This is a genomic window from Parapedobacter sp. (assembly GCF_053550995.1).
In genome coordinates, this window is sequence record NZ_JBMQOC010000059.1 from 1 (window position 1) to 55,917 (window position 55,917).

The 55,917-nt window shown below is 50.0% G+C and carries 48 protein-coding genes; 18 read left to right on the forward strand and 30 right to left on the reverse strand.

What is annotated here, in order from left to right:
- The 10 genes from ACO1NT_RS08555 to ACO1NT_RS08600 all read right to left on the reverse strand — a co-directional run.
- On the reverse strand, window positions 1–329 hold a 329-nt coding region (locus ACO1NT_RS08555), incomplete at its 3' end, for a glycoside hydrolase family 78 protein (protein WP_449048165.1).
- Window positions 330–505: 176 nt separating this feature from the next.
- Window positions 506–1,858: a hypothetical protein gene (locus ACO1NT_RS08560; RefSeq protein ID WP_449048167.1), complete on the reverse strand. Its 1,353-nt coding sequence runs from the start codon at window positions 1,856–1,858 to the stop codon at window positions 506–508.
- 225 nt (window positions 1,859–2,083) lie between these two features.
- Window positions 2,084–4,357 (reverse strand): RagB/SusD family nutrient uptake outer membrane protein, encoded by a 2,274-nt coding sequence (locus ACO1NT_RS08565; protein ID WP_449048168.1) that lies wholly within the window; start codon window positions 4,355–4,357, stop codon window positions 2,084–2,086.
- Between the two features lie 11 nt (window positions 4,358–4,368).
- A complete protein-coding gene (locus ACO1NT_RS08570; protein ID WP_449048170.1) occupies window positions 4,369–7,437 on the reverse strand; it encodes a SusC/RagA family TonB-linked outer membrane protein in 3,069 nt (1,022 codons plus the stop codon).
- 20 nt (window positions 7,438–7,457) lie between these two features.
- Complete coding sequence (locus tag ACO1NT_RS08575; RefSeq protein ID WP_449048171.1) at window positions 7,458–9,272, reverse strand: RagB/SusD family nutrient uptake outer membrane protein; 1,815 nt, start codon at window positions 9,270–9,272, stop codon at window positions 7,458–7,460.
- A gap of 20 nt (window positions 9,273–9,292) precedes the next feature.
- Window positions 9,293–12,424, reverse strand: coding sequence for a SusC/RagA family TonB-linked outer membrane protein (locus ACO1NT_RS08580; RefSeq protein WP_449048172.1), 3,132 nt, complete (start codon window positions 12,422–12,424; stop codon window positions 9,293–9,295).
- Window positions 12,425–12,940: 516 nt separating this feature from the next.
- The gene (yajC, locus tag ACO1NT_RS08585; RefSeq protein WP_449048174.1) at window positions 12,941–13,270 is read right to left on the reverse strand and encodes a preprotein translocase subunit YajC; all 330 of its coding nucleotides are present in this window, start codon (window positions 13,268–13,270) and stop codon (window positions 12,941–12,943) included.
- A gap of 74 nt (window positions 13,271–13,344) precedes the next feature.
- The gene (locus ACO1NT_RS08590) at window positions 13,345–13,815 is read right to left on the reverse strand and encodes a DUF1573 domain-containing protein (protein ID WP_449048175.1); all 471 of its coding nucleotides are present in this window, start codon (window positions 13,813–13,815) and stop codon (window positions 13,345–13,347) included.
- A gap of 70 nt (window positions 13,816–13,885) precedes the next feature.
- Complete coding sequence (gene nusB / locus ACO1NT_RS08595; protein ID WP_449048177.1) at window positions 13,886–14,833, reverse strand: transcription antitermination factor NusB; 948 nt, start codon at window positions 14,831–14,833, stop codon at window positions 13,886–13,888.
- Window positions 14,834–14,885: 52 nt separating this feature from the next.
- Window positions 14,886–15,926, reverse strand: coding sequence for a Glu/Leu/Phe/Val family dehydrogenase (locus ACO1NT_RS08600; RefSeq protein WP_449048178.1), 1,041 nt, complete (start codon window positions 15,924–15,926; stop codon window positions 14,886–14,888).
- 151 nt (window positions 15,927–16,077) lie between these two features.
- Between ACO1NT_RS08600 and ACO1NT_RS08605 the strand changes: the two genes are divergently transcribed.
- The gene (locus ACO1NT_RS08605; protein ID WP_449048179.1) at window positions 16,078–17,859 is read left to right on the forward strand and encodes an ABC transporter ATP-binding protein; all 1,782 of its coding nucleotides are present in this window, start codon (window positions 16,078–16,080) and stop codon (window positions 17,857–17,859) included.
- 61 nt (window positions 17,860–17,920) lie between these two features.
- Here the strand turns inward: ACO1NT_RS08605 and rpmA are convergent, their stop codons facing one another.
- Together rpmA and rplU are read right to left on the reverse strand one after the other, a co-directional pair.
- Window positions 17,921–18,601: a 50S ribosomal protein L27 gene (gene rpmA / locus ACO1NT_RS08610; protein ID WP_449048180.1), complete on the reverse strand. Its 681-nt coding sequence runs from the start codon at window positions 18,599–18,601 to the stop codon at window positions 17,921–17,923.
- 49 nt (window positions 18,602–18,650) lie between these two features.
- On the reverse strand, window positions 18,651–18,962 hold the full coding sequence (gene rplU, locus ACO1NT_RS08615) for a 50S ribosomal protein L21 (RefSeq protein WP_325635060.1): 312 nt from the start codon (window positions 18,960–18,962) through the stop codon (window positions 18,651–18,653).
- Window positions 18,963–19,111: 149 nt separating this feature from the next.
- Here rplU and rpsF point away from each other — a divergent pair, with 149 nt between their 5' ends.
- From rpsF to ACO1NT_RS08635, 4 genes are all read left to right on the forward strand, one after another.
- Window positions 19,112–19,483: a 30S ribosomal protein S6 gene (rpsF, locus tag ACO1NT_RS08620; protein WP_449048181.1), complete on the forward strand. Its 372-nt coding sequence runs from the start codon at window positions 19,112–19,114 to the stop codon at window positions 19,481–19,483.
- Window positions 19,483–19,746, forward strand: a complete 264-nt coding sequence (gene rpsR, locus ACO1NT_RS08625; RefSeq protein WP_262246340.1) for a 30S ribosomal protein S18 — start codon at window positions 19,483–19,485, stop codon at window positions 19,744–19,746. Before rpsF ends, rpsR begins: the two co-directional genes overlap by 1 nt.
- A 13-nt stretch (window positions 19,747–19,759) precedes the next feature.
- The gene (gene rplI, locus ACO1NT_RS08630) at window positions 19,760–20,203 is read left to right on the forward strand and encodes a 50S ribosomal protein L9 (protein ID WP_449048182.1); all 444 of its coding nucleotides are present in this window, start codon (window positions 19,760–19,762) and stop codon (window positions 20,201–20,203) included.
- 1,050 nt (window positions 20,204–21,253) lie between these two features.
- Complete coding sequence (locus tag ACO1NT_RS08635) at window positions 21,254–21,535, forward strand: hypothetical protein (RefSeq protein WP_449048184.1); 282 nt, start codon at window positions 21,254–21,256, stop codon at window positions 21,533–21,535.
- Between the two features lie 276 nt (window positions 21,536–21,811).
- Here ACO1NT_RS08635 and ACO1NT_RS08640 read toward each other — a convergent pair whose 3' ends face one another.
- From ACO1NT_RS08640 to ACO1NT_RS08655, 4 genes are read right to left on the reverse strand one after another with little or no spacing between them, the layout of a single operon-like run.
- Window positions 21,812–22,336: a lipid-binding protein gene (locus ACO1NT_RS08640; protein ID WP_449048185.1), complete on the reverse strand. Its 525-nt coding sequence runs from the start codon at window positions 22,334–22,336 to the stop codon at window positions 21,812–21,814.
- 24 nt (window positions 22,337–22,360) lie between these two features.
- Window positions 22,361–23,044: a BT_2262 family domain-containing protein gene (locus ACO1NT_RS08645; RefSeq protein ID WP_449048186.1), complete on the reverse strand. Its 684-nt coding sequence runs from the start codon at window positions 23,042–23,044 to the stop codon at window positions 22,361–22,363.
- Between the two features lie 30 nt (window positions 23,045–23,074).
- Entirely contained in the window at window positions 23,075–24,559 is a 1,485-nt protein-coding gene (locus ACO1NT_RS08650; RefSeq protein WP_449048187.1) for a SusD/RagB family nutrient-binding outer membrane lipoprotein, read from the reverse strand.
- A 15-nt stretch (window positions 24,560–24,574) separates the two neighbouring features.
- A complete protein-coding gene (locus ACO1NT_RS08655; protein WP_449048188.1) occupies window positions 24,575–27,808 on the reverse strand; it encodes a SusC/RagA family TonB-linked outer membrane protein in 3,234 nt (1,077 codons plus the stop codon).
- A 514-nt stretch (window positions 27,809–28,322) separates the two neighbouring features.
- Between ACO1NT_RS08655 and ACO1NT_RS08660 the strand changes: the two genes are divergently transcribed.
- Window positions 28,323–28,595: a hypothetical protein gene (locus ACO1NT_RS08660; RefSeq protein ID WP_449048189.1), complete on the forward strand. Its 273-nt coding sequence runs from the start codon at window positions 28,323–28,325 to the stop codon at window positions 28,593–28,595.
- On the opposite strand, the gene ACO1NT_RS08665 is transcribed toward ACO1NT_RS08660, so the two are convergent.
- The 5 genes from ACO1NT_RS08665 to lepA all read right to left on the reverse strand — a co-directional run bounded on the left by ACO1NT_RS08665 (window position 28,588) and on the right by lepA (window position 33,834).
- Entirely contained in the window at window positions 28,588–29,856 is a 1,269-nt protein-coding gene (locus ACO1NT_RS08665; protein WP_449048190.1) for a sensor histidine kinase, read from the reverse strand. The two genes, ACO1NT_RS08660 and ACO1NT_RS08665, sit on opposite strands and share 8 nt — an antisense overlap.
- Entirely contained in the window at window positions 29,857–30,531 is a 675-nt protein-coding gene (locus ACO1NT_RS08670) for a response regulator transcription factor (RefSeq protein ID WP_449048191.1), read from the reverse strand.
- Between the two features lie 69 nt (window positions 30,532–30,600).
- Window positions 30,601–30,942, reverse strand: coding sequence for a hypothetical protein (locus ACO1NT_RS08675; RefSeq protein WP_449048192.1), 342 nt, complete (start codon window positions 30,940–30,942; stop codon window positions 30,601–30,603).
- Between the two features lie 69 nt (window positions 30,943–31,011).
- On the reverse strand, window positions 31,012–31,890 hold the full coding sequence (locus ACO1NT_RS08680) for a bifunctional 5,10-methylenetetrahydrofolate dehydrogenase/5,10-methenyltetrahydrofolate cyclohydrolase (RefSeq protein WP_449048194.1): 879 nt from the start codon (window positions 31,888–31,890) through the stop codon (window positions 31,012–31,014).
- Window positions 31,891–32,043: 153 nt separating this feature from the next.
- Complete coding sequence (lepA, locus tag ACO1NT_RS08685; protein ID WP_449048220.1) at window positions 32,044–33,834, reverse strand: translation elongation factor 4; 1,791 nt, start codon at window positions 33,832–33,834, stop codon at window positions 32,044–32,046.
- A 202-nt stretch (window positions 33,835–34,036) separates the two neighbouring features.
- Here lepA and ACO1NT_RS08690 point away from each other — a divergent pair, with 202 nt between their 5' ends.
- From ACO1NT_RS08690 to ACO1NT_RS08730, 9 genes are all read left to right on the forward strand, one after another.
- The gene (locus ACO1NT_RS08690) at window positions 34,037–35,017 is read left to right on the forward strand and encodes a GlxA family transcriptional regulator (RefSeq protein WP_449048195.1); all 981 of its coding nucleotides are present in this window, start codon (window positions 34,037–34,039) and stop codon (window positions 35,015–35,017) included.
- A gap of 6 nt (window positions 35,018–35,023) precedes the next feature.
- A complete protein-coding gene (locus ACO1NT_RS08695; RefSeq protein WP_449048197.1) occupies window positions 35,024–35,563 on the forward strand; it encodes a hypothetical protein in 540 nt (179 codons plus the stop codon).
- Window positions 35,564–35,685: 122 nt separating this feature from the next.
- The gene (locus ACO1NT_RS08700; protein ID WP_449048198.1) at window positions 35,686–36,231 is read left to right on the forward strand and encodes an OmpA family protein; all 546 of its coding nucleotides are present in this window, start codon (window positions 35,686–35,688) and stop codon (window positions 36,229–36,231) included.
- Window positions 36,232–36,235: 4 nt separating this feature from the next.
- Window positions 36,236–37,414 (forward strand): AIR synthase related protein, encoded by a 1,179-nt coding sequence (locus ACO1NT_RS08705; protein ID WP_449048221.1) that lies wholly within the window; start codon window positions 36,236–36,238, stop codon window positions 37,412–37,414.
- Window positions 37,415–37,416: 2 nt separating this feature from the next.
- Complete coding sequence (locus ACO1NT_RS08710; protein WP_449048199.1) at window positions 37,417–37,860, forward strand: ATP-dependent zinc protease family protein; 444 nt, start codon at window positions 37,417–37,419, stop codon at window positions 37,858–37,860.
- Window positions 37,861–37,884: 24 nt separating this feature from the next.
- Entirely contained in the window at window positions 37,885–38,811 is a 927-nt protein-coding gene (gene rimK / locus ACO1NT_RS08715; RefSeq protein WP_449048200.1) for a 30S ribosomal protein S6--L-glutamate ligase, read from the forward strand.
- Between the two features lie 51 nt (window positions 38,812–38,862).
- Complete coding sequence (locus ACO1NT_RS08720; protein ID WP_449048201.1) at window positions 38,863–40,620, forward strand: aromatic amino acid hydroxylase; 1,758 nt, start codon at window positions 38,863–38,865, stop codon at window positions 40,618–40,620.
- Between the two features lie 81 nt (window positions 40,621–40,701).
- Window positions 40,702–41,535, forward strand: coding sequence for a prolipoprotein diacylglyceryl transferase (gene lgt, locus ACO1NT_RS08725; protein WP_449048202.1), 834 nt, complete (start codon window positions 40,702–40,704; stop codon window positions 41,533–41,535).
- Between the two features lie 89 nt (window positions 41,536–41,624).
- Window positions 41,625–42,842 (forward strand): multidrug effflux MFS transporter, encoded by a 1,218-nt coding sequence (locus ACO1NT_RS08730; protein WP_449048203.1) that lies wholly within the window; start codon window positions 41,625–41,627, stop codon window positions 42,840–42,842.
- Here ACO1NT_RS08730 and aroQ read toward each other — a convergent pair.
- Both aroQ and ACO1NT_RS08740 read right to left on the reverse strand, forming a co-directional pair.
- Entirely contained in the window at window positions 42,781–43,203 is a 423-nt protein-coding gene (gene aroQ / locus ACO1NT_RS08735; RefSeq protein WP_449048204.1) for a type II 3-dehydroquinate dehydratase, read from the reverse strand. The two genes, ACO1NT_RS08730 and aroQ, sit on opposite strands and share 62 nt — an antisense overlap.
- 45 nt (window positions 43,204–43,248) lie before the next feature.
- The gene (locus ACO1NT_RS08740; protein WP_449048206.1) at window positions 43,249–44,892 is read right to left on the reverse strand and encodes a gliding motility protein RemB; all 1,644 of its coding nucleotides are present in this window, start codon (window positions 44,890–44,892) and stop codon (window positions 43,249–43,251) included.
- Between the two features lie 158 nt (window positions 44,893–45,050).
- Between ACO1NT_RS08740 and ACO1NT_RS08745 the strand changes: the two genes are divergently transcribed.
- Both ACO1NT_RS08745 and murI read left to right on the forward strand, forming a co-directional pair.
- The gene (locus ACO1NT_RS08745; protein WP_449048208.1) at window positions 45,051–46,469 is read left to right on the forward strand and encodes a glycoside hydrolase family 125 protein; all 1,419 of its coding nucleotides are present in this window, start codon (window positions 45,051–45,053) and stop codon (window positions 46,467–46,469) included.
- Between the two features lie 101 nt (window positions 46,470–46,570).
- Window positions 46,571–47,395, forward strand: a complete 825-nt coding sequence (gene murI / locus ACO1NT_RS08750; protein ID WP_449048209.1) for a glutamate racemase — start codon at window positions 46,571–46,573, stop codon at window positions 47,393–47,395.
- A gap of 1 nt (window position 47,396) precedes the next feature.
- Here the strand turns inward: murI and ACO1NT_RS08755 are convergent, their stop codons facing one another.
- Window positions 47,397–47,921: an OmpA family protein gene (locus tag ACO1NT_RS08755; RefSeq protein WP_449048210.1), complete on the reverse strand. Its 525-nt coding sequence runs from the start codon at window positions 47,919–47,921 to the stop codon at window positions 47,397–47,399.
- Window positions 47,922–47,946: 25 nt separating this feature from the next.
- On the reverse strand, window positions 47,947–50,133 hold the full coding sequence (locus ACO1NT_RS08760) for a glucoamylase family protein (RefSeq protein ID WP_449048211.1): 2,187 nt from the start codon (window positions 50,131–50,133) through the stop codon (window positions 47,947–47,949).
- A 136-nt stretch (window positions 50,134–50,269) separates the two neighbouring features.
- Here ACO1NT_RS08760 and ACO1NT_RS08765 point away from each other — a divergent pair, with 136 nt between their 5' ends.
- On the forward strand, window positions 50,270–51,223 hold the full coding sequence (locus ACO1NT_RS08765) for an acetyl-CoA carboxylase carboxyltransferase subunit alpha (protein WP_449048212.1): 954 nt from the start codon (window positions 50,270–50,272) through the stop codon (window positions 51,221–51,223).
- A gap of 3 nt (window positions 51,224–51,226) precedes the next feature.
- On the opposite strand, the gene ACO1NT_RS08770 is transcribed toward ACO1NT_RS08765, so the two are convergent.
- From ACO1NT_RS08770 to ACO1NT_RS08790, 5 genes are all read right to left on the reverse strand, one after another.
- Entirely contained in the window at window positions 51,227–52,009 is a 783-nt protein-coding gene (locus ACO1NT_RS08770) for an SDR family oxidoreductase (protein WP_449048213.1), read from the reverse strand.
- 4 nt (window positions 52,010–52,013) lie between these two features.
- On the reverse strand, window positions 52,014–52,844 hold the full coding sequence (locus ACO1NT_RS08775; RefSeq protein ID WP_449048215.1) for an amidohydrolase family protein: 831 nt from the start codon (window positions 52,842–52,844) through the stop codon (window positions 52,014–52,016).
- Between the two features lie 9 nt (window positions 52,845–52,853).
- Window positions 52,854–53,708 carry a fumarylacetoacetate hydrolase family protein gene (locus ACO1NT_RS08780; protein ID WP_449048216.1) on the reverse strand — a complete coding sequence of 285 codons (855 nt, stop codon included), beginning with the start codon at window positions 53,706–53,708 and terminating at the stop codon, window positions 52,854–52,856.
- 91 nt (window positions 53,709–53,799) lie between these two features.
- Complete coding sequence (locus ACO1NT_RS08785; RefSeq protein ID WP_449048217.1) at window positions 53,800–54,567, reverse strand: SDR family NAD(P)-dependent oxidoreductase; 768 nt, start codon at window positions 54,565–54,567, stop codon at window positions 53,800–53,802.
- Window positions 54,568–54,680: 113 nt separating this feature from the next.
- Window positions 54,681–55,917, reverse strand: a 1,237-nt coding sequence (locus ACO1NT_RS08790) for a UxaA family hydrolase (protein ID WP_449048219.1), incomplete at its 5' end; no start/stop codon positions are given.

Below are 55,917 nucleotides of genomic sequence, written 5' to 3' on the forward strand. Positions count from 1 at the left end.
ACGCGCACCTTCCACCACACCTGCTGGCGCGACTGCAGATCGCTTCCTTTGTAAGCAATCTGATTGGTTTCCGACGATTGAACTTTCCCTGTATCCCACACGTCGCCTTCACCGTTCCGTAATTTCTGCGGCGATGAAGCCACAATAACCTGGTACGCGGACTGATATTGATTGTACTTCTTCGACTCCAACTCCCAACTTAGACGGGGCGACGGGTCATCCAGGAATGGGTTGTGCTTATACTCCGCACGTAGGTTTATCGGCTTGATACCAGCTGCCACCGTCATAAAACTCACGTGCAACAAACAAATAAAAACAACGTATTTCATTCGAAAATAATTTATTTTTAACGGCCTTAGGGAACCTGCATTTTCATGAGCACCGTTTGCTTTCGGCGGTAATGAAGCTTGCGCTCGCCTTTGGCTTCCGCAGGTTTCATCGCCTTTTGTGTTAGGCACTGACATGGCAGGTTTCATCTCTTTAACTTTCTTTCAAATGCTGATAATTATTCACCAAGTCCAATCCTGGTGATTTTTGCCGATCCGGCATCTGAAAAGGAAATCTCCATGCTTTTCAAGGCACCCGTATATGTCGGCATTTCGGCAAGGTGGATCCGATAGGTCCGCTGTTGGCCGTCGGCGGCAATAGCCTGTTGGATGTGAACCGCCTGCTTGCCCGGAAATTCCGCAGCTTTCTGTTTCTTCTCAGCTTCCACGTCATGCTCCCCTTCGCTCCAATTCAACCAATCGGTGAAATCGGATGGGCTTACCGGTTGGGCATCTATCGAAAGTACCAACTCTCCACTTGCCGTTTCAAACGCCCCTTCTATCTCAAGGAATGGTGTTTTGGAGGCTTCCCAAAAGGTAACGGGGCCTACTAATGTCGCATTGGGTTGGAATTGAATGTCCAGGCCACCTTCTATAGGGAATCCGGAATCCTTCATTTCTCCTTCATAATACCAGTTATGGCGCGAGTCGGCAAAGCTCCACTCGGGTTGCGGAACCACCTGCCAATTTGCTTTCGCATAGCCACGGATGTCGTCTAAGGTACCAAGCACCAAAGATGTTTTGTATGACCATCGGATATTGTGATCGAGGATCTGCTTGCCTATAGGAGCAATATGTCCTGTTGGTCCGTCCTTCTCCCCGCCTACCCCCTTTGATTCATCATTGGGATGGAATCCACCGTTGAATGTCATCGCTTCCGGTTGGAACACGCCGATGCCATACCCGTTCTCATCAAGCAGGGCCACCCAGTTTTCCGGTGTATAGAAGTGTACCCAGGGCCATCCTTTGTGGTCACCCTTATCCACCACGGTGGTGGTGGGCTCGCCGGCAAACGGTTTATCACCAAGGTAGGTAACCACCTGGTACCAGGGGCCATTGGTATAGACCGCGGGCATTTCCTGGCTACACGCGCGATACTGTGTGTGATCCGTCCGTTTATTGACGATAGCAGCTTCCATGGTAATCACGTTGTCTTCCAAGGTATACAGACATTCAAATTCGCAATCGCCGGCCACTCCTGTCTTGTGGGGCCACTGCATGGGGATGCTGCGAACAAAAAAAGCATGGTCACCGCGTTGTTCAAACGAAAGTATCTTCGAACGGTGTCCCCCTGCGTCGCCCGATTGGATGGGGTTCCACCCCAAACCGGCCCATTCGGGCGTGGGCGTTTCTCCGTTGGGGCCAATGTAAGGCCAAGGACCGCTGTAAAAAGAAAGTTGTATCTGCCGCCCCCAATCGGCGCTGTTGACCATGTTCTTTCCACCATTCTCTTGATCAGAAAGAAATGTGACCGCGCCGCCCAAACTTAAATCGATCCCCAGTTTCAGGCGATCGTTTTCCAGGTATCGCATAGCAGACTCCTCCACTGGGTGTTCTTTTTTTGTACCCGAAGAACAGCCCATGCAAAGCAATAATAATAGATAAGCAGCTAAATATCCTGCACGGTTTTCTTTCATTTGTTCCTCCTCATATCGTATCTGAAAATAAATAACTCGCAGTGTTTCGACACCTGGGTACCACTTTCGGCCGCCAAATGTCGGAACACTGCGCAGTCACTGTAAACGAATATAGGTTTATCACCAACCCGGATTTTGCCAATCCTCTCCCGTGTAGGAAGCCATTTTCGAGACCTCCGACTGACTGATCGGTTGTAGCAGGTATTTATCCGTATTCGTATTCCGGTCCTGCAACTTGATCCGGTTATACGTATAATTGTTGTCGCTTTTCACGATACGCATACCCGTAACGAATTTATCGGTTTCATTCAAAATTTTCCAACGGCGCACATCGAAGAACCGATGTTCTTCAAATGCCAATTCGACCCGGCGTTCATTGCGGTAACGTACTTCAAACTCCTCCGCATTCAAACCTGCTGGCAAGGGCGGCATATTCACCCGTGCACGGATGATATTGACTGCTTCCCTAGCCGACAGTGCACCTGCCCCACTCGCTTTCGATTCAACAGCCGCATCGGGCCCGACCGATTGGTAGGCTGCCTCGGCAAAGTTGAGATACAACTCACCCAGCCGGAAGATCTTCATCAACCCATCAGCATCTACGTTCACATTAGACTTATAGTTATTGAACTTACGTAAGTAGTATCCTGTACGGGTAAACCGCGTCTCGGTGACGTCACTTGAAATCCCGCTATTGCCACCAACAAAAGTCTCCACGGGGGTGGCATCAGGCGGCGATGTAAAGCTCTCAATATTGAAATTCCGGATGGTGATCTCATATCCGGCATTTCCCGATAGATCAAACCGCAGGAAATGGTTCGCCGGTTCCTGGCCACCATTGGCGTTGACACCGAAACCGAAATTGGCAATGGCTGTAGATAGGTCATATTCAAATCTCTTCCATTCGGAAGACTCCTCAATGACAATATTTTCGCCAGAAGAAACACCTCCCTGCGGGCCACCAGCCACGCAGTAAAAGAATTCTGCATTGGTGATGGTCTTGTTACTTTTATATTCAAACGTAATCAGGCGCTTTTCACCCGCAGGCAACACCTCGTTCAGCATGGTAGTGAATATCCACGGATCGCCTCCCGTTGTAGATAAAGTAACTCCATCGTCCGTCGAAACCGCTGTCACATTGTTTACCGTTTCTGTAAAACTCAATGGAATCAGCGTCTTATCTATATTTCCCGAAGTGAGTGAACGGGGGGAATTGTTATAGTAAATGGATGCATAAAAACGGGGGTCCCGGCCTACATAAGGATTTGCAGGATCATAGCCCGATGCCGTGTTGATGATCGGTTCCAGATGCTGTGCATCGGAATAACCCAAAACGGGCATCTGGCCCGTAGCCTGCATACCGTATGCATCCACCATTTCTTGCGAAGGGCCAGCCCCCGCCTTTTCAGCACCCGCGGTAATGGGCGTTCCTGCCCATTTCCAAACGTTGGTACGCGCCGATGTGGTTTCGTAGATCGTCTCTTTATCCACCGATCGGCTTGGGTCTGAGCGGTTGATAAAGTAATAAGCATAAGCGTTCTGCGCAATGTCTGCAGGCGGCGTAGTATCAAATAGTTTGAAACCATGCGCCAAACACTCGTCCAATGCCTCTTTGGTGATTTCCGTTGCTTTTTCCCAAGTATATTTGCTACCTGCCGCATAGAAAAGCGGACTGGCTGCATACAATGCGGCCTGCGATTTCACGGCGTATGCAAATGCACGGGTGATAGTGCCCCGTTCATTATCGCTAATATCCCATCGAAAGCCAACGGTCGACTTACCGCTTTCGGGAATGGCCAGTGCGGCATCGCAATCGGCCAAAATGAAATCTATACACTCTTCGAGTGTGGCACGCCGATCCTGCGAAAAATCGTGGGTTACCTCATACGGGGTGCTGATAAGGGGCACACCACCAAACCGCTTCACCAGCTGCAAATAATAAAATGCACGCATCACCATTACTTCCCCAATCCATCCGTTCTTCTCGTCTTCGTCGATAACCGCTGTGGCGATATTGGGATCATTGATACTCGCCAGGAACGTGTTACACTTCCGGATGGCTTGGAAATAATGCTCCCATGAATAATCACCTGCGACCGGATTGCTGGTAGACGAAGTCCGGTTGTTATACCAGTTATTCACGTTACTGCTTACGCCATCACTGGCATCGTGCGCTTCATCGCTGAATGATGCCAGCGGCGTCTGCCCATAGGCAAAGCCAACCTGCGGCATGTAGTTCTTGACAGCGTTGAAGTAATTTCTTGTTCGAAAATAGTCGCTGAACATATCTTCCAAGCTCATCCTTCCATCCGATGGTAAATCGAGGTCCGCACACGACCCCAAACCGAAAAGACCGATAACCAGGGCAACTATTCTTAAAATTCTATTCTTCATGCTATATGATTTTAGAAGTTTGCACTTAATCCAATATTGAATACACGATACGGTTGAAATGTGCTCATACTTCCGATTTCCGGATCGATGTATTTCGATTTCATATTATCGATGGTAAACAGGTTTTGCACGGTGAGCGACACCCGCACCGCCTCCGAGCGGATTTTCTGTGAAATTTGCTGTGGAAGCGTATAGGCCACTTGCACATTCCGTAACCGCAGGTAAGAGCGGTCGCTCAGGAAATAGTCGTTGGCACGGTGGTTTACCGATGGCGAAAGCGATAATGCCGGATAGCTGATGGTCTCCCCCGCCGCGTATCGTTCTGGCGTCCACGCATTCAAATGGATATCATTGAATATCCCTTTTCCGGTGTTTTCATATGCACCGGTACCGCTGATGAACTGCGACGCTTTATTTACGCCGTGCAAAAGGAAAGACATCTCCCAGTTCTTATAAGTGAAACCACCGACCAAGCTGTACTCCTGTTGCGGCAACCTCGCATATCCCATCGGGGCCAAATCTTCTTCATTGATGATATCGTCGCCATTCAGGTCTTGGTAGATAAAATCTCCCAAGCGAGGTGCTCCAAACGCATACGTAAGTCCAGCGCTAGCCAGTTCGTCCGCTGTGTTGAACATCCCATTGCCATTGCTATAATCAATCCGATAACCCCAAAGCTGCCCCAAGGAAAACCCTTGGGTACGGTAGGGATAGGCGAAATCCTCACCGGCCGATGCCTCATTGATGTTAACCACCTTGTTTTTTGCCTGCATAAAGTTTGCTTGGGCAAATACCGAAAAGTCCGGACTAATATGTCTGTCAAAACCCAATGAAAGCTCAAAGCCTTTGTTCTCCATTTTCCCATCATTCAACTTAGGGTAATAGTTAAGCGGGATCCCTTGGTATATAGGTAGCTTGGCACTGCTGTTAATCAGCATGTTATCCACTTTATGTGTAAAGTAGTCTGCTTCCAAGGTAAACATATTCAGTAAGCCAATGTTAATACCAACGTTCAGCTTTTCTATCCGCTCAGCTTCCAACTCGGGATTTCCCCGTTCCAACTCGGACCCATTGGAGCGAATGTTGTCTAGATACAAAAATCGCGCGCTGCCCAACTGGTCGTTCGCGGTAACGCCGTAAGACCCCCGGAGTTTAAGCAGGGTCAACACATCCGACTGGAGAAAATCTTCTTTCGATGCAATCCACGCACCAGAAATGGCAGGCGTGAGGGCATAACGATTGTCGGGGTGGAATTGCTCCGAACCCGAGTACCCAAGGTCTGCTTTCAGGAAATAACGATCCTTGTATCCGTACAATGCAGAGGAGCCAAAGTTTTGCCTTTTGTAGGGCAATACGGTATTACTTGTTCCGGTCGATTCTTTTTCCTGTTTCAAGTAGTAGGTATGTACAGACGCGTCGATGCTATGGTCGCCAAAACGGCGATTGTAATCCACACGCCCAAGCAAATTCAGGTAATAGAAGAAGACAGACCCTTTCCCATACGCCAATGGCGTATTTTCAAACGTCTTGTAGGTGGTAAAATCATCCAATACAGAAAAGTCGCTACCCCGCAATACGCGCTTGTAATTTTGAGTCGTCGTTGTTTCGTTACGCACATAGGTTTGATAGGCCATACCGCCGCTTGCTGAAAGCCCCTTGAGTAAAAAGCCCATATCTAACTTCAGGCCGGTTTGGGCAATGACGTTGGTTTCGATCACATTATTGTATCCCGAGCGATTCAAGGTACCATATACGGGATTATCCAAACCATCTACGGTGACTACTTGATTGCTCAATTCGGGGTCACCTTCAAAAATGGGGGATAAGGGACCAAACATCGTAGGCGGCTGGTTGAAAATCTGGCTATATACGTCCCACCCCATCTTAGCTCCCGCCAGCTTTTCCTGCTTCACGTTGCCGGTGAGTCGCATATAACCGGAAAGGTACTTATTGAATTTCACGTCCATATTGGTCCGGAAGTTCCCCATATTCACACGTGGCGTTGGATCATATTTTCGGCCGGGCTCGTCGGCAATGATAAAGGGTTCTCCTTGGTTTAGGAAGCTCAGGTTCGAGTAATACCTAAATCGGTCTGTTCCACCCGATACATTCACACCTACGCGCTGCCGCATCACGAAATCCTTTACATAATTGTCAAACCAGTTATTGTTTGGATACCCAATGTCGCTCCCTGAACGAAACAGGTCAATCTCTTCCTGCGAAAATTGGGAGTATGGGCCCAGCCCGTCTCGTTCACCCGCTTCATTACGCAGTTCGGCATATTGTGCCGAATTGACAAATAAGGGCCGTCGGGTCATCTGCTGAAAAGAATAGTCGGCATACCCCTCCACTTTGAGTTTGCCCGTGAAGCCGCGCTTCGTGGTAATAACAATCACGCCGGCTGCACCTTGGATGCCATAAGCCGCTGTAGCTGATGCGTCTTTCAGTACAAACACGCTTTCAATCTCCTTGGGCGAAATGAACTCCAGGTATTGGGTAGGTGCAATCACGCCGTCGATGATAATGAGCGGGTCGTTGCCATTTACCGAAGAATAACCCCTGATCGATTTAGACAGGTTTCCGTAACCGAAGAAAGTCAATTCAGCGATATTGGAAATCGTGGTCAAACCGGGCAAGCGGCCAGCATACGTCTCAGAAAGGACATTTGTTGGCGCTTTATCCAATACACTGCCGGATATAGACGACACGGCTCCTGTCAAAGATTCCTTGGTGTATGACTGGTAGCCAAAGTTGATCGACCCACCCATGCCGTGGGGGTCGAAAGCTAGTGCTATCTCACCTCCATCGGCGATTTCACCAATGGGGACGCGTAGATTTTGATAACCTGCGGCAGACACCACCACGTATTGGCTATTTTCATCGAAAGCCAGATTGAAAGTCCCGTCTTGCGCTGTAATCGATTGGTGGTTGCCGTCGTCGGTTATCACCGTTGCTCCCTGTATCGGTTGGTTATACGCGTTAACCACCCGGCTTTGCGCTTCGCTTGCTTCTTGAGCAGATAGCGATAATGCCATCATGGAAATGATGCCTAGCACAATGTATTTTATACTTTTCTCCATCTTAGTCATAAATCATGAAATTACCATCCTGGATTTTGCCATTTCTGCCCCGTAACCGATTCGAGCGTAGACGCTTCGTTAAGGGGAATCGGCAATAGCAGGTCGCGATTCGAAGAGCCCCCACGCGGGTTATTTGAGATGTTACGGCGGGTATAGGTAAAGCTACCGTCACCATTTTTCCTAATAACCATGGCCGTAAGCCACTTGCTGGTTTCGCTCAAGTCACCATCGGGGTTCTCCCACCGGCGCATATCAAAATACCGTTGCTCTTCCCAGGCCAGTTCCACCCTACGCTCATTGTGGATACGGATGATGAGTTCCTCCTGCGAAAGCGCATCGGAAAACCCGGGCATCCCCGAGCGGGCCCGTACCTCGTTGGCGGCCGTGCGCGCCTCTTCCAAATGCCCCGCTTCGGCGGCCGCTTCCGCCAAGTCTAACAGCGTTTCGCCAAGCCGGTAATACTTCCAATTCGAGTTATTGATCGCATTGGTTTGGCTTGCACCAGGCGTAACCATTTTCGCATGGTAGTACCCCGTACGCGATGCCGAACGGTTCGTTATATCAAAGCTCGGCTCATGGGCCCCGCCCACGTATGTTTGTATTTCTACCGTCTGGTTATCGAACACAATCGTGCTGCCATTATGCAGCACCGTCTGGTCTAGCCGGGGGTCTCGGTTCGCGTAGGGGTTGTTGGGGTCATATATCGAATTCGGGTTATAGTTCGGTTGCAGGTGCCGCTCATCCAAATAGGGCTTGCTTATGATGGGGATACGTTCTCCATCAGTGGTTTCAAAGGCATCCACCAACTCTTGGGTAGGTGCCAGTCCCGATTTGTAGGTGTTGGGCATGTTGCTGCCAATGTAACCGATATGCCATACAAAGACGCTACCATCCCGAACCTGATAAATCGTTTCCCGATCGCGTGGAGTTGCTGAATAGTCGGCATTCTGACATACCAATTGACGCAATGCCGCAGCCGGACCGGTACCGAATACACCCGGTTGGGTGGTTTGGGTAAACAGTTCATAGCCGTTTGCCTTCAATTTAGAAACGGCGTCTTTGGCCACCTGGTATGCTTCCTCCCAGTGATTTTGGCCTTCATTGTGGAGTGGGCTGGCAGCAAAAAGCATCGCTTTGGTCTTGAGCGCCAATGCGAGTGCCTTGTTCACCCGCCCTGCATCATTGGCATCGGTAATCCGCCAAGGCAGGTTGGGCTCGGCGAGCGCTGCATCGCAATCGGAAATGATGAATTTTGCCACATCATATACCGACGAACGAGTAAGCGTCGAGAAATCCGCATCGAAGGGAACGGTAGCATCCAAGATCGGAACCTTGCCGAACCACTTCACCAACTCCATATAAAAGAATGCCCGCAACAGGTGGGCTTCCGCCTTGAAACGGCCCCGGTCGGTTTCGTTGTTGACTGCCGCGCCGTCAATCACTTCAATAAACTGCGAGCAAAGCCGGATCTGCTGCCAAAACCGATCCCAATATTGCGCATTTCCGCCACCTTCATCGGGGCTTGCCCACATCACATGGCTGCTAGCCGAATTATTATCCAGATACAGATTTCCAAGAAGCAGCCCCTGTCCCTCGTCAGATGTCCATCCGTCATCGCTAGCACCGACAACCGCCGATTCAAACCAATAATAGGAATACCCTTTCTTAGGGATATTTGTATAACATCGATTCAACAGGCCTTCAACCAACTCGGGATCGGCCAACACCTCGTCCAACTGCATATTACCATCGGGTGCCATATCCAGTACGTCGGTACAGCTCGATGCCGACAGTATGAGTGGCAATATGAGAGCTATTAAACGTTGTATTTTCATCTCTTGCTATCGTTTAGTGGTTAAAAAGTGACATTCACTCCGAAGTTAATCATCATGGTCAATGGATACACCAGCGCATCGGTCTGCTCAGGATCGACCGTATCTATCGGCATTTTCTTAAATGTTAGGAGGTTATTCCCATTGGCGTACACCCTAACGTGTTGCATACGGATGGGGTCGAGCCATTTTGCCGGCAGGGTGTAACCGATCTCGGCATTTTTTAGGCGGAAAAACGAGCGATCCATGATAAACACATCGTTTCTGATTTGGCTTACGCCCTTGCCCATCGCCAAAGCGGGATAGCTGATGGTCTCGCCGTTCGCATAACGCTCGGGCGTCCATGCCTGCCGATGCCAGCCACTGAAGAACCCAACCAGGCCAACCTCCGTGACGCCCCAATCATTCCGATAGTTATGACTCTGGCCGACACCCGTGAACAAAAATGAAACATCGAAGTTCTTATAGGTCACCGAACCCGCCAGACCGTAGGCAACCCGCGGTATACTCGGGTAGCCAATGGGGACCATATCGCGATCATTCACGACCCCGTCGCCGGTGACATCTACATACATGAAATCGCCCAGCCGGGGTGTCCCTCCCATCTGGTAGTCGGGCAAATTAGCCAACTCCTCGGGGGTGTTGATGTAACCGTTTCCGTTGCTGTAATCGATTTTGTAACCAAATTGCTGCCCGATGCTGAATCCGGTACTTCTAAACCGATATGCATAATCTTCGCCATATCGAACTTCATCAGCATACACTACGACATTCTTGTTGTAAGCGAAATTACCTTTCACGAGAAACGAGAGATCTTGACTCACGTTCTTCCGGTAAGTTAATTCCGTTTCCAGTCCTTTGTTATCGACCACCCCGATATTGACCTTCGGAATGTTACCCAGCGGCACACCTTGTAATGCGGGGATGGTTTTCCGGCTGATCAAGATTTTATCCCGGTGCTCTTTAAACAAATCCACCGTCAGCGAAAGGCTGTTGATGAATTCCATATCGAGGCCCAGGTTGGTCTTCTTCGATTTTTCCCATTGGATAAATTCATTACCCATCCGGCCCTGTACAACACTTTGCCCGCGTCCTAAGGTTGGGAATATTCCGCCACCCACATTGATGAAGCTTTGGTAAAGGAACCGGTCATTACCTAGTTTATCATTACCTGTTATACCATGCGAAGCCCTGATTTTCAGATTGGTCACCACTGGATTCCCCGCCAGGAATGCTTCATTGCTGGCTACCCAGCCTACTGAAAAGGCAGGAAACGAACCGAATCGATTGCTCGGGGCAAACTGCTCAGACCCATTATAACCGAAATTGAACTCGGCCAGGTACCGGTTATCATAATCGTAGGTAGCACGTGCCACCAAGCCCACGATGTTATAAGGCAGATCAGCACCATACACATCCCAGTTGTCACGCTGGCCCAGCAGCATACCACCGACATGGTGTCGACCGAACGAGCGGGCATAGTTCAACGAAGCTTGGTAATTGACATAATAGCGGGTATTCATCCCCTTAATTAGCCGGATCGCCCGGTCCGAATTCGAAATGATGGGGTTATATCCACTGATTTCATCCGCATTCCGCGCCACAGAAAAAGCATACGTATCCATCGCACGGATCCCTTGTAGTATGGTACGGGCTTGGCTATCGAAGGCAATCATCCCTTTAGCGGATAGTCCTTCGGTAATGAAGTCCAACCCCCAGTCCAATGTTAAAGACGAATTTAACATGTTGGTGGTTTCTTGCCGATAGCCACGGCGGTTAATCTCACCATACGTATTCCGGTCCTGGCCGGATTGGGCTACCACCTCGTTTGCTGGCACACCATAGCCCGGCATCGTTAGCGGCCCCGGGTCGGTAGGCGGTGTAGCCCAGGTATAGGCAATCATGTTCTGCACCATCCCGGCGACACTTCCACCAAACAGGTCATCCGTCTGTGGGGTATTCATTTTTTCCAAATAGGTCGCGATATTGAGTGATGCCTTCAGGTTCTTGGCAATGCTGTAATCAATATTCCCCCGGAAATTATAACGATCCATGCTATAACTCGGGTCGTAACCGAGGAAACTCTCCGGTTCGGTTTTGAAATTTCCTCCTTGGCCGATATATCCAGCGTTCAGGAAGTAGGTGAAACGCTCACCCCCACCGTTGAAATTGGCATTTGCACGAGTCTGCGGTGCCCAATCGCGGAAATAGTCGTGGAACACGTCGCGATCCGGATAAAAGACGGGGTCTTCACCGCTCCGATACCTGTCAATCATGTATTGCGTAAAGGGCATTTGGTCTTCAGTGGCATCCGGATTCGAATTCAGGAACGCTTGGTTGCGCAACTCGGCAAACTCCCAGGAATGAAGGCGGTCAGCCTTGACCAGAAATTTCTGCATACTCTGATCGAATGAAACACTGAGTTCTGATTTACCCGGCTGGCCGCGACGTGTCGTAATCAAGATAACCCCATTCGCACCCCGAACACCGAATACTGCCGTGGCCGAAGCATCCTTCAGGATGCTGACCGTTGCCACCTCATTCGGATCGAGTTTACTGATCCCCGTGCGGGGCACCCCATCGATCAGGATCAGCGGCGATGCGTCATTCAACGTACCCACGCCGCGCAGGTATAGGTTCACTGCATCGGCCCCGGGTTGTCCTGACGATTGCAATGCCGTTAAACCGGGCATACGGCCTGCCAAGGAGGCCGCTAAGTTGGCCGATGGACTCTGTTTCAACTCTTTGGTATCAATCGTCGAAATCGCAGCAGTGACCGATACTTTTTTCTGAGTACCGTAGCCTACTACCACGACTTCTTCCAGCCCAACGTTGTCCGGCATTAACTGCACGTTGACGGGCGATGTATTGCGAACAGGCAGCTCTTTATCTATATAACCCACAAGGCGGAATAACAACGTATCCCCAATACTTACACCTGCCAACACGAATGCACCATCTGTATCGGTAGATACAGCGGCAGATTTGTGTTTAACACTGACGGTTACGCCAGCGAGTGGCCCTTGCTCATCGCTCACTTTTCCGCTTATATTTTGACCCTGTTGCGCCGATAGCGCTACAGGTACTGAAATCAGAGCAAAAACTAGAACAGATAATAGCCACGAATCTTTAAAATTTCGAAAGCGTTTCAACATAATTTACATGGATTGGATAAATAATCTAACTCATATTTGGACATTTGTTTGCAGCAACCACCTGCTGACCCAAGCAGGTAGGTGGCCTATTCATTTCATCAAGGTTTCGATCGTATGAAAGTCAATATCACCAGGGCATTCTTGAAATACCCATTCATTCGGCATGCTTGTATATCAACTTGTAAATGTTTAACCTTATAATTCTTCGTTTAGGCTAATAACCTTGAATTAATACGACAAAGATAGGGGTCGCCAACGCTACGGCAACCCGCACCATGCTGACGCGACCTGCACCATCCTGCATCTCACTTCTACACACCACCCCCTTACTTATACGGTTAAGTGATAAGTTACACACATTTTTTTTTGACGGACTACCTTGGTGATTTAGGCACGAAAGCGCAACCGGTATACAGAAACGGGAATGGGTTTAGATAGGTTTGTGGAGTGGAAGGGGTGCCATATCCGGCCTTTTCCAGCAGGCCGGAAAGGCACCCTCTTATTTACCTTTTTTGCTTAAGCTTTAGGTGAAGCGTTCTGTGCCTTGGAGGCATCGAGCGCGATGGCCGATTTGTCAAAACGTATCTTCACCCCGCCGCCAACATCAACCAAAAAGGTTGTTTCGGACACTTCAACGATACGCCCATGGATACCGGCCGATGTCACGACACGGTCGTTCTCTTTCAGCTCTTCGATATACTTTTTATGGTCCTTGGCCTTTTTCATCTGTGGCCTGATCATAAAGAAATAGAAAACCACGATAATCAAGATCATGGGCAAGAATCCCATAATCCCACCCGCTCCGCCAGAACCACCGGCCTGCAATAAAATTGTCGATGTAAACATGCTTATTAATTGTTAATTATTAATTGTTAATTGTTAATTCCTACACAGCCGACTGACCATTACCCTTGTAGAAATCACTTCACTACCTCTCCCCTGAGATGCAGCATCGTATGCTCACTGGATGCGTTTGACGTGATGGTGATCATTTTATGCTGTTTGCCTACTTGCCCCGCACTGTTGAATACGACCTTCACCATCCCTTGGTCGCCCGGGGCGATCGGATTCTTTGAATACTCTGGTGTTGTACAACCACAAGATGCCTGCACATTGGAAATGATCAATGGTGAACTGCCGGTATTGGTAAACTTGAATTCATGTTTCACTTTTTCTCCCTCCTTTACCGTACCGAAATCGTAAGCGTCATCCACCACTTCGAGCACGGCACCGGTCGAATCGGCACCCGGGATAATCGTTTGCCCCACGGGCTGTTTGCCTACCTGCTCCATCGGTATGTCAGCTGCTTCGGTCTCTTCCCCTTGGTCTTTACCGGTATTGCATGATGTCAGGAGCGTCACGCTCATAAGAACTAAAGGTATCCATTTCATGGTGCTTTATTTTTTAGTTGATAAATGTATGTACTTTTCCTTTTTAACAGAAAACGGCATAACTTGTTTCCTATTGCATAAGTCCCCTGCCCGATTTCCGTATCCTTCCCGCTGCCTGCAGCTCGTTCAGTATCTTATCCAATACGCCGTTGATGAATGTATTACTTCTGGCGGTACTGAACACTTTTGATATTTCAATGTATTCGTTGATGGTCACCTTTACGGGAATCGTGGGGAAGTTGAGTAGCTCACAGATAGCCATCCGCATCAACAGGTTATCCAATAGGGCTATCCGGTCTGACTCCCAATTTTTTGTTTTCGTAGCGATCAACTCCTGGTATTCCCCCGCGAAGCGAATGCAATGGGTCAGTAAATCAATGATAAATGGCCGATCGTCATCCCAATTGGGTGTCAAATCTGCCAACTGGTTTTGTCCGGGCACCTCGCTCACAAAATTCTTGAGTGTTTTCGCCACCATCGCCTGTAACACCTCTTTATCCACCTGCCAATTGATGAATTTTTCCTCAAAGGCCTGTTCAACGGAGGGCGCCTTGAGAATAATCTTGCGGAAGATGTATTTGATGATATCCTTTTCGGCTGCGAGGGATCGGTCTTCCTGGCCTAGGTAAGTGGCATACGCTTCGGAATCTTTCAGTTGGAGAAACACCGTACGCACGATCTCAGGATCGAAGTTCCAAGACACTTTGTAGCGTTTCAGATCATCCCGATACTGGTCATTGTGCCGGAGGAGCTCGATGAACGTATTCGTCTGCAACCTCGTATTGGGCGACAGGTCCGCTGCTGACGGGAGGAACTTATTGGCTCGTTCGTCTGCATCTATCCGAACATAGTCAGACACCTCATCCAAGAGGTTCAATGCCCAAATATACATTTCATATACCTGGTCTACGCTCTTGAGCAGGGCTTTTTCAAACGTAGTGACCCGCTTGTCCTCCGATAGTTGGTACGCATACAGCGTCTGTAATACTTTAACCCGCAGGTGCCTTCTGTTTAACATATGTATGTAAAGAACGATTCGGTAAAGATACCGATATCTTATGTTTTATTTTTTAGCGCTTTATTTTACGGATATCAGCTATCCGAGCTTCGGCAAGCTGATTCGCAGCCTCATGCGGGGCTACGTTTTCATTGATCGATTTACGCAGTACGGAGCGTGTGGCTTCGTAAATGTTTTCGGTGAGTGCAGCCATACGCGCCGCGCCGTAACCCGCAATTTCAGAATAGCAACTGATCAGCCCACCTGCATTAATCAAGTAGTCGGGCGCGTAGAGGATACCTTTCTCCATCAGCAACTTGGCGTCATCTTCCTCATTCCGCAGTTGGTTATTTGCAGACCCGGCAATGATTCGGCACCTCATCTTAGCAATCGTTTCTTTATTGACCGTTCCGCCCAATGCACACGGCGCGTAGACGTCCACGTCCAATTCGTAGATATTATTATTGGCTACGGGCACCGCTTTATACTTATTCGCTACTTCCACCATACGGTCTTCCACGATATCGCTTACATACACCTTCGCATTCTCCTCCCGCAGCAATGCGATCAGCTGCTCCCCCACATTCCCCGCGCCCTGTACGGCCACCGTGCGGCCAGCCAGGCTGTCGTTGCCAAATCGCTCCTTAAGTGATGCCTTGATACCATAATATACGCCCTTTGCGGTAAAAGGTGCTGAATCGCCGCTCCCGCCGAGTGACTTGGGCAAACCCGCAACATACTCGGTTTCCATATGGATAAACTCCATGTCTCGCGGTGTGGTACCGATATCGAGGGACGCGATGAACGTTCCGCCCAGCTCTTCCACGAACTGCCCGAACCGTCGGAGCAATGCTTCACCCTTCTGCGTACGGTGATCGCCGATAATCGCCGCATTCCCACCGCCTAGGTTCACGCCAGCGACAGCCGCCTTGTAAGTCATCCCCCTCGACAGCCGCAGCACATCATCGACGGCTTCGTCTGTATGCTGGTAGGGCAACATGCGTACGCCCCCGATTGCCGGGCCAAGCGTAGTATCGTGAACGGCAATAACTGCTCGCAACCCTACTGCTTCATCATTACAGAAAACAAGCTTCTGGTGGCCGAATTGTGCCATCAATTGAAAGGATGAATGATCTTTGGTAGGTACGGACATAAAAACAACGATAAGCCGTTACGTAATCTGCAACATCGGGGCAAACTTAGCAAAAAAATTATGCATATAATCAACCCCGCGAAACATTTCGTATTTTTGCTCCCTATTCAATATGAAAGATCTCGCACACCTCAATAAGTACTTTTACAAATACCGCTGGCAGATGATCCCAGGCGTCATCTTTGTTATCGTATCCAACTATTTCGGTGTGCTGCCCGCGCAGGTTATCCGCATCGCCTTCGATCTGGTAAAGGAAAACATCAGCATATACCGCCTCTTCGATGGGTTTGAACGGCAGCAACTGGTCTATGAGATCTTCGGCTATTGCCTTTTACTGTTCGGGGCGGCGGTATTGGTATTGGCTCTTCTCCGTGGCATTTTCCTTTTCTTGATGCGCCAAACCATCATCCTCACCTCTAGGCATATCGAATACGATCTCAAGAACGAAATATACAACCATTACCAGCAGCTGGACATGGCATTCTACCGTCGCAACAATACCGGCGATCTGATGAATCGGGTAACGGAAGACGTGAATCGGGTGCGTTCATACCTCGGGCCGGCCATCATGTACTCCATCAACACCGTCGTACTATCGGTGATGGTGATCGCTGCCATGATCAGCGTCAACCCGACCTTGGCCCTGTACGCCCTGATGCCCATCCCCATCCTATCGGCCATCCTGTTGGTTGTCAACAAAATCATCAATCGCCGAAGCGAACGGATCCAACGGCAGCTGTCCGCGCTTTCCTCGTTCGTGCAGGAAACCTTTTCCGGTGTACGCGTCATAAAAACCTACAACCGTGAGGCGGATAAAATGGACCGCTTTGCCGAGGAGAGCAATACGTATCGGGATACATCATTGGCGTTGGTGAAGACGGAGGCCATCTTTTTTCCGCTTATCCTGCTGTTGATTGGTCTAAGCACCGTTATTACGGTATATGTTGGCGGACTGGAAGTAGCCAAAGGCACCCTTACTTCGGGAAACATTGCCGAGTTTATCATCTACGTAAATCAGCTTACTTTTCCAGCCATGGCGCTAGCGTGGGTAACCTCCCTGATCCAACGGGCTGCCGCATCGCAGAAACGCATCAACGAATTCCTCCGCACACAGCCGGAAATCCAATCGGCCGCAACAGGTACGTTCCACGCTCACGGCCATATCCAATTTGAGAACGTCAGTTTCACATACCCCGACACAGGCATACGTGCCCTCAACAACGTCTCGTTCGACGTAAAGCCGGGTGAGGTACTTGCCATCATCGGTAAGACCGGCTCGGGCAAGTCGACCCTCGCCAATCTCCTCATGCGGATGTACGACGTCGGAACGGGCACAATCCGTGTGGATGGCCACGACATTCGGCAATTGCCGTTACAGGCCTACCGCAGCGAAATCGGCTTTGTACCGCAGGATGTGTTCCTATTTTCCGAAACCATCGCCAACAATATCGCCTTCGGACTCGATACGGCCGATAGCGATGAAGTGGAAAATGCCGCACGGCAAGCCGCGGTATACCACAATATCGTTACGTTCGAAAAAGGTTTTGAAACCACCATCGGCGAACGGGGCATCACCCTTTCGGGGGGGCAGAAGCAACGCGTATCCATTGCACGGGCGCTCATCAAAAAACCGCAGATACTGATTTTCGACGACTGTTTATCCGCTGTAGATACCAAAACCGAAGAAGAGATTCTCCGGAACCTTAGCGTCGCCATGGCAGGCAAAAGTACCATCTTCATTGCCCACCGCGTTTCAACCATCAAAAATGCCGACCATATCCTGGTGTTGGACCAAGGACGGGTAATCGAACAGGGCAGCCATGCCGAATTGCTCGCGATGGGGGGTAGTTACCACGAACTGTACGAAAAGCAACTGCTGGAAGAAGCCGTATAAAAAAAACCACCAACCGAAAATCGATTGGTGGTTTTCTTCAACCTATATATAGATTATAACGCTAGGCTTCTTTACCGCCATCAAGTTCGTCTTGCCATTTTTTCAGCTCGTCGAACTTACCGTCTGCAGCAAGCTTCGCTTGTTCGGGCCATGTATCGGTAACCGCTGTATTGAATTGGTCACCGGCTTCTACCAACGTCGCTTTCAATTCTTCGGCCGACTTGGCTGCTACACTGGCAAAGTCAGCCAACCCAGCAGCTGCAAGTACCTCGGCAATTTTCGGCCCCACACCTTCAATCAGCGTCAGGTCATCACCTTTGGCCTTGGCTGCCTTTTTAGGAGCTGCTTTTTCTTTCTTCTCTACTTCTTTGGTTGTAGCTGCGGCGGGCGCCTCTTTCGCTTCCGCCGTTGCAGGCTTCGCCTTTTTCGCGACGGGTTTTTCGGCTTTGGCTGCCACTTTCGCTTTCGGTTCGGCTACGGTTTCCTCTTCAAAGGGCAATACCGAAACGAAGGATTTGTTATTCGCTTTCTTGCGGAAAACAACCTTGCCATCGATGAGTGCAAACAGCGTATGGTCTTTGCCCATACCCACATTCACGTCAGGGTGGTGTTGTGTACCGCGTTGGCGAACAATGATATTACCGGCAATGGCCTGCTGGCCGCCGAATATTTTTACCCCTAAACGCTTGCTATGTGACTCACGGCCGTTCTTCGAACTACCCGCACCTTTTTTATGTGCCATGTCTTATCTCTTATTTATGATGGGCAATCGCCCAGTTAAACAATTCGGTTTATAATGCGATGCCAGTGATTTCGATCTTGGTGAACTGCTGGCGGTGTCCGTTCTTCTTTTTGTACCCCTTGCGGCGTTTTTTCTTGAAAACGATTACCTTATCACCTTTCAAATGCGACAAAATCTTAGCCGAAACCTTGGCACCTTTCACCGTAGGTGTACCCACCGAGAACTTTCCACCATCTTCTGCTAACAATACATTGTCAAATTCAATACTAGCGCCTTCATCTCCTTGCAGACGATGTACAAAGAGTTGCTGGTCTTTTGCAACCTTGAATTGCTGTCCGGCTATATTTACTATTGCGTACATTGTTAATGGATTAATAAATAAATTATCTCTTAAAATTCGAAGCGCAAAGATAGGAGTTTTGTTTTGATATCAAAAACTTTATACATAAATTTGCATCCCGTTTCAAAACGGATTAGTGTTTATTAATTTTAGATTTTTTAAAGGAAAGTATGCAACAGTACGAAACCGTTATCATTCTTACCCCGTTGCTTTCTGAGGAAGTGTCGAAAGAGGCTATTGCCAAATTCCGCAACATCCTTACCGAAGGCGGAGCCGAAATTGTCCATGAAGACAATTGGGGTTTGAAAAAATTAGCGTATCCGATTGAGAAAAAAACAACCGGATTCTATCACCTCATCGAATTCAAGGCTCCAGGTGAGATTATCAGTAAACTGGAAATTGAATACAAGCGCGATGAGCGGGTAATGCGTTTCCTAACCATAAAGCTGGACAAACATGCCCTTGCTTACAACGAGAAAAAGCGCAGTGGTGCATTCAACAAAAAGGCCGAAGCGCCCAAAACTGAGGAGGTAGCAAACTAATGGCAAAAGAACAGATCCAATATGTGACCGCTCCCAAAGTGGAGGACACACGCAAGAAGTATTGCCGCTTCAAGAAGAACGGCATCAAATACATCGATTATAAAGATGCGAACTTCCTGTTGAAGTTTGTCAATGATCAAGGTAAGGTACTGCCGCGCCGGCTTACCGGCACATCGTTGAAATTCCAGCGAAAAGTAGCCCAGGCGGTTAAGCGTGCACGCCATATCGGCTTGTTACCTTATGTTGCTGATTCATTAAAATAGGGAGGTAAACGTCATGGAAATAATTTTAAAGCAAGACATCAAAAAACTTGGTGAAAAAGACGACGTCGTAACGGTAAAACCCGGTTATGGCCGTAATTACCTCATCCCGAAAGGGTTTGCTGAATTGGCTACGCCTTCGGCAAAGAAGGTATTGGCCGAGAATATCCGCCAAGCACAGTTCAAGCAAGATAAAATCAAGAAAGACGCCACCGAATTGGCTGCTAAACTTGAAGGCTTGAAACTGACCATCGGCGCCAAGGCCGGCGAAAGTGGCAAGATATTCGGTTCGGTAAACAGCATCCAAGTGGCCGATGCCCTCAAGAAGCAAGGCTTTGACGTGGATCGCCGCCGCATTACGTTTGAAGAAGAGCCGAAAGTACTGGGCGAATACGTAGCTAACCTCAACCTGCACAAAGAAGTAAAAGTGCAGATACCTTTCGAGGTTGTAGCGGAATAGTTACGGCTAGCCATACGAAGAACAACGAGGATGCCTTAACCGGCATCCTCTTTTTTTGTGATTTGCGGAAGTCTGTTCCTCTTCGCCGATTAACGAATTCTAGCTACGATTAACGAATTCTAGCTACGATTAACGAATTCCAGCTACTTTTATGTATGTAATCGGATCCTAAACCGCCTTCTAACAGGGTGATGAATGGTTAGGGAAAACAGCAACTAACGGTTGCTTATACGCCGGTTGTATATACTTCCTTGCCTCAAGCATTTACTTCTTATCCGCTTGTGTTTACTTCCTGCTAGAAACCGTTTATTTATGCCGTGCTTGTAAACAAGTCCACGGCATAAGCGTTTACTTCCTACTAGCTTGTGTTTACTTTCTAGCCAGAAGCGGTTACTTATGCGGTAGCCACAAACAAGTCCGCGGCACGAGCGATTACGTCAGACCAGCTTGTACTTAATTCCCGGTCGAAACCATTTCGTTATGCGGTAGCATGCATTACTTTGGTCGTACTTGTAACTACCGGCCGCGTATACCCGTTTACTTCCTACCAGCTTGTGTTTACTTCCTGGTAGCTTGTGTTTACTTCCTGGCAAAAACCGCATACTTACGCCGCGACTGTAACCACTTCCACCCCAGAAGGGGTTCCTTCCCACCGGCTTATGTTTAGTCCTCGATGCGAATTGTTTACCTGTGCGCCGTTTATAAACGCATCCCGGCTAGAAACGCTTACTTCCCAACAGTTTGTGTTTATATTCCAGTAGAAGTCGGTTATTTATGCACCGGCGGTAAACACTTCCAGGGCAAAAAGGGTTACTACCTGCCAGGTTATGTTTACTTCCCACTAGCTTGTGTTTACTTCCGCCGCGGAAGTAACTACCCCCAGCAAATAAGTAAACACCTGCCGCGTATAAGTGTTTACTTAATTTCCTTTCTACATTTTCCAGTATACGTCTTTCGACATATCAAAAATAAATGCCATATTGCGACATAGGCCATAACCAATGGTGACTTAATTAATTAACCCAACATCCATTAGACAATCGAACAAATATGAGAAAGATAACTTTACTAGCCATTATTTTCACATTATTGCTTGGATCATGTGGGAAAGAAAAAAACGCTATCCAGCCAGAAGAAACAAAACAAGAAATGGTCGTAGTTAATGGCGTTGAATATGCTGTTGATTCCTTAGAACGGAAATTAAGTATCATGACAGGCATATCGGTTGAAAGGCTCTATTTCGTAGCCGAAAAAGCGGCGTTTTATGATACCGAATACGATTATGAGTTCAAATTATCAGTATATATTGAGAGTCTCAATACGATAAAATAAACCACAACTAATTGCTAATGTATACTAAAAAGCTCAGTCCGCTATACTATCCGTTCTCCATCGTAAAAAGGACAAGCTTAAACTATTCAAATCGCCCAATTTGCAGTATGCAACAGTCCTGTCCGGACTCCTTTCTCTCTTTTGAGTAGAACGTCCGGCCGGCCGCGGGGTAACTTTGAAAGTGTCGTTATCGAAGCCCAGTCCAAAAAGTGCACAAAAAAAGGCTACCCTGATTGCTCAAGGTAGCCTGCCTTATCACGCCTAATAAGTGGGTGATTATTCGTCTCCTGCCAACCCCGTGTATCGATAGCCGGTAATACGATAGGATACCGCGTCACCGATTGGCAAATTCTCATCATCGTCGAACCATACGTCAAATACGATACTATCAGCTGGCGATCCACTAGGGGTAGTCGCCGCGCCTAGCAATATCTTACCATTTGAAACAGCAAATTTCGAATCATAGTATTGGTTCTCTACATCCGTACCTGAAAAAGTGAGCGCATTAGGGTCAACGTTTATTTTTCCTTTGAACTCCCAAAAATTCCCATTGTCGTCAATCCACATTTCAGTCGGGTTGTCTGTAGACGTGTTATAGGTATCCAAGTGGAAATGGCCGATACCAAAGAGGTCGGCATCCTCCATTACTACGTTCCCTGCCTCGTCTACCGCCACCACATTAACATACCACTCACCGGCGGTTCTTTCTCCATTGGTACCGCCAATTTCATCCTTTTCGCAAGCAACAGTTGACAACCCCAAACAGAACAAAAGGGTGTATATCTTAAAATTCTTCATCATGTCTCTAATTAAAGATTAATCAATTCAGTCTTTCGTAAGGGTTACATTAAATGTAAAGCCGTCCTGTTCGACGTCGTGTACAAAGGTCGACGAAGCAGCGTTATACGTACCATTAAGCACCTGCCATGCCCCCCAAGGAGACGTATTCGACAACGATGTTACGGAATTATCTGCATTTATGTAAAAATAAATGGCCAATGAATAGGCAGGTCCGTAATCAGCGACTTTATTGTAATAACCCCCAAAAAAGTCGGTCGCAAAATAAACACCTGCACCTTCTTCTACTTGAGAAATGGTACAAGCAGCGGCCGTCAACGACGATCCCGCCCGTTGCCCTGAATATACGCCGGCTACACCTTCGGAAACCAACGCATCCGCGGGCAAGACAAATACCTGCCGAGTAGCGGTGCTGGTGAAACCATCCATACTTGTCACACTGTAGGTAATATTATAAACCCCAGGCGTATTTGCATCAACCGAACCAGAAACTTCTACCTTATCCGTGATGTCTTCTTCTTGTTCCGTAGCTTCATACCCCGGCTCAACATACGCGTCACCCAATGCAACAATCATTGGTGATGTGCCTTCCAATTGAAGGTCTGCATAATATACAACGTCTGTGTACCCCGCAGTGGTCTCCTTCTCACATCCTTGTAAAGAGAGCATAAAAAGCGCCACCATCAAAGTATATATTATTTGATTTTTCATTTTTCCAAAATTTAAATAACGAACTACCATCTATTCCGCCCAAAAAATAGGTTTTGAGTCCGGTTGTGTTGCCGGTGCATTCGGATTACGGCTTACGGAGCTTTCCGCATACCTCAATCGTTGCAACACCTTTCCCGCTCCCAATTGTTCGTTGAAAGCAATTGGGGTATAAAGGGTGCCTGGCACATATAGTTCCGGTTTAAAGTCGTCCGTACTTACGTTATAGATTTGAGCACCCGTAACAGCACCGAAGTCGGGGTATTTTAGCCTCCTCAATTCGCACCATGCTTCGAAGTTATTAACGCCGCTCAACGCAATCCATTTTTGGATACCGATCACTTTCTCATAGTTATCCTGGTCCCAAGGATATTCGTCCGTGTAAACAGCCGCTGCGCCGGTAGCGCCAGCCGAGTTGAACGATGCTTCAATGGCAGCAATGTAGTGCGCCTCGGCATCCGTGCTGGAGCCGTAGCGGGCATGATACTCTGCTAGGAAAAACTCCGTTTCGGCAACCGTGATCAAATATACCGGCATATCATACGCTGCAACGGGACGGGAGAAATATGTCGACTGATAAGTGCTGGAAGTACTGAAATTTGTACCCGATACACCGCCTTTATACTCATTGCTTTCATTTTCCTCAAAAAATGCTGACACCCGGCCATCGTCACTGGCCAACATGGTTTGCATCAACGCCAGGTTCGCAATCACGTTAATCTGGGTTGAGCCGAAGTAAGTAGCAAATTCTTCTTGATAAAATGGACTGGCTTTACCATTTTCATCGGTCCAGATGTCATCCCAAGCTACGTCTTCGGTAGCGAAGTTGTTCTCAACCACTAATTGGTCCAGTTCCGCTTTTACGTCCTGCACCTTACTTACGCGCATCAGCAGTTTTAATTTCAGCGAATTTGCAAACGGAATCCACTCCGCGGCGGTGGGTGTGCCGAACAGAAAGTTGGCTGCAACCGTACTTGCTGGCGTGGCCTTTGATAAAGCATCGTTCAATTCTGCGAGAATGCCTGCGTATACCGTCGCACCTTCATCGTAATGCGGTGTAGTGTTCGAAATATCTAGCGCCTCAGTATAAGGTGTTTCTCCGTACGCATCCACCAATGCTTGCAACGTAAATACGCGTAGCGTCGTAGCTGCCAGGTAAGTCCCCCAATCCTCGGTTGAGGTGGCTTGCTCACGGATAATCTCGAGATTGTTCAATACCCGTGAAGTCAATTGAGTATACGTGCCACTAGACCGTGTCGCTGAAATGATGAACTTGGAATAATCCAGGTAGTTACTGGTTCCAAAACTATGGGCATACTGTTGGCTATAGTAGCCACCAAGGATACGCAAAAAGTTGCCATAACTAGATGCCAGGTTCATTTCTGCAGCCGCAAACACCAAATCGCTGGTCACGTTTTCTCCTGAGGGAGCATTCGGATCTTGGTTGATATCCAAAAATTTCTCGCAGGAAGTTGTTCCCAATAATATGACCAAAAATGGTATGATTAACTTTTTCATGTTCTTCTCCCCCTATTAAAATCTAACATTAACATTAAACCCGTATATCCGGTTCGCAGGATTTACATACAGTTCACCGAACTGACCAGACAAATCCGAACCAACGGTTGAACCTTCAGGGTCGATATAATAATTATCAGACGCCGTCCATATAAAAGCGTTATTCACAAATGCCGATACAGAAATGGCTCCAAGACGGGTCGATTTAACCCACTTTGCAGGCACATCGTATGCGAGGGTAATATTCCGTAACTTAGCGTACGTACGGTCTATCAAATAAGCTTTACCACCATGACCCCACCCATTCAGGTTAAAGTAGTTCTGGTAGCTTTGGTCGGATAATTTGATGGCTGTTGTATTCTCTGCGTAAGTAATGTTTCCTTCGCCATCGTCGATTACCTGTACCGAATTGGGGATGATAAAGGGCCTACGGTCATTGTAGACCGTCACTACGCCATTCCCTGTAAACTGCATCAAGTTTTTCGTCCGCGAAAACATGCCGCCTCCGTAACGCACGTCAAACGCCGCACTCAATGTAAATCCATAAGCGGACAGTGAAGTGGTCGCACCACCGATCCATTTGTGGTTCATGTTCAACCCGGCGTCTTCTACATCTGTACCGATGACTGGTTGACCAGCACCATCCACAATTTGATAGCCATAATAGTCACTACTCTGATCAGTCACATATTGTGGCAAATAGGTATAGTATTGCCCCATTGGCCTACCTTCTTCGGCGTACATATACACGGCATCATTCCCGGCTGAGAAATCATAGATATTCACTTTACCGCCTTCAAGGCTCTCCGGCATCGACAATACCTTATTATGGTTGATTGCAAAATTCAAATCCAAGTCCCAACGGAACTTCTCGGTTTGAACAGGTGTTGTGTTCAACAACAACTCGATACCCCGGTTGCGTACCTCCCCAAAGTTGGTTACCATATTGGTAAATCCGGTTGAGGGGTCCACTGGTAAAGTGAAAATCTGGTCACTGGTTATGCGATTATAAAACGCGGCATCGATACCGACACGATTCTTCAGGAATTGCAGGTTCAAACCAGCCTCAAACTCGCTAGTCATCTCCGGCCGTAGCGTAATGCTTCCTGCGGTCCCACCCAACAGGAAGGCATTGACGCCATTCATCGGGAATGCGGCAATATCACTTCCATAATAGCCATTGGCATACCCCTGTACATAAATGTTACTGGTGCGATAAGGGCTTGCATCGGCACCGGTACGTCCGTACGCTACCCGTGCCTTACCAAACGAGAGAATGTCATTTTCAGGCAACACCTCCGTGAAAATCCAGCTCAACGTCGCCCCGGGGTAGAAATAACTGTTCTTGTTAATTGGCAAGGTGGAAGACCAATCGTTACGAGCGGTTAAATTCAAAAACAGCATGTCCTCGTAACCCAACGTGACATCGCCAAACAGGCCGATTAGCCGCCGCTTCGATTGTCCCTCAGACAAATCGGAACGTGTCGCACCATTGCTCAAATCCCAAAAACCGGTATAGAAGGATAGTCCTTCCGTTTCGCCCAACATATAAGTAGATGCCCGTTCATTGATATTCAAACCAGCTATCGCCGTCAATGTAAATTGCTCGAACTGGTTGTCATAAGTTGCCAAGAAGTCATGATTGAACTCATATGAACGGCCATATCGCGTGTAAACGCTACCGGTTTGGTTCATGTTACTAGGTGCATACCCATAATCCTCGTTGATCAAAGCGTCATCCAGCTTAATTTCGGGCGATCCGATTTTAATATCATAATCATTATAATCGTACCCAAAACGATAAGTAAGTGTCAACTCCTCAATGGGGTTAACATCCGCCTGTATCTTACCATATAGTTGCTTAGCATTTAACTGATTGTAGTTATTGGCTAGCGACCAGTAGGGGTTGGTAATACCATACGGAGTAAAATAGGCTTCAGGCGTATTAAATGGACTAGATAGATCCTGCATGTCGACGATGGATACGTCGCGAGGCATCTCATATAAACCGTCAATTACTGATGTACCTTGGAAACTGCCAACGGTATTCGTTTTTGATGTCGAAAAGTTAACAGAAGAGGAAACCTTGAACCAATCTGCACCCTCATATGTTCCACGATAGGCAATTGTATTGCGTTTGTAAGTATCCGCCTCGCTCGGCATGATGCCATCATCATTCGTGTTTGAATAAGAAAGGAAATAGGTACTTTTCTCGTCGGCCGACACACCACTCAACGAAACGTTATGGTTATTAGATACGCCGATATCAAAGAAATCACGTATATTATTTTCGCGGGCAGAATACTCATGGATCAACTGTTGGTTATTCCAGATCGGTCCGTATATCTGCATAGACCCATCTAGTCGAGGCCCCCAAGAACCGTTTTCAATAAACGTCTGCGTCCCGTTCCATCCTTGCCCGAAATCGTTCTGCATTTCAGGGAAATAAGATACCTGACGGAGCTGCAAGCCACCATTGTATTGAATGGTATAGTTGCGGTCAGCACCTTTCTTACCTTGTTTAGTCGTAATCACGATGACACCATTAGAAGCACGGCTACCATATAATGCCGTAGCAGCTGCACCTTTCAGAACGGTCATCGATGCGATATCGTCCGATGCAATATTACCCACACCGCTTACCGTAATCGAGTGCCCGCTTGTCTGGAATGTACTGGTTTGTAACGGCACACCGTCAATGACATACAGGGGTTGGTTACTTCCGTTGATCGAGCCAAATCCACGAATAACAACGGAACTAGCGGCCCCCGGGTCGGAAGCAGAAGATTGGATTTGCAAGCCTGCAACCTTTCCGGCAAGCGAACCGGTGATATTCGTGTTACGTGCGCGTGCGATCTCTTCGCCCTCTACTTTCGTTGCCGAATAACCCAATGACTTCTCCGAACGGGTGATACCCATGGCCGTAACGACCACTTCATCCAAAGCAGCTGCGTCTACCTCCAACTGAACATTTACCGCCGATTGTCCCTGGATATTCACCCTTTGTGTGGCATAACCGAGATAACGGAATTCCAGTTCCGTCGCCGTTTCCGGAACGTTGATGGAGAAAGTACCCGCCTCGTCAGTCTGGGTACTTGTTACCCCGCCTACGACAAGTACAGACACACCAGCTATCGGGGCACCGTCGTCTGACGATGTCACCCTACCGCTGATTCTCCTGTCTTGGGCATACGCCGATCCGATCAGCAGTATCCCCAACATAAAGAAACATAGTAATTTTTGTTTCATGCGTTTGTGAATTTGGTTAAAAAATAAAAAATTGAGAATAGTAATCGTGCCAAGCCCTTTCGTTATTGGGCCTGGTTATCCTAAAAACCACGACGGTTACTCGCCCGGCTTGATAATAAGTGAATAAAATCCTAACTGAAACAGTGCCGTTACTACTGTTGCTAATGAAAAGGTGGCGGCTAGTTTCTCTTCGAACATCGTCTTCACGTTCATTTAGATGTTGTGCAACAATTTTAAACCGTAACGATGGTACCGTGGCTCATCAATATTCCCATTAAATCTAGACGATTCATCATGTAAATGATTTATACACAAATAAATCCGGGAAAGAATACCAATCAATGCGTGCTTAAAATAGTGCTTTATGTGTGACTAATTCTATCGCTTTTGCAAAAGTACGATGTTTAGCCATATAACCAAATTATTAGGTAGAAAAAAGTTAAAAAATGTTAAGAATATCAGGGGGTTCCGATAAAATTTTTGTTACTTTGGCCATAAAAATTTTAAAAAAGCCATGAGCGCAAAAACCATTTCCGTCATCGTGCTGACCGTGCTGGTTACGGTTATCCTCATGAAAAACATGGATGAGGTGAACTTTTGGATATTCGGCACGCGGTCTGTCCCTAAACTCGCGGTGCTGGGCACCATGTTCTTTATCGGCGCCGTGGTAGGCTTCTTGATTGGCCGGCCTAAAAAGAAACGGCTCGATGACGGGCCCGAAACCGACGAGCCGCCCTTCGAAATCAAGAAGCCATTGGACCAAGACGATAACGACTACATCAACTAGGTATCCGGAACCTGAAACAATGCATCCCTTCTGCATACCGATAAGCCAAATCGGCACGGTGCAATTGGGCAATGGCCTTCGCCACCGCCAAACCAAGCCCCGTGGAAGTGGAATTTTCTGACGCCCGGTAAAAGCGGGCGAACATCTTGCTGGTATCCAATGGCTGCACCGCTCCGGTATTCGCTATCTCGAAACCCTCAGACGTAACCTTAATCCGGATATGCCCCCCCTCGTGGTTGTGGACGACAGCATTTTTCAATAGGTTGGTTATCAATACATCGGCCAAATCCGCATTGAAAAAAAGCATCAACCTGGCTTGCTCGATGATCTCCACCTTGATATTTCGGTAATGGAGCAATTCGGAAAAGTCATCGGCCTGCTGCCGCAACCGCGCATTGAAATCGAGCTGCTCACCAGAAGCGAACTGGCGGTTTTCGATTTTCGAAAGTAAAAGCAACGACTTGTTGAGCCGCGTCATACGCTCCAGGTAATGGATCGCGTTTGCCAATTGCTGCGCGTCGTCGCCCTTCGATTGTTCAAGTAGCAATTCGAGTTTGTTGATGGCAATCGCCAACGGGGTCTGTAACTCGTGCGATGCATTTTCAATGAACTGCTTCTGTTGTTGGAAAACCGCAATATTGGCTTTCAGCAGGTCTGCAACGGTATCATTCATGTCCTGAAACTCGGTGACCTTCGTCTGCGGCGGATTGAACGTCTTATCTTCGCCCAGCTTAAATGTCCGTAGTTCGTGCTGTAACTGATAAAACGGACGCCAGATTTTACGGAGCACGCGGTTGTTGATGATGAATGCACTGGCAATCACCGCAACGTACAACCACAGTAACGCATGGAGCAGATCGCCCACCAGATCTTCGCCTTCTACCATGGAAGTAATGATTTTCAGTTCATAATACTGGTTTGAGGGCGTGGAGAAATAGGTCGTGAGCATTCGTACCACTTCATAATCTTCCTCATACTCCATATACATGGACGTATCGGCGAATTGCTCCGTGGCTTGTAGGGCCAGCTCGCGCGGAATGGGTCGTATGGCATAATTGCTTTCGTCAAAACGGTCTTTCTGAAGGAGAGTCGAGTCGCGGCTTGCCTTTTTGATGATGAGCATTTTGTAGTTTTCGAGCCCATCGTCGATACTGTCGTACACCTCATCCATCATGCTGAAATAGAAAACCACCGCCCAGATACTCAAGATAAAAACCAGGGAAGCGGATAGGTAAAGCAGCGTATGGTTGAGCAGTTTCATCTAGACGGTCAACTTATACCCTACTCCATAAATGGCCTGTATCTCGAGGTTAGCACCATGGTTTTTGAGCTTTTTGCGAAGGTTCTTTATCTGGGAGTAAATAAAATCGAAGTTATCCGCGTTGTCCATGTGGTCGCCCCATACGTGTTCGGCCAATGCCGATTTATAGATGAGCCGGTTTTTATTCACCACGAAGAAGGCCAGGATATCAAACTCCTTTCTGTTGAGGTGGACTTCCGTGTCGCCAACGCGCAATGTGCGGGCGTCGAAGTCGAGCTCCATATTATTGAGCCGCACCACGTTGCCGCCGCCCAGTGCCTTGCGGCGTATCACTGCCTTGATGCGCGCGTTGAGTTCCGCCAGATGGAACGGCTTTGTCAAATAATCATCGGCACCAAGCTCTAGTCCCTGCAACTTGTCATCCAACGAATCTTTAGCCGAAATAATGATCACATTATCGCGCTTCTGCTTGGATTTCAGGGCACGGAGGAGGTTGAGGCCATTGCCATCAGGCAGACCGACATCCAGCAGGATGCAGTCGTAGTCATAAAGCGATATTTTCTCCGTAGCCGTTTGGAAATCGGGGGCTAGCTCCACGATATACTGTTCCCTGCTCAGGAATTGGGCGATGTTATCGCGCAATCCTTTTTCGTCTTCAACAATAAGCAACTTCATTTCCGGGTAATTTGTAGGGAACAAAGATACCGGGAAAATCTGTAAAAAAGCTGAACGGTTATGTGGTGGCTACTTTTTTAAATCGTTCTTCACATCCTCCGCAGCTTCGCTCACTTCGCGGCTCACTTTCTTGGCAGCATCCTTCACGTCTTGGGCTGCCGCTTTTGAAGCTTCAGTCACTTCTTCTTTCGCACGCTCGATACCGGCCTTCACACCGTCTTTGATCTCCGCACCTATAGCACCTATACTATCTCCGGCTTGTTCCAAGCTGTCTAATGCGGCATCCACCTGTTCGCCAACGGTGTGGTCATGTCCATCGTGGTCATGCGCATCATGCCCATCCATCTCATTGTTGCAGGCCGCAAATGTCAACGCGCTGGCAACCAATGCCATCTGTGCTAATTTGTTCATCGCTATAAATTTAAAGGAACCGTTAAATCATGAATTTTATACTTGAAGGCTGCATCGATTTCAAATCGATTAATACACACTCCCCTTAGCCGCTTCGAGCGTATTCTTCAACAGGCCAACGATGGTCATCAGGCCCACGCCACCCGGAACAGGGGTAATCCAAGATGACTTCGGGGCCACGTGTTCGAAATCCACGTCGCCATATAATTTATAGCCCGACTTGGTGAGGCTACTCGTTTCACGATTGATACCGACATCAATAATGATAGCGCCCTCCTTCACCATATCGGCGGTGATGAAATGCTTTTTCCCGATTGCCGCCACCACGATATCTGCACGAAGTACCTCTTCCCGGATGTCCTTCGTGCGGCTGTGGGTCAGCGTTACCGTACAGTTGCCCGGTGTACTATTGCGCGCCAACAGAATACTCATCGGGCTACCCACGATATTGCTTCGGCCCACCACCACAGCATGCATGCCCGTGGTGTCGATACCATAGTGATCCAACATCAACAAAACGCCGTAAGGGGTAGCAGGGATAAAGCAGGGCAAGTTGCGCTGCATCCGGCCCAGGTTGATCGGGTGGAACCCATCCACGTCCTTCCGGTAGTCGATCGCCTCGGTGACCCGGTCGGGATCGATGTGCCGGGGCAGCGGAAGCTGCACGATAAGCCCATCTACGCCGGGGTCTGCATTAAGTTCCTCGATTTTCGCGATAAGCGCTGCTTCCGTAATGCTTTCGTCATAGTGGATATTGGTCGACTCGAAGCCAACCAGTTCGCAATTACGCATCTTACTGGCCACGTACGTTTCGCTCGCGCCATCGTTGCCAACCAAAACGGCCACCAAATGCGGTTTTCGCCCAGCTGAGGCCAGAAATGCCGCCGCTTCCTTTTTGATGTCTTCTTTAATTTTCGCTGATACCAGCTTTCCGTCGAGTAGTTGCATATTTAGTACTTAGTAGCTAGTAGTTAGTACTTAGCGCTACTATTCAAGTAACTAGCTTGACTAACCGTTATAAACTTATCATTCATTTTTTTATCTTGCGTTAACGCGAGCAAAGAAGTCTATGTACTCGGTGCTAAATACTCAGTACTCGCGTCAATCCAATTTCAACACGGCCATGAATGCCGACTGCGGAATCTCCACATTGCCCACTTGCCGCATGCGTTTCTTGCCCTTTTTCTGCTTTTCCAGTAGCTTACGCTTACGGGAGATATCGCCACCATAACACTTTGCCGTAACGTCTTTGCGCAACGCGCGGATATTCTCTCGGGCGATGATCTTCGCTCCAATCGATGCCTGGATGGCAATCTCAAATTGTTGCCGGGGCAGGAGTTCCTTGAGCTTCTCGCAGATTTTCTTTCCAAAATCGTACGAATTGCTCCGATGGATAAGCGACGACAATGCATCGACCGGCTCACCATTCAGGCGGATATCCAACTTAACCAAATCCGATTGGCGGTAACCGATCTGATGGTAATCGAAAGATGCATATCCCTTGGAAATCGTTTTTAGCTTGTCATAAAAGTCAAACACGATTTCACCCATCGGCATCTCAAACACCAATTCCACCCTATCGGACGTCAAATACGACTGGTCAACGATGACCCCTCTCTTTTGTATGCACAGCGACATCACCGGCCCCACAAATTCTGCCTTCGTGATGATATTCGCTTTGATAAACGGCTCCTCCACAAATTCCAGCTTGCTGGGATCGGGCAGATCCGACGGATTATGTACGATTATCTCCGCATGGCTTTTGGTGAGGTAGGCTTTATACGATACGTTGGGCACCGTGGTAATCACCGTCATGTCGAACTCGCGCTCCAACCTCTCCTGGATAATCTCCATGTGCAGCATACCGAGGAAGCCGCACCGGAAACCGAATCCGAGTGCCGCCGAAGACTCCGGCTCGAAAACCAGCGACGCATCGTTGAGCTGCAAGCGGTGCATGCTCTCGCGGAGCTCTTCGAAATCTTCCGTATCCACTGGGTAAATGCCCGCGAACACCATCGGTTTCACTTCTTCAAAGCCCTTGATGGCAGACGCGCTTGGACGGGCTGTATGGGTAATCGTATCACCCACCTTCACTTCCCGCGCTTCCTTGATGCCCGAAATAATATAGCCCACGTCGCCCGTACGGATCACCTCCTTGGGTACCTGATTGAGCTTTAATGTGCCGATTTCGTCGGCGATGTATTCTTTGCCCGTAGCGATGAACTTCACCTTGTCGCCCTTGCGGATTTCGCCGTTCTCTACCTTGAAATAGGCCATGATACCCCGGAAGGAGTTGAACACCGAATCGAATATCAGTGCTTGCAGCGGCGCTGCCGGGTCGCCCACGGGCGACGGGATACGGTCTACGATCGCGTTGAGGATATCCAGCACCCCTAGCCCGGTCTTACCCGATGCGGGGATGATATCTTCCCGCTTGCCGCCGATCAGGTCGACGATCTGGTCCTTCACCTCCTCGGGCATGGCACCCGGCAGGTCCATCTTATTCAGTACCGGGATGATTTCCAGGTCGTGCTCTATCGCCAAATACAGATTGGATATGGTCTGTGCCTGGATACCCTGCGAGGCATCCACGATGAGCAACGCTCCTTCGCACGCCGCAATGGAACGTGACACCTCGTACGAGAAATCCACATGGCCCGGTGTGTCGATAAGGTTCAATACATATTCCTGGCCATCCTTCATGTAATTCATCTGGATAGCATGGCTTTTGATGGTGATGCCCCGCTCGCGTTCCAGATCCATATTATCCAGCAGCTGGGCCTGGGCCTGCCGTTGCGTGATGGTGTTCGTGTACTCCAATAAGCGATCGGCCAAGGTACTCTTTCCGTGGTCTATGTGCGCAATGATACAGAAATTGCGGATGTGTTGCATACAAATCGACTTCAAGCGGCAAAGATAGGTTTTTGGAAGGATATTTTCGGGCACAAATTTGTCGCGCACGGAGAGAACGAAATATAAGCAAAAGTATGCGTACTTTCGCATTAAGCGCAAAACGGAACACAACAAATTAGCAAAAAAGGAAAAGCGTCCAACAAAAATCTATTACCTTTGAGATAGTAACAATGGAAACACCATGCAACTGGCTATTATTTTAACAAGCAAATACCGACTGCTGAGTTTGGCAGCCATCGTTGATGTCTTCGAAACCGCCAACCGGCTGCTGCGTGAAGACGGGAAAGAGGGCCAGTACCAAATCCACTTCACCGGCACGTCGGAAACCAAGGCGATCCCGGAAGGCGTAGGCCACATTCCATACACACCGATTACAGGCGCGCAGCATTATGACCTGATTTTCGTACCTGCCTTTGGATCAGTTGATCTGGCCCAGACCGTAGCCGAAAACAGCGCCCTTTTCCCCTGGCTCCATGAGCAATATGCGCATGGTGCCATACTAGCCAGCAATTGCACCGGCGCCTTCCTTCTAGGAGCATCGGGATTACTCAATGGCCGGCAAGCCACGACCCACGTCGACGCGGCCGATAAAATGGCCGTGTGCTTCCCAAAAATCAAGCTCAAACGGGATGCCGTGGTAACGCACGATGCCAACATCTATACCAGCGGCGGTGCCACCAGTGGCTTCCACCTCATGCTGGCACTTATACAGAAACATTGCGGACGCGAAATGGCCGTCCGCATGGCCAAGATGTTTTCGATTGATATGGACCGCGAAAACCAATCGTATTTTGGACAATTCACTCCGGCAGAGGCGCACGACGATGAACTGGTGATGCGATTGCAACAGAAGATAAAAACCGAATTCAGCGCGATAAGGAGTTTGGAAGAGGCTATTGTGGATATACCGGCGAGCAGGCGCAATTTGGTAAGGCGCTTTAAGCACGCCACCGGGATGACACCCATCCGCTACCTGCAGCGCACCAAGATCGAAGCGGCGAAAAAACTACTTGAAAACACCGAGAAAGGGCTCCTCGAAATCATGTTATCCGCAGGGTATAACGACATGAAAAATTTCCGGCAGTTGTTTAAAGACAATACGGGTATGACCCCAAAGGCGTACCGGGATAAGTTTGCCATGCGATTCGATCCAATTATATAATACGAGATGATACGGATAGTCATTTGTTTAATCGCGGGGAGTTTCCTGACCACGTTGGCCCATGCCCAGATCAACCCCGGCGAAGAGAAAATCGTGGTGCCCCTGCCTTCCGAATACCGCTGGAAAAGCACGAAGATACCCAAAGATACCAAAGGCATTCGTGGTACCGCCTATACCATAAAGGGTAATGCCGCCGATGAGGTGGCCGTAAAGCAGGTCACCGTTACCACCATAGACCGAAGGTACTACCCCATGAAAGCCGAAGGCTCGCCCGAGGAAAAATGGCTATATGAAAAGTCCGGCTGCCCCGAGGCGACGCTGGAGGTGGTCGACAGAAAAGTGGTGGATGGCCACACCGCCATCCTCTACGCTATTAAATCCACTAAGATGCCCGATGGCCAATGTGGGTCGGCCAACCTGCTCACCTATGTGGTGGAAGGCCCCACCGCATTGCATACCGTTGAACTAACCATTCCCGAGGCGCAGTTTACGCCCGAACGGTATAAAAAATGGTGTGACGCCCTATTGCAAAGCCGCATTGAATAGCACAACCGTACGGCCAATCTGCGTTGGCACCATCATTGCGTGAAAAAACCGGATGAGGTATCCACATCTTATGTTATAATTGATAGATATTTCCTATGTTTACACCAGCAAAATTATTAAATATGAAAACCATAAACAGCTGTATATTAGCAGCCTGCGCAAGCGCACTAGCCTTCTCAACTCATAGCTGCAAGCCGAAACAAGTCGTTTTGCAACCGGCAGCAGAGGTCGTAGAACGGGAGGCTCCCGCCGAGCGCGTGGTCAAAGAAACCCCCAAAGAGGCTCCGAAGGAAGCGCCTACAACCGTTAAACCAGTAGCCACGACACCACCGAACTACCATTTCAAGAACATCCAATTTGAATACGACTCGCACGTATTGAAAACAAACTCCTATGCCATCCTTGACCAAATTTCGAGAGAAATACGGAAAGATAACGATGAGACGTTCATTATCGATGGCCATGCTTCCATTGAAGGCACTCCCGAATATAACATGGAACTCTCGATCGACCGTGCCAACGCCGTGAAGCTCTACCTCGTCAACTCGGGCGTTCCAGCAGACAACCTCACGGTAAAGGGCTATGGAGCCACACGGCCAACAGCTTCGAACGATACGGAAGCCGGTCGAGCACAGAACCGACGTGTGGAGATCAAGCATGTGGATTGAGGGGATGACGGAGCTGAAATATAACCAGCGTGGCGTATCTGCCGGCAAAGAGGACGTCCACAATGCCATAAAAGATATAGACAAGGGGTTGTTCCCGCAAGCGTTCTGTAAAATCATCCCCGATGTATTGGGTGGTGACGAGGCGTGGTGCAACATCATGCATGCAGATGGTGCCGGGACCAAATCATCGCTCGCCTATGTATACTGGAAGGAAACGGGTGATGCTTCCGTATGGCGGGGTATCGCCCAGGATGCCATCGTGATGAACCTCGATGACCTCCTCTGTGTGGGCGCTACGGATAATATCCTGCTATCCTCCACCATCGGGCGCAACAAAAACCTCATCCCCGGCGACGTCATTGCTGCCCTCATCAACGGCACGGAAGATATCTTGGCCGAGCTCCGCGAACTAGGCGTCGGCATACACGCCACAGGCGGTGAGACCGCCGATGTGGGCGACTTGGTGCGGACCATCATCGTAGACAGCACCGTCACCTGCCGGATGAAACGCGAGGATGTCATCTCAAATCACCGCATACAGGCAGGTGACGTCATCGTCGGGCTAGCGTCTTATGGACAAGCCAGCTATGAACAAGCCTATAATGGCGGTATGGGCTCCAACGGACTGACTTCCGCACGTCATGATGTATTCAGCAAAGCCATTGCTGAGCAATTTCCCGAAAGCTACGACCCCGCCGTTCCCTACGAGTTGGTGTTCGCTGGCACCAAGGGTCTCGCAGACACCATCGAAATCCCTGGACATGGGCCGACGACGGTGGGGAAATTGGTACTGTCCCCCACCCGGACGTATGCTCCAGTGATCAAACAGGTGCTCGACAGCTATCGTGCACAGATACACGGCATGGTACATTGCAGTGGCGGCGCCCAAACCAAGGTGCTACATTTCATCAACAACCTCCACGTAATCAAAGACAACCTGTTCGACATCCCCCCCCTCTTTAGGCTTATTCAAGAAGAGTCGGGTACTTCCTGGCAGGAAATGTATAAGGTTTTCAACATGGGGCACCGCATGGAGTTATATGTACCCGAAGGGGTCGCACCCGACATCATCCACATAGCCAACGAATTCGGGATTGCTGCACAGGTCGTCGGCCGCGTGGAGGATGCCGCCACCAAACAGGTAACCATCAAATCGCAAGTTGGCGAATATCAATATCATTAATAGTGATCAAGACCGAAACCATCGGTTGGAAAGAAATCGTGGATTTGCCTGATTTGGGCATCCATGGCGTGGCAGCAAAGGTTGATACCGGTGCCCGCACATCTGTATTGCATTGCAGCCATATCCAACTGATAAAAAAGGGCCGTAAACAATACGTCGAATTCCGACCGTTGGATGATGGCCACCAGCCACCCACCGGCACGTATACCCTTCCGTTCCATAGCGAACGGAAGATAAAGAATTCATTCGGACAAGCGGAAAACCGCTACATCATCAACACCACCGTTTCCCTATTCGGGGAACAGCACAGGATTGAAATCTCGCTGCGCGATCGCTCGGGCATGGAGTTCCCGATGTTGTTGGGACGTAGCTTTCACGGTAAGAGATTCGTCGTCGATGTGGCACGGTCAAACCTATCCGCCAAATCGGTCAGCAACAAACGATAGGGTGAAGCAAATTATATAGCACACGTGAAGATAGCAGTATTATCGACAATCAAAAGCCTGTACTCAACGCGCAGGCTGGTAGATGCCGCCCAGTCGCGGGGCCATGAATGCGTGGTGATAGACCACGGCCAATGCTACGTGGGTATCCGGCAAGGGCAACCCAGCATCCACTACAAAGGTCAGCACCTCACCGATATCGATGCCGTCATTCCGCGCATCGGTGCCTCGGTTACCTTCTATGGATCGGCCATCGTACGGCAATTTGAAGTGATGGGCGTGATATCAGCCAATCCCAGCCAAGCCATTACCCGCTCGCGCGACAAGCTACGCTGCATGCAGATCTTATCCGGCGCAGGCCTAGGCATGCCGATTACCGGTTTTGCCCGACGCACGCACGACGTGGATGACTTGATTAAAATGGTGGGTGGCCCACCGTTGGTCATCAAGCTGCTCGAAGGTACCCAGGGTATCGGAGTCGTCTTGGCCGAAACCAAAAAAGCGGCATCATCGGTCATTGAAGCGTTCTATGGCCTAGGTAACAACATCCTCATACAAGAATATATCAAAGAATCACGGGGTACGGACATCCGTGCATTCGTAGTAGACGGTAAGGTGGTAGGTGCCATGCGCCGTACCGCCAAAGAAGGTGAATTCCGTTCCAACTTACACCGGGGCGGTACCGCCGAGGTCATCAAATTAAATAAGGCAGAGCGCGAAACCGCCGTTCGCGCAGCAAAGGAACTGGGGCTCACGGTTTGCGGCGTGGATATGCTGCCGTCGGACCGCGGGCCGCTGGTACTAGAAGTCAACTCATCGCCCGGACTGGAGGGCATCGAAAAAGCAACCCACAAAGATATCGCGGGCACCATCATCGCATTCCTCGAAAAGGAATACATCCTCAAACAACAGGCAAAGAAAGAACGGAAAGTGAAGGCGGGGCAGAAACTCTAATTTAATCTTCAAATGCTCGTAATTTCGTATCTTTACGGCGCACGCATTTGAATGATGAACACCTACGGAAACCCTATCCTTGAGCGGCTTCCACTCCACCTGAAGCAATACCTCGTGGAGCAGCACTATGAACGGTACACACCCATTGACCAAGCGGTGTGGCGGTATGTGATGCGGCAGAATTACAGTTACCTGAAGGATGTGGCCTATTACCCCTATATTCCCGGCCTGCGGGCTGCCGGACTGAGCATTGAACATATTCCCGACCTGCAGGCCATGAACGACAGTCTCCAAAAAATCGGTTGGGGCGCAGCCACTGTCGACGGATTTATCCCGCCCGTAGCGTTCATGGAATTCCAAGCGCACCACGTGCTCGTCATCGCCGCCGATATCCGTCAGCTGGTACACATCGAATATACACCCGCCCCCGATATCATCCACGAATCTAGCGGGCATGCTCCCATCATTGCCGAGCCCGATTACGCGAAGTACCTCAGCCACTTCGGTGAAATAGGCAGCAAAGCCATGTTTTCGTACCGAGATTTCGAACAATACGAGGCTATCCGCAAGTTGTCCATCCTCAAAGAAAGCCCCGATGCGGCGGCCGCTGAAATAAAGACGGCAGAGGCCGTGCTTGAACGCATACAGGCCGACATGGGGGCACCGTCGGAAATGGCCTTGCTTAGCAGGCTCCATTGGTGGACCGTCGAATACGGGCTGATAGGACCCATCGATGCGCCGAAGATATACGGCGCCGGGCTACTTTCCTCTATCGGCGAAAGCGCCTCATGTATGCAGCCCGATGTGCCCAAGCTACCTTATTCTTTGGATACCGTAAACTACCCCTACGACATCACCAAACCACAACCGCAATTGTTTGTAACGCCCACCTTCGAACACCTGCTCCATGTACTTGAGCGGTTTGCCGATACGATGGCCTTCCGGGTTGGCGGCAAAGAAAGTATCGATAAAGCCATCGAATGCCAGAACGTCTGCACCGCGGTCTACAGCTCCGGGCTGCAGGTATCGGGCATATTTACCGACACGGGCAACGACAGCTACCTGCAAACCCAAGGTGCTACCGCATTGGCCGTAGGCAACCGCCAGTTGGACGGCCACGGAAAGGCAAGCCACCCCCATGGCTTCGGGTCGCCCGTAGGCCCCCTGGCAGGAGTGGCCCGTAGCTTGGAAGATTTTTCCGACGTGGAATTGGCCAACATCGGCATACACCCCGGCGCCCGCGTGACACTGGTGTTCACCCGGGGCGTTACCGTCATAGGGAAAGTGGTCGGCATTTCCCGTGCCAATGGCAAAATTATATGGATTGCTTTCCGAGATTGCAGCGTAACGGATAACCGTACCGGCGAAGTTTATTTCAGGCCCGAATGGGGCAACTACGACATGGCCGTAGGTGACCGTATCGTTTCCGTCTTCTGCGGTGCCGCAGATAAAGAAGCTTACGAACAAGTGTCACTGGTCTCGAAAGCGTACACGCCTACCCACGATTATCCCGACCAGACCCTGCAGTTGCATCAGCTATACGCCACTTTACGCCAAGTGCGTGAATCGGACCACGACGGCGATACCCTGCTACCGATATGGCACCGCATACAACAACACCATAACGACGATTGGTTGTGTGCGCTGGAACTGCTGGAAGTGCTCAAACATAGCAACCACATGCCCCAAGTGGCCAAAGACATCGAAACATGGCTCTTGCGTAAATCGGACCGCCAACCCCAACTCCGCAAATTAATTACCGACGGATTGGCACTCATTGAACAACCGGGAGTTGATTTGAGGATGTGATTGATCCCCTACTATTTTGAGGTTGATTTACCGATTGTCGGGGGATAACGCTATATTTACCGACCTAAACATATCATAGCCATGATAGACAGCATATTAGGCGCAATCCATTGGAATACGAGACCAGAGATCTTCAGTATCGGCAGTTTTGAAGTGCGGTATTACACGTTATGTTTCCTCCTAGCATTCATTACCAGTTATGTACTGATGCTTCACATCTTCAAACGCGAAAATAAATCGCAGGAGCTATTGGACCAACTGAGTATCTACATTTTCGTGGGCACCTTATTGGGTGCACGGCTGGGTCATTGCCTTTTTTATGAGTTTGATTACTACATGGCCCATCCATTGGAGATGATATTGCCCTATACCTTTGATGCTAACGGCAACTTCATGCTCACCGGCTTCCATGGGCTAGCCAGTCATGGCGGAGCAGTGGGTATTTTGATCGGTCTTTTCCTTTTCTGCAGGAAAACCAAAACCAATTTCCTTTGGCTCACCGATCGGCTTGTCATCGTCATACCGTTAGCGGGAGCGTTCGTGCGCATAGGGAATTTCTTCAATTCCGAAATTATTGGACTACCATCGGACCTCCCTTGGGCCGTGGTATTTGAGCGGGTTGATAGCATTGCGCGCCACCCAGCCCAGCTGTACGAGGCGATATGCTACATCCTCATCTTCATCTTATTGTGGAATGTATACCACCGCAAGCCGAAACTGAAACCCGGTTTCCTGTTCGGTTTGTTCTTGATCCTCCTTTTCGGCGCCCGCTTCGCGTTGGAATTCCTGAAGGAGAACCAGGAAGCTTTTGAGGAAGGAATGACGTATAACATGGGCCAGTTGCTCAGTCTACCGTTTATTGCCATTGGCGTATATCTGCTATTCCGACCGCATAGAGCGGCCGCCGCGAGTTAGGTTGAGGGATCTGCAGTTATCCCTCCGGCACCGTTTTTGACAATGAGCGAACAATAGGGCAAAGCCAAAATGTTACTTTTGCAAGCCTCATGACAGTTACGCAACGGCACCGGTTTTTCGTCTTCGTTACCCTCGGGCTGCTCTCGGCCATCGGTCCGTTCTCTATCGATATGTACCTACCGGGCTTCGACGCCATTGCAGCAAGCCTGGATACGACCGTCGCGCATATCCAGCTATCGCTTACATCCTTCTTCATCGGTATCGCCTCCGGCCAGATTATCTACGGGCCGTTGCTCGACCGTTTCGGCCGTAAGGCACCGCTTATCGTAGGATTAGTCATCTATATCTTGGCCTCCATCAGCTGCGCCCTGACCAATTCGGCCGACCACCTCATTGCTTACCGTTTCGTGCAGGCATTGGGTAGCTGCGGCGGCATGGTCGCCTCGCGTGCCATGGTGCGCGACTTCTTTGGTCCCACCGAAAGTGCGAAGGTTTTTTCCATGTTAATGCTCGTTATCGGCATCTCCCCCATATTGGCACCTACGGTGGGTAGTTTCGTGATGGCACATTGGGACTGGCACGGCATATTTGTGGTGTTAGCGCTTATCACCACCGGTATCCTGGCAGCTGTCGTCTTCTTCCTACCCGAAAGCCAGGGCCCCAATCCGGCCATGTCGCTCATGCCCCGCCCCATTACCCAATCGTATTGGCAGGTATTCCGGAACCGGCAATTCATTACTTATGCGTTTGCCGGTGGACTGGCATCGTCTGGATTGTACGCCTATCTGGCGGGGTCGCCCTATGTGATGATCAACCTTTATGGCCTGGATGAAAGCCAGTATGGCCTCGTATTCGCCCTCATTGCATCCGCGCTGATTACGGCGAGCCAGCTGAACCGGTACCTGCTTACCAAATACAGCAGTGAACAGATCGCCAAAATCGCGCTCATCGTACAATCCTCCATCGGGCTCCTGCTCCTTGGCCTTTGCCTCGCCGGCTATATCAACCTTTTTGTGATGGTCGCACTGATCTTCCTGTTTCTCGGTTCACAGGGCTTTGTCTTCCCCAACACGTCGGCACTAGCCCTTGGCCCCTTCAGTAAATTAGCGGGCAGCGCGTCTGCACTATTGGGCAGCTTACAGATGGCTTGTGGGGCATTGTCTTCCGGACTGGTGAGCTATTACCATAACGGCACCACGGTGCCCATGGCAGCAGTGATGGCCGGCTGCGCCAGCTTGGCCATGCTTATTTTGGCAGTAAACTCGCTACGGCCAAGCGATAACCATCAAGGCCGAAGCCACAGATAACGCCTTTACAATTTTTGGCCAGGTACGAATGGTGGCGGTAAGCCTCGCGGGCGTATACGTTGGAAATGTGCACCTCAACCACCGGTGTGATCACGGCGGCGATGGCATCGCCGAGTGCCAGCGACGTGTGCGTATAAGCCCCCGCGTTGAGCACGATCCCGTCGGCCGAAAACCCCTCTTCATGGATTTTGTCGATAAGCTCCCCTTCGTGGTTACTCTGGAAATAGGACAGCTCCACCCTGGGGTATTCCGCTTTCAACCTCTCGAAATAATCCTCAAACCGCTGCTCGCCATAAATACCTTTTTCGCGCACGCCCAACAGGTTCAGGTTGGGGCCATTGATGATGATGATCCTGCTCATAGTGGTACAATATCAAAAAAAAAGTGGAGATAACTCAGCGCCTGTTTAAAAATCGTAATACAAATTTCGGAAGGATGCGCGCAAACCGAGTGTCAGCATGCCCGTTTGATGGTGCTTACCTTGCTCGGGCACCCCATGCCGCCGATAGACCGCCCCCGCCTCTACCCGCAGGTTATACTTGGGGTTGAACAGGTACGATATACGTCCGTCGGCGTATAGCAGGTTGTTGCGTACCCCCTGGGCGATCCGGTTGTCGTACACCTGCTGGTGCGTCGCATACGACTTGAAGATATCACCACCCCAATTGGTGGTCGAATCGGGATCGGTGCCATATTGCCCCCAAGTGCCTTGGAACGAGAAATCGAACCGTTTGTACGAGTAATTCAATATACCCACTAGCTCCCGGAAATTGGCGCCCCAAGGGTGAGCCAGCGGCTGGCCATAATTGCTGTAGTTGCTTACCGGATCGAAATGGGTATAGGTATAAGGTCGTGCCGTATTGTACTCGGCGAGGAAATTCAAGTCTTTGACGCCGAACGCATCAAAGCCACGGAAACCAAGCTGCGCGGCCCATTTGTTGTTCACGTGGCCGTTTCCGGAGAAAAATTCTTTCGCCGTAAATTCGCCCAGCAGGAACTGTCCGTATACGGTGAGGTTGCGCAATGCCTTGTATTTGGTATTCAATCCGAGGTGCATCTTATCCGGCGACGAAGTATTCGTCAGCTCCACAGGCCGCATGAAAATAATCGGATTGAGGTAATTGAAATCAAAGCCTCGCCGTCCGGCAGCGTTCCGGGCACCCCATACCACCGACTGGAAAAGCCCTACAGAGAATCGGTTGGTTACATTCCAATCGAGGTATTGGAATGCTCCCCACTTCCAGTTATCGCCTGCACGACTTACGGAGTCGAGCGAACGAGGATGCATCGGGTCGAGCATATAGGCCCACATGCTCATGTACTGCACGTTGCCCAACTCGCCCGTCAATTTCAGTGCGGTGTAATTGGATGATACGTCCGACAGCAATACGGACCGATATCCGTCGCCTATAAAGTTCTTGTCGTAAGCCAAGGTAACGTTCAGGTAATCGTTTACCGTATAAGATAGGACGGCCGACCCGTACATCCAGTCCTTTTTGCCGGGGTTGTCGGCCATAGATTTTCCGTAGCCCTGGCCTGGGGTGACCGTGTGCGTAAAGATATACTTATCGAGGTAATCGGGGAACACGGCCTGGTTCTCGAAGAAATTCACGTACAGGGAGAACTTATCCTGGATGGTTAGACCGGCCTGCGCGCCACGGGTGTTAAGCCAGGTCGTGCGCCCACCGCCGGCGAAATCACGGCCAACCTGGAAATCGGGCAGGAAGTCCGCATAAAACGTATAATCATCGTCGCCCGCTTCGACCAGGTGCTCATTGTATAGTTTGCGCCCGCCCCACGAGTACCGCTCATACACCCCAAGTTGCATCAGCGAATCGTACCGTGGCACCAGGGCCTTACCCATAATCATGGGCTTCACGGCCGTATGCAGACGGGTATCGGTACCGTAGAGCGTACTATTCAACTTTTGGTAAAAATGATAGGAATACGGTTGGTAGGTTGCCTGGGCGGCACTACGGTGTGCAAAGCCACAACCGAATGCAATAACCAACAACAGCCGGAAGCGCTGAAAAGATAAAAGTTTACTCATCGTGTATCAGTCAGTCAGCAAAGATAACATTTGCCTTCCAAGAATTGAGCCATAATCCAACCTCCCTTCCTATTTGCTACTTTTTTTGCATATTGCATGGCGTAAAGCAAAATGAAGAGCGACGATATACGTTAACAAACCAAATAATACAATAACGCATGAAACGAAGAACATTCATCCAGAATTCCTCCTTGCTCGGCGCAGGTTTATTGGCCGGTAAATTCTCGCTGGCCTCCGCATCGGAGGAATTCCCAACGGTACGTATTGCGCAGGGCGAGCGGCATTTTTCAAGCGACGCCATTGAACGGGCAATCCGGGAATTCCAACAATTCACTACCGACAAGGAATTGGGATGGCTTTTTGGAAATTGCTTTCCGAACACGTTAGATACCACCGTATACCCGGAAGAACAGGATGGGAAACCCTACACCTACGTCATTACCGGCGATATCGACGCTATGTGGTTGCGCGACAGTTGCGCACAGGTATGGCCGTATCTACCTTTCATGGCCGAAGATAGCCAATTGCAGCGACTCATCGCTGGCTTGGTGAACAAGCAGAGCCAATGCATCAACATAGACCCTTATGCCAACGCGTTTTATAACGACCCCACCAAAGTGGGCGAGTGGGGTAGCGACCATACCGATATGAAGCCCGGTATCCACGAGCGTAAGTGGGAAATCGACTCACTGTGCTACACGGTCCGTTTGGGATATGCCTACTGGAAAGCCACCGACGACAAGGCGCCTTTTGGTAGCGAGTGGGTGGCGGCTCAGCGCAACATCCTTAAAACATTTAAGGAACAGCAGCGGAAGGATAGCCTCGGTCCCTACCGATTTGAGCGTACCACCGCCCGCGGTTCCGACACGCTGCAAGTAGATGGCTACGGCTATCCGGTCAACCCCATTGGGCTGATCTGTTCGAGCTTCAGGCCGAGTGACGACGCGACGGTCTTTTCGTTCCTCATCCCATCCAACCTATTTGCCATCGTGAGCCTACGCCAATCGGCCGAAATGCTCGCCAATATCGCCAATGAGCAGGCATTGGCACTGGAAATGCTTGAACTTGCCAATGAAGTAGAACAAGCCGTAAATGCGTATGGCATTGTAGACCATCCCATGCATGGCCGCGTATATGCGTATGAGGTAGATGGCTTCGGCAGCTACATGATGATGGACGACGCCAACATCCCGAGCCTGCTATCACTTCCCTACCTCGGTGCAGTGGAAGTGGACGACCCCATATACCAGCGCACGCGCGCATACGTATTATCCGCAGGCAATCCCTTTTTCTTTAAAGGATCGGCGGCTGAGGGCATCGGCGGACCCCACATCGGCAGGGATATGATCTGGCCCATGGGTATTACCATGCGCGGGTTGACCGCCATTGACGACAGTGAGGTAAAAAAATGCATCGATTTATTGAAACGCACCCACGGCGGCACCGGTTTTATGCATGAATCTTTCCATAAAGACGACCCCAAGAAATTTACACGTAAATGGTTTGCTTGGGCGAACACGCTATTTGGCGAATTCCTGTGGAAAACCTATAAGGAAAAGCCCTATTTGTTGAAGTAGTTTTGAGATGTGTAATGTGTGATTTGAGATTTGAGAGTCTCATATCTAGTGTCTCATATCTAATGTCTAATGTCTAATGTCTCATATCTAATGTCTAAAAAATGGGTCCAATAGGCATCTTCGATTCGGGTTTTGGAGGGTTGACGGTATTCCGCGACATCGTGCGTAGGCTGCCCCAGTATGATTACGTATACCTGGGCGACAATGCACGCGTACCCTACGGCACGCGCTCGTTCGAAACAGTATATGCTTATACGAAGGAATGCGTGGAAAAGCTTTTTGCAATGGATTGCCATTTGGTGGTGCTGGCCTGCAACACCGCATCGGCGAAAGCACTTCGGACCATCCAGCAGCGCGATCTGCCCAAGCAGTCGGACCTCCGCAAAGTGCTGGGGGTTATCCGGCCCACCACCGAAGTCATCGGCCGCCACACCGAAACGCGGCATGTCGGCATTCTGGCCACGCCCGGAACGGTAAAATCGATGTCGTACCCCATCGAGATCCAGAAGTTCTATCCCGACATTACCGTCCATCAACAGGCTTGTCCCCTTTGGGTACCCTTGGTCGAAAACGCGGAGCTGGATTCGCCCGGTACGGCCTATTTTGTGGAGCGTGAAATCGGTCGGCTCCTTCAGCAATCACCGCATATCGACACCGTGGTGCTGGCCTGCACCCACTATCCGTTATTATACCCTTTGATACGGCGCTTCCTTCCCGAGCCTATACGCCTGCTTGCTCAGGGTGAATTGGTAGCCGATAGTCTGGCCGATTACCTGCTACGCCACCCAGAAGTGGAGCAGCTATGTACCGAAGGAGGCAACATCCGTTTCTTTACAACAGACAATGCCATGGATTTTGAGGGAAAAGCAGAAACTTTCTATGGCAAACCCGTGAAGGCCACCCATGTAAAAGCCCTGCTAACCTAGCTTACTGCTTCGGGGTGGCGATGGTCACCTCCACCCGGCGGTTTTGCTGCCGGCCTTCCTTGGTGTTGTTCGCCGCGATTGGCTTGGCTTGGCCATAGCCGTTGGTGGTTATCCGACTGCCGTCGATGCCATGGTCGGCGATGTATTTTTTCACCGATTCAGCCCTTTTCTCCGACAGCCACTGATTGTACTCTTCCGTACCGGTAGCGTCCGTATGGCCATCTACGATCAATGAAGCATGGGGGTAATCGGCCAATAGGTTGATCAGTTTATCAATCTCGCCCTTGGCCTGATCGGTCAGATAAGACGAGTTGAGGGGGAACAGTACATCCGAATCAAACGTAACCATGATGCCGCGATCGGTCATGGCGGCATCTTCGAAGTCGCGCTGCACATGCTGTAGGCCGTCTTGGGTACCGTCAATGGTTACCTGTGCACCGGGGTTGACCGCCATCTTTTTGTTTTTGCAGGAGAACAAGGTCGTTGAAAAAGCAACTAAGAGCGGAAAGACAATGTATTTTTTCATGTTATAACGGATGATTTAAGATAAACTATTCAATGTGGAAATGCTGTTCAATAACCTTTCGTATATCAGGATGACTGGAGAAAAGATCCCATATCAGACCAGTGCGCCCATTTTCAATCATCACCACCACCGCAGCTTGTTGGAGGGCATCAAAGCCGTCGGCTATGGCATTTCTTTCGGGGGCGATCCACTTACGGAACCCGTATTCGGTGAAAAGCATGGGACCATACCGATCATACAGTTCGCGGATGGAGCGGAGCGCCTCTTTGGGCATGTATGCATAACTGGCGCTCGCGATCGCTGGATTAATTACATGCAACCTATTCAGTGAATCCGCCCCTGTCAATGAGTCCGTTTCGATTACGGTCCCGCCCCATATATTTGTCGAAAAGCCGCCATAACCCTGCTCGTTATCGCGCCGCCGCGTTGCCTTGGTCAAATGCACATTATTGGTGAAATAATTCGTAAACGTATCACGCTTGGCACGTGGGTCAAAAGCAAGGAATGGTGTATAGGCCTGTAGCAATGTGGTATCTAACGAACCGACGGTTATGGGCAGCCCATATAACGTCGTATCGGTCGTATAGGAAAACTCGCGATAACGGGGCAGCGTACTTGCACTTTGCTCACTGCCCACGTCCACGGCAAAAGCATCGTTTTCAGCCAGTTCCATAACGTAGGCCGAATCGGCCAACTCCCGTGGGATACCCAACCCTTCGACATAAGCATCGGGGTGTACCGAATACCGCGGCGATGCCAATGCAAGGATATAGCTGATAAAATCACTACCGAACCCGCCCATTGGGCGTGCATGCTTGAACCCCGCCACTGGCGACCATCGGTCCAAAAGGATATGCTGCTGGCCGGCCACCACGAATTCGTTCCATTCAACACCATCCCATAGCGCCGCGATTTTGCCCGTCAGGTCGGCGACCGTACTATCCGTACCGAAATACTGCTCAGCAACCAGTAAGCCCTGCATCAGGAATGCCGTCGCGGGGAGATCGGCCTCCGGCACACTGTCCACTTCGAAAATACCCTTTCCGGTACGTCCGTCAATCGCCGCTGGGAAAGCCCCGTGATAGCGCTCCACTTTCGCCAGGAAGTCGACCATCCGCCGCAGCCGGTCGATGGCGACCTTCCGCGATATAAAACCGCGTTCCACGGCAACCACATGCGACAATATACTCAAGCCGGTTTCCATTACCGATACGGTAGCGTCGTCGATACCGAAGTGGGTGGCGTGCATACCGGAGTTTATTTCAGCATGCTCCATGAAATAATTGAAATGGGCAGCTTGCATAAAGTCTAGTAAGGTGCTGTCGCTGGCCGTTTGTGTCGTCGCTTCAACCGCATCTGAAAACGGCGATTCGAGGTAATCGTAATCTACCCATGCAATCTTATAGTAATATGTTTTATCCGGATACGGCACAAAATCGGTGTACTTCTGTACAAACACTGGCCGGATGGCTACGGGCTCGAAATGTTCATTGTCTTCCGCGCGGTAAACCTTGATATACCGGATACTCGGCGTGAGTGGTAATTGCCAAGTAAGGTCCACGTGCCGGTCGTAGGGCGTAGCCGAGGCCAGCACTGCTGGCGACGATAGTTTCGCCCGCGGCGGATTTGCAGAAACAAACTCGATTTGATCGATATACAGCCAATGGGTGGCGGTATCAGCCTGCCCTTGGGATAACCGGATGCCCTCAATAGGCTCTCCCGACAGGAGTCCGCCGATGGCCTTAACCGGCACACGCACATCGAGCCACATGTTTGTGCGGAAACCATCAATATAGTCGGCCAGCTCAAAGCTGTTGCTTACGGTATCGCGCTGGGTCACCGACAACCTGGGCAACGCCCCGGGCTCGGTGTTGGATACGACATACAATTTGAACGTCAACACGTCCGCCACATCCAAAAAGTAGCTATTGGCTGTTTTCGGGAAATTAATCTGCGTGTGCCAATCGCCATTCGCTGCAGACATATATTTCAACGAAAGGGAGTTACCTGGTGTAAAGAAAATGGAGTCTGACACGGGCAACCGTCCAGCGGCATTTTCCACCCAGCTGTGTTCGCCGTGGTAGACATCGCTGTACATATAATTTCCTTTCAGTACGCTGTTTTCAAACAAAACGCCCGGGTAGGTATCCGCTTGGGCAGCAACGGCAAACATACACGAAACCAGAAAAGAGAGGGTAATAGATCTGACCATAGACGTTATCGAAAATGTATGATTTAACTGAACAATGCAAATGAACGCAAAAACCACGCCAGTGCCTACAAACCTACTTTTTTATTAATCGCTACAATTCCCTACCTTAGCAGCCGATTTTCGCAATACTGCATGTATGGAGACAACGTTTGATTTTGAAAAGCCCATTGCCGATCTGCTGATGCAGATTGAGAAGGTAAACCAGGTAGCCGATAAGACGAAGGTAGACATGAGTGCTACCTTGGCGGAATTGCAGGACAAACTGGAGAAAACCAAACTGGAGATATACAATAACATGACGGGTTGGCAAAAGGTGCAGATGTCGCGCCACCCTGACCGGCCCCAAACCCTCGACTATGTCAACCTGATCTGCGATGATTTCATCGAGCTCCATGGCGACCGGAATGTGCGCGATGACAAAGCCATGGTGGGCGGCTTTGCTACCATTGGCGGCCAATCGGTGATGGTTATCGGTCACCAAAAAGGCAAAAACACCAAAGAGCGCCAATTCCGAAACTTTGGCATGGCTAACCCCGAAGGCTACCGAAAGGCACTACGGCTCATGAAGCTCGCCGAGAAATTCGGCAAACCGGTGGTTACACTCATCGATACGATGGGAGCCTATCCGGGGATAGAGGCCGAAGAGCGCGGACAGGGAGAGGCGATTGCGCGGAACCTGATGGAGATGGCCGTATTGAAGGTGCCCATCATCTGCGTCGTTATCGGGGAAGGTGCCTCGGGTGGCGCGCTGGGCATTGGCGTGGGCGACAAGGTATACATGCTGGAACATACCTGGTACTCGGTTATATCGCCCGAATCATGCTCTTCCATCCTATGGCGGAGCTGGGATTATAAGGACCGGGCTGCCGAGGCGTTGAAATTGACGGCCGCCGATATGTCGAAAAATGGCCTCATCGACGGCATCATCAAAGAACCCCTTGGTGGCGCCCACCACAACCCGCAAGAAATCGCGGAAGCGGTCAAACAGCAACTCCTAAGTGATTTGGCTGTCCTCCAAAAGAAAACGGTCGTCCAATTGGTAAACGACCGTATCGACAAATTCAGTAAAATGGGTGTGGTGGTTGAATAGCTGCTAATCGATGGCACGATCCAGGTGTACATAGCCGCCATCCACATACACCAGTTGCCCCGTGGTATGACTCGATCGTTCAGACAAAAGGAAGGCCACTGTGTCGGCGATTTCCGAAGCGGTCGTCATCCGCTGACCCAACGGGATGCGGTCGGTGATTTTCTTTAACATATCCTGCGGATTGGGCAGTGTCTTGATCCATCGATCATACAACGGCGTATAACATTCGGCCACAATCACGGCATTCACCCGGATACCATATTTCAGCAGCTCTACTGCCCATTCCCGTGTCAAGGCATTGCGCCCGCCGTTGGCAGCAGCATAAGCCGAGGTCCCCCCCTGGCCGGTGTCAGCGGTTTTCGAACCGATATTGACGATACTCCCTTTGCTTTTCTTCAAGGCCGGCAGTGCATGGTGCGCCAAAAGATAGTAATGGATCAGCGACTTATGCAGGCTATCCATGAATTGCTGATAGCTTCCATTTTCCAGTCCCACACTGTCGTTTACGCCGGCATTGTTCACCAAACCGTCTATACGGCCGAAACGGGCCAGTGCATCAGCTATTGCTCGCTCGCATTCTTCGGGCTGCGTCAACTCGGCTTCCACGCAAAACGCTTGTCCGCCCGCTGCCACAATCTCCGACCGCACCTTCTCGTTATCACCCTGTTTGCGCCCCACTATAACGGGGATGGCCCCTTCGGCAGCCAACGCCAAGGCAATCCCTTTACCGATCCCTTTGGCTCCGCCGGTTACTACGACAACCTTATCCTTCAATTTTAAGTCCATGATACTATAAGTGGTAAAAATCCACGGCATTGGTATGCCAAATCAGTTCCTGTTCGTAGGGTGGCAGGTGGTCGATTGCCCGCTCCACTATGCCGACAACTTCCCCGTATGGCGCGGCTACGTTACACACGGGCCAATCAGAACCGAACAGTACCCGGTGGGGGCCGAATACCGCGAATACATGTTGGATGTAAAAGGCAAAATCCGCCGGTTTCCATGCGGCCCAATCGGCCTCGGTAACCATCCCCGACAGTTTACAGCATACATTGCCGTACGCGGCAATATCCGCCAGCTGCGTTGCCCAAGGCTCATGTACCGCCGCCTTCATATAAGGTTTTGCCAGGTGATCGATAACGAACGGCTGTCCGGGGAAGTTGGCAACAAATTCAGCCGTTGCTTCGAGCTGATGCGGCTTCACGAGAATGTCATAGGTAAGCCCGTGCGGTGCCAACGCTTCAATGCCAGCCATAAATTCCGGGCGCAGCAAAAAGCGGGGATCTTGCTCGCCCTGCACGATATGGCGGACGCCCTTGAATTTGGGAAAGCGGCAGAAATGCGCCAGCCGGTCGGCTACGTCGGGTGCCTGCAAATCCACCCAGCCGACAACACCGCGGATAAAGGGGTGCTGTTCGGCGAGTTCCAGCAGAAACAATGTTTCCATTTCCGATTGGTCGGCTTGCACCGCCACACACCCCGACACCCGATGGGCGTCCATCAACGGCTTCAATTGGGATGGCAGGAAATCGCGCTGGATAGCAGCCATATCTTCGGTAATCCAGGCATCTTTTACCGGGTGGTATCGCCAGAAATGCTGATGACTATCGATGCGATCCATGCATATACATTAGCCTTGGTACGCTTTCACTACCTGGCGCGAAGTGCCCAATCCATCGGCGCCCAACTCGACCACGTCGCCGGGTTTGAGGTAAATGGGCGGATTGAAGCCAAGCCCCACCCCTGCCGGTGTACCGGTAGAAATCACATCGCCGGGTAGCAACGTCATAAACTGGCTGACGTAACTGATGACAAAGGGCACGCTGAAAATGAGGTCGCGGGTACTGCCATCTTGGTAGGTGGTGCCATTTACGGTAAGCCACAGGCGCACATCATTTATATCCTTTATTTCGTCTTTGGTAGCCAGGAACGGGCCGATTGGTGCAAAGGTGTCGCAACCTTTCCCTTTGTCCCAGGTGCCGCCCCGCTCCAATTGAAACTCGCGCTCCGAAACGTCATTATGTAAAACGTAGCCGGCCACATGATCGAACGCGTCGGCTTCGGAAACATAGGATGCCCGCTTGCCGATAACAATGCCGAACTCCACTTCCCAGTCGGTCTTTGTCGAATTTTTGGGGATGACAATATCATCATACGGCCCACATAAAGATGTGGTGGACTTCATGAAGATAATGGGTTCTTCAGGAATCTTAGCACCTGTCTCTTTAGCGTGGTCGCGATAATTAAGACCGATGCAGAGGATTTTCGACGGGCGTGCTATCGGGCTCCCGACGCGTGCACCTTCAGGCACGGCAATTAATTTACCTTCGTTGGCTTTGATGAATTCTTCCAGCCGGGCAATGCCATTGTTTTCAAAAAATGCCTCATCATAGTCGCCACCAAAAGCGGAGACATCATAATTTACACCCTCTTGCTGCACTCCTATCTTTTCATGGCCGGAGTCGCCATATCGGATTAGTTTCATTTCTTGTGTTTTGCTTTTTTGCTATTTGCTGTTTGCTGTTTACGCCTAACGTCCGTTGTCTAGCGTCTTAAATCTCGCATCTCAAATCTCATCAATTATTCAACGTGACAAAACCACCGTCAATGGGGTAGTCATTGCCGGTGATGAATGCCGCTTCATCGGAGCACAGATACAACGCCAGGGAGGCGATTTCTTCGGGCTGGGCCATGCGGCCAATGGGCTGGCTTTTGGAAAGTGTTTCAAACATTTCCGCTTCTTTACCGGGGTAATTCTTGGCGATGAACCCATCCACAAACGGGGTATGCACACGTGCCGGCGAAATACTGTTACACCGAATGCCATCGTGCAGGTAATCGCGGGCGACCGACAGGGTCATGGCTAAGACGGCACCCTTACTGGTGGAGTACGCGAATCGGTCGGTAATGCCGACGAGGGTCGCTATCGAAGCCATGTTGAGGATGGCACCGCCCCCTTGCTTCTTCATCAGCGGCACCACCGCGTGCAGCACATTGTAGGCCCCTTTGACATTGACCTTAATGATGCGATCGAAGTCGTCCTCCGATGTGTTTTCCAGTTTACCTACATGCGCAATACCAGCGTTGTTGACGAGGATATCGGCGGGGCCGATGGCGGCAATAACGTTATGGACGTCGTGCTGCACACTGACGTCACATCGGTGGGCAGTTGCCTGCCCGCCTGTTTCACGGATAGCTACCGCCAGTTCGTCCGCAGCTGAAGTGTTCAGTTCGAGGATATGAACAGTAGCCCCTTCTTCGGCAAACCGCCAACTGATTGCGCGGCCGATGCCGCTACCGCCACCCGTAATAATCGCTGTTTTTCCAGCTAGTCTTTTCGTCATTATTTTTGCTGTTTTGCTGTTTGCTGTTTGCTGTTTGCTGTTTACGCCTAACGTCTATTGTCTGTTGCCTGTTGTCTCATGTCTCATGTCTCATGTCTCAAACCTCAAAAGCCTCACAAAGACACTCCCCTTCGCCAGGGAATAAAATCATCCTGCCCCAATTGTACCGCCTTGGGTTGCGCAATGCCACTCGCCACGTCGATGACAAAACGGAGGATACGATGTGCGACCTGTTCAATGGTTTCCTTGCCCTCAATGACGGTACCGCAGTTCAAGTCGATAATGTCGGGCATCCGTTCATACAACTTGGTATTGGTTGCCAACTTGATGACGGGTGCAATCGGATTGCCGGTGGGCGTTCCTAATCCGGTGGTAAACAACACGACATTGGCACCAGCGGCAACCTCGGCGGTGGTGCTTTCCACGTCGTTACCCGGTGTGCACAGCAGGTTCAGGCCCGGCGTATTGGCCACACCGGGATAATCTACCACCGCCGTAACCGGTGAAGTTCCGCCTTTCTTTGCGGCACCGGCCGATTTGATGGCGTCGGTAATCAAGCCATCGCGGATATTGCCCGGGGATGGATTGGCGTAAAATCCCGACCCATCCGCTTCCGCCCGCTCGTTGTAGGTGTTCATCAATGACATAAACCGCAATGCCGTCTCTTCGTCCACGCACCGGTCGCTCAACTCCTGCTCAACGCCGCACAATTCGGGGAACTCGGATAAAATAACCGACCCACCCAATGCTACCAGCATGTCGGACACATAGCCCAATGCGGGATTGGCAGATATACCGGAGAAACCGTCGGACCCACCGCACTCCAGACCGATGCAAAGCTTGCTGAGCGGTGCAGGCTGGCGACGCAAGGTATTGGCTTGCATCAAGCCGGCAAATGTATGCTTGAGCGCCAGTTGGATCAGCTCGGTCTCCGTACCCACCAGCTGTTGTTCAAAAACATACAGTGGTTTATCGAACTGTGGGTCGCGCTTGGCAATTTCGTCACGGAGTATCGACGCCTGCGCGTGCTGGCATCCTAGACTTAGCACGGTAGCCCCTGCCACATTCGGATGGGTGATGTATCCAGCAAGAAGACCGCATAACGCGTCCGAATCGATGCGTGTACCCCCACATCCCATCTCATGGTTAAGGAATTTGATGCCGTCTATATGCTCAAACAGCCGTTCGCTATCGCCCTGTCCGCGTTCCGCCGCGATATCCGCATTCAGGATATCGGTTACGGCCCCTCCGGATTGGTACAACCGGATAAGCTGTTCCACTTCCGGTTCATAATCGCGCGACCGTTTACCATAACCCAGCCGCTCTTCCAATGCGCGTTTCATTACCAGC

What these genes read in the sequence shown, in the direction of transcription:
- ACO1NT_RS08785 (WP_449048217.1), bottom strand. Translation starts at nt 54,567, where the DNA reads ATGACGAAAAGACTAGCTGGAAAAACAGCGATTATTACGGGTGGCGGT.
- ACO1NT_RS08660 (WP_449048189.1), top strand. Translation starts at nt 28,323, where the DNA reads ATGAGCGCAAAAACCATTTCCGTCATCGTGCTGACCGTGCTGGTTACG.
- ACO1NT_RS08640 (WP_449048185.1), bottom strand. Translation starts at nt 22,336, where the DNA reads ATGATGAAGAATTTTAAGATATACACCCTTTTGTTCTGTTTGGGGTTG.
- ACO1NT_RS08720 (WP_449048201.1), top strand. Translation starts at nt 38,863, where the DNA reads ATGATGAACACCTACGGAAACCCTATCCTTGAGCGGCTTCCACTCCAC.
- ACO1NT_RS08745 (WP_449048208.1), top strand. Translation starts at nt 45,051, where the DNA reads ATGAAACGAAGAACATTCATCCAGAATTCCTCCTTGCTCGGCGCAGGT.
- lepA (WP_449048220.1), bottom strand. Translation starts at nt 33,834, where the DNA reads ATGCAACACATCCGCAATTTCTGTATCATTGCGCACATAGACCACGGA.
- ACO1NT_RS08560 (WP_449048167.1), bottom strand. Translation starts at nt 1,858, where the DNA reads ATGCGATACCTGGAAAACGATCGCCTGAAACTGGGGATCGATTTAAGT.
- rpmA (WP_449048180.1), bottom strand. Translation starts at nt 18,601, where the DNA reads ATGGCACATAAAAAAGGTGCGGGTAGTTCGAAGAACGGCCGTGAGTCA.
- ACO1NT_RS08705 (WP_449048221.1), top strand. Translation starts at nt 36,236, where the DNA reads ATGACGGAGCTGAAATATAACCAGCGTGGCGTATCTGCCGGCAAAGAG.
- ACO1NT_RS08670 (WP_449048191.1), bottom strand. Translation starts at nt 30,531, where the DNA reads ATGAAGTTGCTTATTGTTGAAGACGAAAAAGGATTGCGCGATAACATC.
- ACO1NT_RS08605 (WP_449048179.1), top strand. Translation starts at nt 16,078, where the DNA reads ATGAAAGATCTCGCACACCTCAATAAGTACTTTTACAAATACCGCTGG.
- ACO1NT_RS08730 (WP_449048203.1), top strand. Translation starts at nt 41,625, where the DNA reads ATGACAGTTACGCAACGGCACCGGTTTTTCGTCTTCGTTACCCTCGGG.
- ACO1NT_RS08590 (WP_449048175.1), bottom strand. Translation starts at nt 13,815, where the DNA reads ATGAAATGGATACCTTTAGTTCTTATGAGCGTGACGCTCCTGACATCA.
- rplI (WP_449048182.1), top strand. Translation starts at nt 19,760, where the DNA reads ATGGAAATAATTTTAAAGCAAGACATCAAAAAACTTGGTGAAAAAGAC.
- rpsR (WP_262246340.1), top strand. Translation starts at nt 19,483, where the DNA reads ATGGCAAAAGAACAGATCCAATATGTGACCGCTCCCAAAGTGGAGGAC.
- ACO1NT_RS08780 (WP_449048216.1), bottom strand. Translation starts at nt 53,708, where the DNA reads ATGAAACTAATCCGATATGGCGACTCCGGCCATGAAAAGATAGGAGTG.
- rplU (WP_325635060.1), bottom strand. Translation starts at nt 18,962, where the DNA reads ATGTACGCAATAGTAAATATAGCCGGACAGCAATTCAAGGTTGCAAAA.
- ACO1NT_RS08645 (WP_449048186.1), bottom strand. Translation starts at nt 23,044, where the DNA reads ATGAAAAATCAAATAATATATACTTTGATGGTGGCGCTTTTTATGCTC.
- ACO1NT_RS08700 (WP_449048198.1), top strand. Translation starts at nt 35,686, where the DNA reads ATGAAAACCATAAACAGCTGTATATTAGCAGCCTGCGCAAGCGCACTA.
- lgt (WP_449048202.1), top strand. Translation starts at nt 40,702, where the DNA reads ATGATAGACAGCATATTAGGCGCAATCCATTGGAATACGAGACCAGAG.
- ACO1NT_RS08635 (WP_449048184.1), top strand. Translation starts at nt 21,254, where the DNA reads ATGAGAAAGATAACTTTACTAGCCATTATTTTCACATTATTGCTTGGA.
- ACO1NT_RS08565 (WP_449048168.1), bottom strand. Translation starts at nt 4,357, where the DNA reads ATGAAGAATAGAATTTTAAGAATAGTTGCCCTGGTTATCGGTCTTTTC.
- ACO1NT_RS08570 (WP_449048170.1), bottom strand. Translation starts at nt 7,437, where the DNA reads ATGGAGAAAAGTATAAAATACATTGTGCTAGGCATCATTTCCATGATG.
- yajC (WP_449048174.1), bottom strand. Translation starts at nt 13,270, where the DNA reads ATGTTTACATCGACAATTTTATTGCAGGCCGGTGGTTCTGGCGGAGCG.
- ACO1NT_RS08690 (WP_449048195.1), top strand. Translation starts at nt 34,037, where the DNA reads ATGCAACTGGCTATTATTTTAACAAGCAAATACCGACTGCTGAGTTTG.
- ACO1NT_RS08650 (WP_449048187.1), bottom strand. Translation starts at nt 24,559, where the DNA reads ATGAAAAAGTTAATCATACCATTTTTGGTCATATTATTGGGAACAACT.
- ACO1NT_RS08655 (WP_449048188.1), bottom strand. Translation starts at nt 27,808, where the DNA reads ATGAAACAAAAATTACTATGTTTCTTTATGTTGGGGATACTGCTGATC.
- nusB (WP_449048177.1), bottom strand. Translation starts at nt 14,833, where the DNA reads ATGTTAAACAGAAGGCACCTGCGGGTTAAAGTATTACAGACGCTGTAT.
- ACO1NT_RS08600 (WP_449048178.1), bottom strand. Translation starts at nt 15,926, where the DNA reads ATGGCACAATTCGGCCACCAGAAGCTTGTTTTCTGTAATGATGAAGCA.
- ACO1NT_RS08775 (WP_449048215.1), bottom strand. Translation starts at nt 52,844, where the DNA reads ATGGATCGCATCGATAGTCATCAGCATTTCTGGCGATACCACCCGGTA.
- ACO1NT_RS08680 (WP_449048194.1), bottom strand. Translation starts at nt 31,890, where the DNA reads ATGCAACTACTCGACGGAAAGCTGGTATCAGCGAAAATTAAAGAAGAC.
- ACO1NT_RS08665 (WP_449048190.1), bottom strand. Translation starts at nt 29,856, where the DNA reads ATGAAACTGCTCAACCATACGCTGCTTTACCTATCCGCTTCCCTGGTT.
- ACO1NT_RS08740 (WP_449048206.1), bottom strand. Translation starts at nt 44,892, where the DNA reads ATGAGTAAACTTTTATCTTTTCAGCGCTTCCGGCTGTTGTTGGTTATT.
- ACO1NT_RS08695 (WP_449048197.1), top strand. Translation starts at nt 35,024, where the DNA reads ATGATACGGATAGTCATTTGTTTAATCGCGGGGAGTTTCCTGACCACG.
- ACO1NT_RS08765 (WP_449048212.1), top strand. Translation starts at nt 50,270, where the DNA reads ATGGAGACAACGTTTGATTTTGAAAAGCCCATTGCCGATCTGCTGATG.
- ACO1NT_RS08760 (WP_449048211.1), bottom strand. Translation starts at nt 50,133, where the DNA reads ATGGTCAGATCTATTACCCTCTCTTTTCTGGTTTCGTGTATGTTTGCC.
- ACO1NT_RS08755 (WP_449048210.1), bottom strand. Translation starts at nt 47,921, where the DNA reads ATGAAAAAATACATTGTCTTTCCGCTCTTAGTTGCTTTTTCAACGACC.
- aroQ (WP_449048204.1), bottom strand. Translation starts at nt 43,203, where the DNA reads ATGAGCAGGATCATCATCATCAATGGCCCCAACCTGAACCTGTTGGGC.
- ACO1NT_RS08675 (WP_449048192.1), bottom strand. Translation starts at nt 30,942, where the DNA reads ATGAACAAATTAGCACAGATGGCATTGGTTGCCAGCGCGTTGACATTT.
- ACO1NT_RS08580 (WP_449048172.1), bottom strand. Translation starts at nt 12,424, where the DNA reads ATGTTGAAACGCTTTCGAAATTTTAAAGATTCGTGGCTATTATCTGTT.
- murI (WP_449048209.1), top strand. Translation starts at nt 46,571, where the DNA reads ATGGGTCCAATAGGCATCTTCGATTCGGGTTTTGGAGGGTTGACGGTA.
- rpsF (WP_449048181.1), top strand. Translation starts at nt 19,112, where the DNA reads ATGCAACAGTACGAAACCGTTATCATTCTTACCCCGTTGCTTTCTGAG.
- ACO1NT_RS08770 (WP_449048213.1), bottom strand. Translation starts at nt 52,009, where the DNA reads ATGGACTTAAAATTGAAGGATAAGGTTGTCGTAGTAACCGGCGGAGCC.
- ACO1NT_RS08575 (WP_449048171.1), bottom strand. Translation starts at nt 9,272, where the DNA reads ATGAAAATACAACGTTTAATAGCTCTCATATTGCCACTCATACTGTCG.